56 protein-coding genes and 1 pseudogene (1 of these 57 cut by a window edge) are annotated in these 54,919 nt (G+C 69.1%); 34 read left to right on the top strand and 23 right to left on the bottom strand.

Annotated elements, in window-relative coordinates:
* The 5 genes from EFY87_RS16795 to soxR form a co-directional block, all read right to left on the bottom strand.
* Positions 1-981 carry the 5' portion of an ABC transporter ATP-binding protein gene (locus EFY87_RS16795; RefSeq protein ID WP_123272698.1) on the bottom strand. The gene continues 45 nt to the left of window position 1, outside the view, so only the first 981 of its 1,026 coding nucleotides appear in the window; its start codon is at positions 979-981; the stop codon falls past the left edge of the window.
* A gap of 5 nt (positions 982-986) precedes the next feature.
* Positions 987-1,949: an ABC transporter permease gene (locus tag EFY87_RS16790; RefSeq protein ID WP_123272697.1), complete on the bottom strand. Its 963-nt coding sequence runs from the start codon at positions 1,947-1,949 to the stop codon at positions 987-989.
* 14 nt (positions 1,950-1,963) lie between these two features.
* Complete coding sequence (locus EFY87_RS16785; protein ID WP_123272643.1) at positions 1,964-2,974, bottom strand: ABC transporter permease; 1,011 nt, start codon at positions 2,972-2,974, stop codon at positions 1,964-1,966.
* Positions 2,975-3,059: 85 nt separating this feature from the next.
* The gene (locus EFY87_RS16780; RefSeq protein WP_123272642.1) at positions 3,060-4,745 is read right to left on the bottom strand and encodes an ABC transporter substrate-binding protein; all 1,686 of its coding nucleotides are present in this window, start codon (positions 4,743-4,745) and stop codon (positions 3,060-3,062) included.
* A gap of 110 nt (positions 4,746-4,855) precedes the next feature.
* Positions 4,856-5,329, bottom strand: coding sequence for a redox-sensitive transcriptional activator SoxR (gene soxR / locus EFY87_RS16775; protein WP_123272641.1), 474 nt, complete (start codon positions 5,327-5,329; stop codon positions 4,856-4,858).
* Between the two features lie 91 nt (positions 5,330-5,420).
* Between soxR and EFY87_RS16770 the strand changes: the two genes are divergently transcribed.
* The 6 genes from EFY87_RS16770 to EFY87_RS16745 all read left to right on the top strand — a co-directional run bounded on the left by EFY87_RS16770 (position 5,421) and on the right by EFY87_RS16745 (position 12,396).
* A complete protein-coding gene (locus tag EFY87_RS16770; RefSeq protein ID WP_245988718.1) occupies positions 5,421-6,125 on the top strand; it encodes an SDR family oxidoreductase in 705 nt (234 codons plus the stop codon).
* Positions 6,122-7,177: an S-adenosylmethionine:tRNA ribosyltransferase-isomerase gene (locus EFY87_RS16765; RefSeq protein ID WP_123272639.1), complete on the top strand. Its 1,056-nt coding sequence runs from the start codon at positions 6,122-6,124 to the stop codon at positions 7,175-7,177. Before EFY87_RS16770 ends, EFY87_RS16765 begins: the two co-directional genes overlap by 4 nt.
* Positions 7,178-7,308: 131 nt before the next feature.
* Entirely contained in the window at positions 7,309-9,210 is a 1,902-nt protein-coding gene (gene typA / locus EFY87_RS16760; protein WP_123272638.1) for a translational GTPase TypA, read from the top strand.
* 2 nt (positions 9,211-9,212) lie between these two features.
* Positions 9,213-10,079 carry an N-acetyl-1-D-myo-inositol-2-amino-2-deoxy-alpha-D-glucopyranoside deacetylase gene (gene mshB, locus EFY87_RS16755; protein ID WP_123272637.1) on the top strand — a complete coding sequence of 289 codons (867 nt, stop codon included), beginning with the start codon at positions 9,213-9,215 and terminating at the stop codon, positions 10,077-10,079.
* Complete coding sequence (locus tag EFY87_RS16750; protein ID WP_342769134.1) at positions 10,076-10,651, top strand: flavin reductase family protein; 576 nt, start codon at positions 10,076-10,078, stop codon at positions 10,649-10,651. The genes mshB and EFY87_RS16750 overlap by 4 nt, the downstream gene beginning before the upstream one ends.
* Before the next feature lie 44 nt (positions 10,652-10,695).
* On the top strand, positions 10,696-12,396 hold the full coding sequence (locus EFY87_RS16745; RefSeq protein WP_123272636.1) for a VanW family protein: 1,701 nt from the start codon (positions 10,696-10,698) through the stop codon (positions 12,394-12,396).
* Between the two features lie 81 nt (positions 12,397-12,477).
* Here the strand turns inward: EFY87_RS16745 and EFY87_RS16740 are convergent, their stop codons facing one another.
* Positions 12,478-13,434, bottom strand: coding sequence for a hypothetical protein (locus EFY87_RS16740; protein WP_148043383.1), 957 nt, complete (start codon positions 13,432-13,434; stop codon positions 12,478-12,480).
* A gap of 121 nt (positions 13,435-13,555) precedes the next feature.
* The gene (locus EFY87_RS16735; RefSeq protein ID WP_123272634.1) at positions 13,556-14,659 is read right to left on the bottom strand and encodes a GNAT family N-acetyltransferase; all 1,104 of its coding nucleotides are present in this window, start codon (positions 14,657-14,659) and stop codon (positions 13,556-13,558) included.
* 76 nt (positions 14,660-14,735) lie between these two features.
* On the opposite strand from EFY87_RS16735, the gene fdxA reads away from it, so the two are divergent.
* From fdxA to EFY87_RS16720, 3 genes are all read left to right on the top strand, one after another.
* Positions 14,736-15,062: a ferredoxin gene (gene fdxA / locus EFY87_RS16730; protein ID WP_123272633.1), complete on the top strand. Its 327-nt coding sequence runs from the start codon at positions 14,736-14,738 to the stop codon at positions 15,060-15,062.
* A gap of 21 nt (positions 15,063-15,083) precedes the next feature.
* Positions 15,084-16,190 carry a succinyldiaminopimelate transaminase gene (gene dapC, locus EFY87_RS16725; protein ID WP_123272632.1) on the top strand — a complete coding sequence of 369 codons (1,107 nt, stop codon included), beginning with the start codon at positions 15,084-15,086 and terminating at the stop codon, positions 16,188-16,190.
* A gap of 99 nt (positions 16,191-16,289) precedes the next feature.
* Positions 16,290-17,582 (top strand): citrate synthase, encoded by a 1,293-nt coding sequence (locus tag EFY87_RS16720; RefSeq protein ID WP_123272631.1) that lies wholly within the window; start codon positions 16,290-16,292, stop codon positions 17,580-17,582.
* A gap of 177 nt (positions 17,583-17,759) precedes the next feature.
* On the opposite strand, the gene EFY87_RS16715 is transcribed toward EFY87_RS16720, so the two are convergent.
* Together EFY87_RS16715 and dapD are read right to left on the bottom strand one after the other, a co-directional pair.
* Positions 17,760-18,794: a hypothetical protein gene (locus tag EFY87_RS16715; protein WP_123272630.1), complete on the bottom strand. Its 1,035-nt coding sequence runs from the start codon at positions 18,792-18,794 to the stop codon at positions 17,760-17,762.
* A gap of 29 nt (positions 18,795-18,823) precedes the next feature.
* Entirely contained in the window at positions 18,824-19,762 is a 939-nt protein-coding gene (gene dapD / locus EFY87_RS16710; RefSeq protein ID WP_123272629.1) for a 2,3,4,5-tetrahydropyridine-2,6-dicarboxylate N-succinyltransferase, read from the bottom strand.
* 82 nt (positions 19,763-19,844) lie between these two features.
* Here dapD and dapE point away from each other — a divergent pair, with 82 nt between their 5' ends.
* The 12 genes from dapE to EFY87_RS16650 all read left to right on the top strand — a co-directional run bounded on the left by dapE (position 19,845) and on the right by EFY87_RS16650 (position 29,879).
* Positions 19,845-20,909, top strand: a complete 1,065-nt coding sequence (gene dapE, locus EFY87_RS16705; protein WP_123272628.1) for a succinyl-diaminopimelate desuccinylase — start codon at positions 19,845-19,847, stop codon at positions 20,907-20,909.
* 13 nt (positions 20,910-20,922) lie between these two features.
* On the top strand, positions 20,923-21,678 hold the full coding sequence (locus EFY87_RS16700; protein ID WP_245988717.1) for an LOG family protein: 756 nt from the start codon (positions 20,923-20,925) through the stop codon (positions 21,676-21,678).
* A 22-nt stretch (positions 21,679-21,700) separates the two neighbouring features.
* A complete protein-coding gene (locus tag EFY87_RS16695; protein WP_123272627.1) occupies positions 21,701-22,006 on the top strand; it encodes a DivIVA domain-containing protein in 306 nt (101 codons plus the stop codon).
* Positions 21,999-22,586 carry a DNA-3-methyladenine glycosylase I gene (locus EFY87_RS16690; protein ID WP_123272626.1) on the top strand — a complete coding sequence of 196 codons (588 nt, stop codon included), beginning with the start codon at positions 21,999-22,001 and terminating at the stop codon, positions 22,584-22,586. The genes EFY87_RS16695 and EFY87_RS16690 overlap by 8 nt, the downstream gene beginning before the upstream one ends.
* Positions 22,583-23,866, top strand: coding sequence for a hypothetical protein (locus tag EFY87_RS16685; RefSeq protein WP_245988716.1), 1,284 nt, complete (start codon positions 22,583-22,585; stop codon positions 23,864-23,866). The genes EFY87_RS16690 and EFY87_RS16685 overlap by 4 nt, the downstream gene beginning before the upstream one ends.
* Before the next feature lie 116 nt (positions 23,867-23,982).
* Positions 23,983-24,312, top strand: a complete 330-nt coding sequence (locus EFY87_RS16680; RefSeq protein WP_123272625.1) for a hypothetical protein — start codon at positions 23,983-23,985, stop codon at positions 24,310-24,312.
* Positions 24,281-25,351 (top strand): alpha/beta fold hydrolase, encoded by a 1,071-nt coding sequence (locus EFY87_RS16675; protein WP_123272624.1) that lies wholly within the window; start codon positions 24,281-24,283, stop codon positions 25,349-25,351. The genes EFY87_RS16680 and EFY87_RS16675 overlap by 32 nt, the downstream gene beginning before the upstream one ends.
* A complete protein-coding gene (locus EFY87_RS16670; protein ID WP_123272623.1) occupies positions 25,348-25,878 on the top strand; it encodes a GNAT family N-acetyltransferase in 531 nt (176 codons plus the stop codon). Before EFY87_RS16675 ends, EFY87_RS16670 begins: the two co-directional genes overlap by 4 nt.
* Positions 25,879-25,880: 2 nt before the next feature.
* Positions 25,881-26,645: an SDR family NAD(P)-dependent oxidoreductase gene (locus EFY87_RS16665; RefSeq protein ID WP_123272622.1), complete on the top strand. Its 765-nt coding sequence runs from the start codon at positions 25,881-25,883 to the stop codon at positions 26,643-26,645.
* 46 nt (positions 26,646-26,691) lie between these two features.
* Positions 26,692-28,185 carry a long-chain-fatty-acid--CoA ligase gene (locus tag EFY87_RS16660; RefSeq protein WP_123272621.1) on the top strand — a complete coding sequence of 498 codons (1,494 nt, stop codon included), beginning with the start codon at positions 26,692-26,694 and terminating at the stop codon, positions 28,183-28,185.
* Positions 28,182-28,988, top strand: a complete 807-nt coding sequence (locus EFY87_RS16655) for a lipase family alpha/beta hydrolase (RefSeq protein WP_123272620.1) — start codon at positions 28,182-28,184, stop codon at positions 28,986-28,988. The genes EFY87_RS16660 and EFY87_RS16655 overlap by 4 nt, the downstream gene beginning before the upstream one ends.
* Positions 28,989-28,994: 6 nt before the next feature.
* The gene (locus EFY87_RS16650) at positions 28,995-29,879 is read left to right on the top strand and encodes an alpha/beta fold hydrolase (protein WP_123272619.1); all 885 of its coding nucleotides are present in this window, start codon (positions 28,995-28,997) and stop codon (positions 29,877-29,879) included.
* A 358-nt stretch (positions 29,880-30,237) separates the two neighbouring features.
* Here the strand turns inward: EFY87_RS16650 and EFY87_RS16645 are convergent, their stop codons facing one another.
* The 3 genes from EFY87_RS16645 to EFY87_RS16635 are packed head-to-tail and all read right to left on the bottom strand — an operon-like array spanning position 30,238 to position 32,961.
* Complete coding sequence (locus tag EFY87_RS16645) at positions 30,238-31,584, bottom strand: SPFH domain-containing protein (protein WP_123272618.1); 1,347 nt, start codon at positions 31,582-31,584, stop codon at positions 30,238-30,240.
* 2 nt (positions 31,585-31,586) lie between these two features.
* Positions 31,587-32,015, bottom strand: coding sequence for an NfeD family protein (locus EFY87_RS16640; RefSeq protein ID WP_123272617.1), 429 nt, complete (start codon positions 32,013-32,015; stop codon positions 31,587-31,589).
* Positions 32,016-32,058: 43 nt separating this feature from the next.
* Positions 32,059-32,961: a universal stress protein gene (locus EFY87_RS16635; RefSeq protein WP_148043382.1), complete on the bottom strand. Its 903-nt coding sequence runs from the start codon at positions 32,959-32,961 to the stop codon at positions 32,059-32,061.
* Between the two features lie 124 nt (positions 32,962-33,085).
* Here EFY87_RS16635 and EFY87_RS16630 point away from each other — a divergent pair, with 124 nt between their 5' ends.
* The 4 genes from EFY87_RS16630 to EFY87_RS16615 all read left to right on the top strand — a co-directional run bounded on the left by EFY87_RS16630 (position 33,086) and on the right by EFY87_RS16615 (position 36,480).
* The gene (locus EFY87_RS16630) at positions 33,086-34,846 is read left to right on the top strand and encodes a sensor histidine kinase (RefSeq protein WP_123272615.1); all 1,761 of its coding nucleotides are present in this window, start codon (positions 33,086-33,088) and stop codon (positions 34,844-34,846) included.
* Positions 34,843-35,496, top strand: coding sequence for a response regulator (locus EFY87_RS16625; protein WP_123272614.1), 654 nt, complete (start codon positions 34,843-34,845; stop codon positions 35,494-35,496). Before EFY87_RS16630 ends, EFY87_RS16625 begins: the two co-directional genes overlap by 4 nt.
* 38 nt (positions 35,497-35,534) lie before the next feature.
* Positions 35,535-35,954: a pyridoxamine 5'-phosphate oxidase family protein gene (locus EFY87_RS16620; protein ID WP_123272613.1), complete on the top strand. Its 420-nt coding sequence runs from the start codon at positions 35,535-35,537 to the stop codon at positions 35,952-35,954.
* 76 nt (positions 35,955-36,030) lie between these two features.
* Complete coding sequence (locus tag EFY87_RS16615) at positions 36,031-36,480, top strand: pyridoxamine 5'-phosphate oxidase family protein (RefSeq protein WP_245988715.1); 450 nt, start codon at positions 36,031-36,033, stop codon at positions 36,478-36,480.
* 3 nt (positions 36,481-36,483) lie between these two features.
* Here the strand turns inward: EFY87_RS16615 and EFY87_RS16610 are convergent, their stop codons facing one another.
* Complete coding sequence (locus EFY87_RS16610) at positions 36,484-37,284, bottom strand: enoyl-CoA hydratase/isomerase family protein (protein WP_123272692.1); 801 nt, start codon at positions 37,282-37,284, stop codon at positions 36,484-36,486.
* A gap of 204 nt (positions 37,285-37,488) precedes the next feature.
* On the opposite strand from EFY87_RS16610, the gene EFY87_RS16605 reads away from it, so the two are divergent.
* The gene (locus EFY87_RS16605) at positions 37,489-37,656 is read left to right on the top strand and encodes a DUF3117 domain-containing protein (protein ID WP_115923734.1); all 168 of its coding nucleotides are present in this window, start codon (positions 37,489-37,491) and stop codon (positions 37,654-37,656) included.
* 77 nt (positions 37,657-37,733) lie between these two features.
* Here EFY87_RS16605 and EFY87_RS16600 read toward each other — a convergent pair whose 3' ends face one another.
* Entirely contained in the window at positions 37,734-38,366 is a 633-nt protein-coding gene (locus EFY87_RS16600) for an O-methyltransferase (RefSeq protein ID WP_123272612.1), read from the bottom strand.
* Positions 38,367-38,569: 203 nt separating this feature from the next.
* Here EFY87_RS16600 and sigE point away from each other — a divergent pair, with 203 nt between their 5' ends.
* From sigE to EFY87_RS16585, 3 genes are all read left to right on the top strand, one after another.
* Positions 38,570-39,205 (top strand): RNA polymerase sigma factor SigE, encoded by a 636-nt coding sequence (sigE, locus tag EFY87_RS16595; protein WP_245988714.1) that lies wholly within the window; start codon positions 38,570-38,572, stop codon positions 39,203-39,205.
* Positions 39,202-39,813 carry a zf-HC2 domain-containing protein gene (locus tag EFY87_RS16590; RefSeq protein ID WP_123272610.1) on the top strand — a complete coding sequence of 204 codons (612 nt, stop codon included), beginning with the start codon at positions 39,202-39,204 and terminating at the stop codon, positions 39,811-39,813. The genes sigE and EFY87_RS16590 overlap by 4 nt, the downstream gene beginning before the upstream one ends.
* A 107-nt stretch (positions 39,814-39,920) precedes the next feature.
* The gene (locus EFY87_RS16585; RefSeq protein WP_123272609.1) at positions 39,921-40,301 is read left to right on the top strand and encodes a twin-arginine translocase TatA/TatE family subunit; all 381 of its coding nucleotides are present in this window, start codon (positions 39,921-39,923) and stop codon (positions 40,299-40,301) included.
* Positions 40,302-40,516: 215 nt separating this feature from the next.
* On the opposite strand, the gene EFY87_RS16580 is transcribed toward EFY87_RS16585, so the two are convergent.
* Genes EFY87_RS16580 through EFY87_RS16565 form a run of 4 tightly spaced genes read right to left on the bottom strand, consistent with a single transcriptional unit; the run spans position 40,517 to position 43,948 of the window.
* On the bottom strand, positions 40,517-41,650 hold the full coding sequence (locus tag EFY87_RS16580) for an Mrp/NBP35 family ATP-binding protein (protein ID WP_123272608.1): 1,134 nt from the start codon (positions 41,648-41,650) through the stop codon (positions 40,517-40,519).
* A 48-nt stretch (positions 41,651-41,698) separates the two neighbouring features.
* Positions 41,699-42,253 (bottom strand): DUF1003 domain-containing protein, encoded by a 555-nt coding sequence (locus EFY87_RS16575; RefSeq protein ID WP_123272607.1) that lies wholly within the window; start codon positions 42,251-42,253, stop codon positions 41,699-41,701.
* Positions 42,253-43,560 (bottom strand): magnesium transporter MgtE N-terminal domain-containing protein, encoded by a 1,308-nt coding sequence (locus tag EFY87_RS16570; protein ID WP_123272606.1) that lies wholly within the window; start codon positions 43,558-43,560, stop codon positions 42,253-42,255. The genes EFY87_RS16575 and EFY87_RS16570 overlap by 1 nt, the downstream gene beginning before the upstream one ends.
* A gap of 10 nt (positions 43,561-43,570) precedes the next feature.
* On the bottom strand, positions 43,571-43,948 hold the full coding sequence (locus tag EFY87_RS16565) for a hypothetical protein (protein WP_123272605.1): 378 nt from the start codon (positions 43,946-43,948) through the stop codon (positions 43,571-43,573).
* 177 nt (positions 43,949-44,125) lie between these two features.
* Here EFY87_RS16565 and EFY87_RS20550 point away from each other — a divergent pair, with 177 nt between their 5' ends.
* Both EFY87_RS20550 and EFY87_RS16555 read left to right on the top strand, forming a co-directional pair.
* Positions 44,126-44,467: a hypothetical protein gene (locus EFY87_RS20550; RefSeq protein ID WP_181445508.1), complete on the top strand. Its 342-nt coding sequence runs from the start codon at positions 44,126-44,128 to the stop codon at positions 44,465-44,467.
* Between the two features lie 65 nt (positions 44,468-44,532).
* Positions 44,533-46,098 (top strand): C40 family peptidase, encoded by a 1,566-nt coding sequence (locus EFY87_RS16555; protein WP_148043381.1) that lies wholly within the window; start codon positions 44,533-44,535, stop codon positions 46,096-46,098.
* A gap of 8 nt (positions 46,099-46,106) precedes the next feature.
* On the opposite strand, the gene EFY87_RS16550 is transcribed toward EFY87_RS16555, so the two are convergent.
* On the bottom strand, positions 46,107-47,438 hold the full coding sequence (locus EFY87_RS16550) for an ABC transporter ATP-binding protein (protein ID WP_123272603.1): 1,332 nt from the start codon (positions 47,436-47,438) through the stop codon (positions 46,107-46,109).
* Between the two features lie 32 nt (positions 47,439-47,470).
* Entirely contained in the window at positions 47,471-49,213 is a 1,743-nt protein-coding gene (locus tag EFY87_RS16545) for an ABC transporter permease (protein ID WP_123272602.1), read from the bottom strand.
* A 229-nt stretch (positions 49,214-49,442) separates the two neighbouring features.
* Here EFY87_RS16545 and EFY87_RS16540 point away from each other — a divergent pair, with 229 nt between their 5' ends.
* The gene (locus EFY87_RS16540) at positions 49,443-49,829 is read left to right on the top strand and encodes an ArsR/SmtB family transcription factor (RefSeq protein ID WP_123272691.1); all 387 of its coding nucleotides are present in this window, start codon (positions 49,443-49,445) and stop codon (positions 49,827-49,829) included.
* Between the two features lie 186 nt (positions 49,830-50,015).
* On the opposite strand, the gene EFY87_RS16535 is transcribed toward EFY87_RS16540, so the two are convergent.
* From EFY87_RS16535 to cysC, 3 genes are read right to left on the bottom strand one after another with little or no spacing between them, the layout of a single operon-like run.
* Complete coding sequence (locus tag EFY87_RS16535) at positions 50,016-51,512, bottom strand: aminopeptidase P family protein (RefSeq protein ID WP_220093675.1); 1,497 nt, start codon at positions 51,510-51,512, stop codon at positions 50,016-50,018.
* A 45-nt stretch (positions 51,513-51,557) separates the two neighbouring features.
* Complete coding sequence (locus tag EFY87_RS16530) at positions 51,558-52,178, bottom strand: DcrB/PsbP domain-containing protein (protein WP_123272600.1); 621 nt, start codon at positions 52,176-52,178, stop codon at positions 51,558-51,560.
* A gap of 20 nt (positions 52,179-52,198) precedes the next feature.
* Complete coding sequence (cysC, locus tag EFY87_RS16525) at positions 52,199-53,362, bottom strand: adenylyl-sulfate kinase (RefSeq protein ID WP_245988713.1); 1,164 nt, start codon at positions 53,360-53,362, stop codon at positions 52,199-52,201.
* 108 nt (positions 53,363-53,470) lie between these two features.
* On the opposite strand from cysC, the gene EFY87_RS16520 reads away from it, so the two are divergent.
* On the top strand, positions 53,471-54,280 hold the full coding sequence (locus EFY87_RS16520) for a CDP-alcohol phosphatidyltransferase family protein (RefSeq protein ID WP_123272599.1): 810 nt from the start codon (positions 53,471-53,473) through the stop codon (positions 54,278-54,280).
* Between the two features lie 363 nt (positions 54,281-54,643).
* A pseudogene (locus EFY87_RS16515) lies at positions 54,644-54,919 on the top strand (hypothetical protein); the annotation flags it as partial.

Here is a 54,919-nt window from a genome sequence, read left to right as displayed (position 1 = left end):
CAAGGTGTGCTCCTCCATGGCCGTCGGATCCTGCTCGAGTGGGGGAGCCTCGCTGCGGCATACCTCGAGCGCACGTGAGCAGCGTGGCGCGAAGGCGCAGCCGGAGGTCCACGGGATGTTGTCCGCGACGGATCCCGGTATGGCGGCCAGCTGCTCGGAGCGAGATCCGTCCAGGCGCGGAATGGAGCCGAGCAACCCTGTCGTGTAGGGATGCCGTGGCCTGGCGAATACCTCGTGCCGAGAGGCAGTTTCAACGATGCGGCCGCCATACAGGACGTTGACCTCGTCACACAGTCCTGCGACCACGCCGAGGTCGTGTGTGATCATGATCAGCGCCGTGCCCGAGTCGACGACGAGTTCCTTGAGGAGATTGAGAATCTGCGCCTGGATGGTCACGTCGAGTGCCGTGGTCGGCTCGTCGGCGATCAGCAGCCGTGGCTTGCAGGCCAGCGCCATGGCGATCAGCGCGCGCTGGCGCATGCCGCCCGAGAGCTGGTGCGGATATTCCTTGAGCCGTCGTGCCGGGTCCGGGATGCCGACCTGGTCGAGCAGATCGCGCGACTCGGCGATGGCTGTGGACTTCTTCATCCCACGGTGGCGTTGCAGCACCTCGGCGACTTGCACTCCGATCGAGACGACCGGGTTGAGCGAGGACAGCGGGTCCTGGAAGATCATCGCGATGTCGCGGCCGCGGTGGTCACGCATCTCGCGGTCGTCCAGGGTGAGCAGGTCGGTCCCGTCATACGTGGCGGAGCCCGCGACCTTGTTGCCTCGCTTGGGCAGCAGGCCCATGATCGCCAGCGAGGTGACCGACTTGCCACAGCCGGATTCGCCGACCAAGCCGACGGTTTGGCCCGGCCGGACGTCGAACGAAACGCCGTCGACGGCGCGGAAAGTCGGCCGGCCCCTGCCGCCGAATTCGACGACGAGGTCGCGCACGGCCAGTAGGGTCTCGGTCTTTGCTGGCGCCGCTGTGGTCATGCCGGTCACCTCCGGTTCCTGGGGTCGAGGGCTTCGCGCAACGACTCACCCATGAGCGTGAAGCCGAACGCGACCACCACGATGCAGCCGGCCGGCCAGAACGCCAGCCGCGGTGCGATGTCGAAGTATTGCTGTGCCTGACCGAGCATCTGGCCCCACTCGGGTGAGGAGTCGTCGGGATTGCCGAGGCCGAGGAAGCTCAGCGCCGCGGCTTCGATGATCGCCGTCGCCAGGACCAGCGTCGCCTGCACCAGCACCGGGCCGAGCGAGTTGGGCAGCATGTGCCGGAAGGTGATCGCCGAGCGCTTCACCCCGAGCGCCCTCGCAGCCAGCACGTGGTCGCTGGAGCGCTGGGTCAGCATGGAGCCGCGCAGCAGCCGGGCGAAGATCGGCACCTGGACGATGGCAATCGCGATGATCAGCGTCCACTGCGACGGCTTGCCGAAGAGCGTCGCCACGGCGAGTGCAAGCACCAGCGACGGCAGCGACAGCATGACGTCCACGACGCGCATGACCACCGTGTCCGCCCAGCCGCCGAGCGAGCCGGCAACGGTGCCGAGCACCAGGCCGCCGCACAGGCCGGCGAGGGTTGCGAGGACCCCCACGATGAGCGTCTGCCGTGAGCCGAGGATCAGCCGGGACAGCAGATCACGGCCCGTCTGGCCGTCTGCGCCGAGCGGGAAGCCCTTCTCGCCGCCTGGCACCGGGTTGTCGGCGCTCACCTCCTTGATGAGGTATGCCGTGTGGCCATTGTGCGGTGCGAGCAGCGGGGCGAAGATCGCCAGCAGGATGAACAGCAGGGTCACCGTCGCGCCGATCAGGAAGACGGGGTCCCGGCGCAGCCGCAGCCAGGCGCTGCCGATCAGGCTCAGCCCGCCGCTGTCGCTGACCCGGCCGGCATCGGGGATGTCGGCAGCCGCGCCGGCGGTCGCGGCGAGCGCGTCGATGCGGTCCTTCTTGCGTTGCATGGGATTCACGGCGCTCACCTCGTCCGGATCCGGGGATCGATGATCGCGTAGGCGATATCGACCAGCAGGTTGACCAGGACATAGCCGAGCGCGGCCATCGTGATGAGCACTTGCAGCACGGAGTAGTCGCGCTGGCTGAACGCCTGCGCGAGCGCATCGCCCAGGCCGGGATAGGCGAAGACGGTCTCGGTGAGCACCGCGCCGGTCAGCAGTCCGCCAACCTGCAGGCCGATCGTCGTGACCACCGGCAGCATCGCGTTGTGCAAGACGTGCCGGCCACGGATGATCCGGGCAGTCAGCCCCTTGGACTCGGCAGTGCGCACGTAGTCCTCGTGGAGCACCTCGAGCACGGACGCCCGGGTGATGCGGAAGATCACCGCGAACGGGATCGAGGCCAGCGCGATCGCCGGCAGGATCAGGTGCTTGATGGCATCCCAGGAGGCGTCATACTCGCGGGTCAGCAGGCCGTCCAGGACGTAGAAGTTCGTGACGCGGGTGGCGTCGAGGTCGGCGCTCTGCCGCCCGCTCGGCGGCAGCCAGCCCAGTTTGATCGCGAAGACGTATTTCAGCACGAACGCGAGGAAGAAGACGGGGACGGCGACACCGATGAGCGACAGCACGACCGAGCCGGTATCGAGCAGGCCACCGTGCCGTTTCGCCGCGAAGTAGCCGAGAGGTATGGCGGTGGCCAGCGCGATGACGATGGCCACGATCGACAGTTCGACGGTTGCGGGAAGGCGCTGGAAGAAGATGTGCAGCGCGTCGGCACCGGTCTGCACCTGCGTGGACGTGCCGAACCGGCCGTGGACCATGTTGTCCAGGAAGTGCCAGTACTGCACGAGTAGTGGCTGGTCCATGCCCAGTTGCTTGCTGAGCGCGGCGCGGGACGCCGGGGTGGCGCGCTCGCCGAGCAGCGAGTCGACCGGCCCGCCGGGCAGCGACCGCAACCAGGCGAACAGCAGCGCCGACACGATGAACATGACGAGGACGGCTTGCAGTAATCGTCGAACGATGAATCTGAGCACGGGTGGTGGCTCCTACCGGGAGGATCGCCGGGTGACTGCGCCGCGACACGACTCGCGGCGCCGGTCACCCGGCGCGGGCGGCGAGTTACTTGTCGACCTTCGCCGTCCAGAGGTGCTCATCGGTCAGCGGGCTCGCAACGACCCCGGTGACCTTCTTGCTGAAGACGATCGCCGGCGGGGAGCTGGAGATCGGCAGACCTGGGAGGTATTGCTCCATGATCTGCTTGTTGAGGTCTTCGTACGCGCTCGCGCGCTTGCCCTCGTCGACGATCGAGTCGTCCGCGCTCAGCGCGTCGGCCAGCTTGCTGCCCCAGTCGTAGGCGCCGACGGACATCTGACCCTTCGGGTCGGCGAAGAAGCTGCCGAGGAAGTTGTCCGGGGTGTTGTAGTCGCCGGTCCAGCCCATGAGGTATGCCGCGGCGTTGCCGTTCTGCGTGCCGGTGACGTAGCCGCCGGCCCACGGCATCGGCTTCGGGGTGACCTGGACGCCGACGGCGGCCCAGTCGGACTTGATCGCGTTGAAGATCTTGTCCGGTGCCGGCATGTAGGGCCGGCTGACCTCGGTCGGGTACCACAGTGTGATCTTGAGGTTCGACTTGCCAGCGGCCGCGAGCAGCGACTTCGCCTTCGCCGGGTCGTAGGTGTAGGGCTGCAGCGACTTGTTGTAGCCGGCGACGGTGCTGGGGATGAACTGGGACGCGACGTTGGCACCACTGGGTAGCAGCGACCGGACCAGCTGGTCGCGGTTGATCGCGTAGTAGAGCGCCTGGCGGACCCGCAGATCCTTCAGGTTCGGGTCGACCTTGGCATTCAGCCCGAGGTAGAGGATGTTGAACGCCGGACGGATCTCGAGGTTGTCGTCCTTCTTCAGCGATGGCCAGTCCACCGGGTTGGGCAGGTCGTAGCCGTCGATCTGGCCGGAGGCGAGCGCCTGCTTGCGGGCCGTCTCGTCGGGGATGATCGAGAAGACGATGCGCTTGACGGTCGGCTTCTCGTCGCCGGCATAGTCGTCGTTGCGCACCAGCGAGACGGTCTTGTTCGTCTGGTCGTATTTCTCGAACTTCATCGGACCGGTGCCGACCGGGTGTGCATTGGCGTATGCGGGATAGACGAAACCTTGTCCCTGCGCCTTGATGCCGTTGGCGTCATACTTGTCCATCGCCGTCGGCGACTGCATGGAGAAGGCCGGCAGGCCGAGCAGGGCCGGGAACTTCGAGGTCGGTCGCGAGATCTTGATCACGACGGTGGAGTCGCCCTTGGCCGTGCAGCCTTGGTAGAGCTCGCCTTTGGCGCCGTTGTAGCCGCCCATGTTGGTCAGCCAGTATTCGGAAGCCGTCTGGCCGGCGGCGTTCTGGCTGTCCATCCGCTTGAAGTTCTTGCACACCGCGTCGGCGTTGAACGGTGTGCCATCGGTGAACTTGACGCCGGTCTTGAGGGTGAAGGTCCACGTCTTGCCGTCCGGGGAGGGCTCCCACTTGGTGGCAAGGGCGGGCGCGACGTCGGCAGTGCCCGGCTTAAAGCCGACCAGGCCCTGGAAGATCTGCCGGCTGATCCGGAAGGTCTCACCGTCGCTGGCGTAGAACGGGTCGAAGGTCGCAGGCGCGCCGGCGGCGCCGAAGTTGAGGGTCGCGTTGGTGTTGCCTTTTGCGGCACTGGCGGCATCGGTGCCGGCGGCCTTGTCGTCGTTGCGCTTGGAGCTCGCGCATGAGCTCAGTGCCAGGGCGGAAGCGGCCAGCAGCGCGACGGTTGCTGTGGTCTTGATTGCGGGCATGGGACTGTGGTCCTTCTTGTGACGGAAAAAGGTGCAGTGAACCTAACCCACATCGGCAGCCCCGGGACCGCTTCCCAGCGGACCGTCACTATTTTGAGATATAAGCCCGCTCAGGCCGGCCGGTGCGGGCGGCGCAGAAGCGCCGGCAGGTATGCCGCCCCCGGCGTGCCGTCCTCGTCGGCCGCGGCATCCTGCGGGTTGGAGATGGCACAGCGTTTCAGGGAGAGGCAGCCGCAGCCGATGCAGGAGTCGAGACCGTCGCGCAGCTTCTCCAGCGCCGCGATCTGCTCGTCGAGCCGTTCCCGCCAGTGCGTGGTGATGCGCTGCCAGTCGGCCTTGGTCGGGGTGCGGCCGGCTGGCAGGCGCCCGAGCTCGACGCGGATCTCCTCCAGGGTCAGGCCGACGTTCGCCGCGGCGCGGATGAACGCCAGACGACGCAGCACGCTGCGCTCGAATTGCCGCTGGCCGCCGCCGTTGCGGTGCGCACGGATCAGCCCCTGTGCCTCGTAGTAGCGCAGCGCCGAAGCCGCGAAGCCGCTGCGTTTGGCGACAACGCCGACCGGCAACAGGTCGTGGGTGTCCATGACGGAGGTTCCTTTCAGATCATGGGTTGACATCAAGTTAACTTTAGCTTGAAGAATGCCAGGTATCTTCCTCAACGACAAGGAGACTCACGTGTCTGACACCAAAGTCGCACTGATCACCGGCGGATCGTCCGGACTCGGTCGCGCGCTCGTCGCCGCGTTGTCCGCAGAGGGCTGGCGAGTGATCACCAACGGACGCCGAGAGGCGCAGCTCATGGTCGCCACCGCCGGGCTCCCTGGGGTCGAGGGGGTGCCCGGTGACGTCACCGACCATGTGCACCGCGAACAGCTGGTGGCCACCGTGCGGGCCCACGGACGACTGGACCTGCTCGTCAACAACGCCAGTACCCTCGGCCCCATCCCGTTGCTGCCGCTCGCGCAGCGGACGGTGGACGACCTGCCGGAGGTGTGGCGCACGAACGTCGGCGCGCCCTTCGCGCTGGCCGTCGAATTCCTGCCCGACCTGCTCGCCAGCAACGGCGTGCTGCTTTCGATCTCGTCCGATGCGGCCGTCGAGCACTACGACGGTTGGGGCTTGTATGGCGCCGCCAAGGCGGCACTGGACCATCTGACCCTGACCATCGCGGCCGAGAACCCCGGCCTGCACGCCTACGTGGTCGACCCGGGGGACCTGCGAACCCCGATGCACCAGGCGGCGTTCCCGGGCGAGGACATCTCGGATCGGCCGGAGCCGGTCAGCGTCATACCCCACCTGCGGACGCTGTGGCGGCGACCTCTGGCATCGGGTCGCTACCGCGCGGCCGACCTTCCGGTGACCGAGGAGGCGGCGGTATGACGACGCTGGCCGTGCAGCCGCGCACCGAGTTCGTCCGGCCTGCGGAACAGACCGCGCCGGCACCGGCCGAGCACAGAGGGTTACCGCGCGACGGGGTGCGAATGCTGGTCGGGACACGCGACGGCATCGAGCACGTGACCTTCGACCGGCTGCCGGATCAGCTGAATGCCGGTGACCTCGTCGTCGTGAACAATTCGGCAACCATGCCGTGGCAGGTCGACGCACGTCTGGACGGCGCCGGAGAAGTGGTGCTGCACGCCGCGACCCCACTGGACGACGGCAGTTGGGTGGTCGAGCTGCGATCCGCCCCGGACGCGTCCCGGGCGATCCTGGACGCACGGGTGGGCGATCACCTCGAGGTGGGCGCGCTCGTGGTGACCTTGCGGGCGGCATACCCCTTCGCATCCTCGCCCACGGGCTACGGAAACCGGCTCTGGCGAGCCGGGGTTGACGCCGATCTGGGCGCGTACCTGGCTCGCGCCGGGCGGCCGATCAGCTACGGGTACCTGGATCACCGCTATCCGCTGAGCGACTACCAGTCGGTCTTCGCGACCGTTCCCGGCAGTGCCGAAATGCCCTCTGCTGGAAGGCCATTCACTCCCGAGGTGGTGACGAGACTGGTTGCCGCGGGGATCGGCCTCGCGCCCGTCACCCTGCACACCGGTGTCTCGTCGCAAGAGGCCGGAGAGGGGCCGCAGGCGGAACGTTTCGAGGTGCCGGACGCGACCGCCCGGCAGGTCAACGCGACGCGTGCAGCCGGCGGCCGCGTCATCGCCGTCGGCACCACCGTCACCCGAGCGCTCGAATCGGCAGTGGCCCGCGACGGAACCGTCGCTGGCACCACCGGATGGACCGAACGAGTCGTCACCCGGGCCGATCCGCCGCGCGTCGTCAACGGGCTGATCACCGGCTGGCATGATCCACAGGCCTCGCATCTGCTGCTCGTCGAAGCGGTCGCGGGGGAGGAGTTGACGCAGGCGGCATACGACGCCGCGGTGTGCGAGGGCTACCAGTGGCACGAGTTCGGCGACAGCGCGTTACTGCTCCCGTGAGACGACTCGGCGGAGCGCGATTCGATGATTCGTGGCACCCCCTGAGACAATGGGACGGATCCCCATCACGTAGAAAGGACGAAGTCTGCCGCCCGGCCCCTGGCCGCGAGCTACGCAGCTTTGACAACTCCATGGCCATGAAGTCCCGCAGCGACGTCCGCAACGTCGCCATCGTCGCCCACGTCGACCACGGCAAGACCACCCTCGTCGACAAGATGCTCTGGCAGACGGGTGCTTTCAGCGAACGTCAGACCGTCGAGACCACCGGCGAACGCGTCATGGACTCCGGCGATCTCGAGCGCGAGAAGGGCATCACCATTCTCGCCAAGAACACGGCGATCTCGTATGACGGCCCGTCCGCCGACGGTCACCCGATCACCATCAACATCATCGACACCCCGGGTCACGCCGACTTCGGTGGCGAGGTGGAGCGCGGCTTGTCGATGGTCGACGGTGTCGTGCTGCTGGTCGACGCCAGCGAAGGCCCGCTGCCACAGACCCGTTTCGTGCTGCGCAAGGCGCTCGCGGCGCGCATGCCGGTGATCCTGTGCATCAACAAGGTCGACCGGCCCGACTCCCGCATCGAGGCCGTCGAGGAGGAGACCTACGAACTCTTCATGGACCTGCTGGAGGACGCCGATGCCGACGCGGACCAGCTCGACTTCCCGGTCGTCTACGCATCGGCCAAGGCCGGCATCGCCTCCACCCTCCGGCCGGCGGACGGCGAACTGCCCGAAGGCAGCGACCTGGAGCCGCTGTTCAAGACCATCCTGGAGACCATCCCCGCACCGCAGTATGACGACGAGGCCCCGCTGCAGGCGCACGTCACCAACCTCGACTCCAGCAACTTCCTCGGCCGGCTGGCTTTGCTGCGCGTGCGCAACGGGCAGATCAAGAAGGGCCAGCAGGTCGTCTGGTGCCGTCACGACGGCACCCAGCAGACGGTGAAGATCACCGAGCTGCTGATGACTCAGGGCCTGGAGCGCCAGCCCGCCGAGTCCGCCGGTCCCGGCGACATCATCGCGGTCGCCGGCATCCCGGAGATCACCATCGGCGAGACGCTCGCCGACCTGGACAACCCGATCCCGTTGCCGCTCATCACTGTTGACGAGCCGGCCATCTCGATGACGATCGGCACCAACACCTCACCGATGGCTGGCAAGGTCCGCGGCTCGAAGGTCACCGCCCGCCTGGTCAAGGACCGTCTCGACCGCGAGCTCGTCGGCAACGTGTCGCTGCGAGTGCTGCCTACCGAACGCCCGGACGCGTGGGAGGTGCAGGGCCGTGGCGAGCTGGCCCTGGCGATCCTGGTCGAGCAGATGCGCCGCGAGGGCTACGAGCTGACCGTCGGCAAGCCGCAGGTGGTGACCAAAGAGGTCGACGGCAAGCTGCAGGAGCCGGTCGAACACCTGACGATCGACACGCCGGAGGAATACCTCGGCACGATCACCCAGATCATGGCGGCCCGCAAGGCGCGCATGGAGCAAATGACCAACCACGGAACCGGTTGGGTCCGCATGGAATTCGTCGTTCCGTCGCGCGGGCTGATCGGCTTCCGCACCGAGTTCCTCACCGAGACGCGCGGCACCGGCATCGCCAACCACGTCTTCTCCGGGTACGAGCCCTGGCACGGCACCATCACGACCCGGCTGTCCGGCTCGCTGGTGGCCGACCGTTCGGGGGCCGTCACGTCATACGCCATGGTCAACCTGCAGGAGCGCGGCGTGCTCTTCGTCGAGCCGACCACCGAGGTCTACGAGGGCATGATCGTCGGCGAGAACTCCCGCGCCGACGACATGGACGTCAACATCACCAAGGAGAAGAAGCTCACCAATGTGCGCGCGTCCAGTGCGGACAACTTCGAGAAGATCTTCCCGCCGCGCAAGCTGTCGCTGGAGCAGAGCCTGGAGTTCTGTCGCGAGGACGAATGCGTCGAGGTGACACCGGAAACCGTCCGCATCCGCAAGGTCGTGCTGAACGCCGGCGAGCGTGCCCGCACCGCCGCGCGCGCCCGGAGTGCCGCGAAACAGTAGTCATGCGTTTGGTTTTCGTGCACGCGCACCCCGACGACGAGTCGTTGTGGACCGGCCTCGCGATCGCGCACCACGCGGCTCGCGGCGACGAGGTGCAGGTGCTGACGTGCACGCTCGGCGAGGAGGGCGAGGTGATCCCCGCCGAGTTGCGGCACCTCGAGCTGCCGCCCGGCATGCCGCGTCCGGTCGACGCGCCGGACCCGCTCGCCGACCTGCGCCGTGACGAATTGCACTCTGCGGTCAAGGAACTCGGCGCACGGTCGGTGACCGTGCTGGCCGACGGCCGCTACCGCGACTCCGGGATGGCGGGCACGCCGTCCGCGCAGCACCCGCGCGCTTTCACCGGCGCGCAGACCGCGCGGGTAAGTCACGACATTGCGGCATACCTGCGGGAGATGCGGCCACAGATCGTGGTGACGTATGACGCGCATGGTGGTTACGGTCACCCCGACCACATCCGCACTCACGAGGCGACGCGCGCCGCCGTCGCGAGCCTGGCGGAGCCACCCGCCTTCTACACGGTGGTGACGCCGCGCAGCTGGGCGGTCGAGGACCGGACCTGGCTCGCGGAGCACACAACCGCTCCAGGGGTGGTCGTACCGTCGCCGGACGAGGCGTTCCTGCCCAGTGTCGTCGAGGACGACGTCGTCACGCATGTGGTGATCGACGCCGACGCGCTGGAGCAGCAGACCGCCGCGCTGCGCCGGCATCGCACCCAGGTGAACGTGTTCGACGGTTACTACACGCTCTCCAACGCCGTCGCGACCCGGCTGGCCGCGCGCGAGGCGTTCGTGCGGCTCGACCCGCTGAGCGGCGCGGCGCTGCCTGGCGTCTCGACCGGCTTGCGGCATACGGGGCTGGTGGCATGAGCGACTACGAGGAGAACCGTCTATATCGGACCGGGATCCCCGCGAAGTATTCGGGGGAGCGGAGCGGAGGAGAAACTTCGTGGGGTTCGGTCGACCCGGACGAGTACCGGCAGGTGATGGGGCGGTTCGTGACCGGGGTCTCGGTCATCTCGACCCGGGCCGGCGACCTTGATCACGCCATGACCGCCAACGCCCTGATGTCGGTGTCGCTGGATCCCGTGCTGATGGCCGTCAGCATCGAGCGCGAGGCCCGCTTCCACGACGCGGTGATGGAGGCGGGGAAGTGGGGCGTGAGCCTGCTGCCGGAGTCGGAGCGGCGGGTGGCCGCCTGGCTGGCCACCCGGGGGCGGCCGTTGCACGGACAACTGGACCGGGTGGACTTCCACCGCGGGCCGGAGACGGGGGTGGCGCTGCTGGACAACGCGATGGCGACCCTCGAATGTCACACCTTCGACACAGTTCGGGCAGGTGACCACACACTGCTGATCGGACACGTACTCTCGGTCTCGATCGCCGCACGACCGGGCGATGCACTCATCTATTACCGGGGTGCCTTCGGAGTGCAGCATTGACTACCGGCACATCGGGTGGGGACCGCGAGAGCAGTGGTGTGGACATGGAGACCGAACCTTCGGGGCGCAGCCGGCGCACGGCGTGGTGGATCGGCGGTGGAGTGACCGCTGTCGTCATACTCGCCGGCGCGTATGTCGGCCTCGCTGTGTCGCAGTCCGACAAGATCCAGCGCGGAACCACGGTCGCCGGACGGCACATCGGCGGGATGAGCCGCGCCGACGCTCGTGCCGAGATCGCCGCGGCCGCTGCGCAGCAGGAGAATGCGCCCATCCAGCTGCTGCTCGATGGTCACCGGGAGACGCTGGTGCCGGCGAAGTCCGGTCTGTCGATGAACACCTCTGGCGTGCTGGACGGACTGACCGGCTTCTCCCTGAACCCGTCGACCGTCTGGCACCGGCTGACCGGCGACGGGCCGGACCGCGCGCTCACCGTGAAGGTCGATCAGGCGGCGCTGCAGCGTGCGGTCCAGGCCGCCTCGAACGGTCTGCAAGGCGCTCCCCGGAACGGCACGGTGAAGTTCGTCGCCGGCAAGGTGGTGACCACCGAGTCCGCTCCCGGGAAGGGTGTCGACGCGGCCGCCGTCAGCAAGCAGATCGCCGCAGGGTGGCCGCGGACCACCGAGTTCAGCGCGAAACTCGCAGAGCAGCCCGCGGCCGTGACACAGACCGAGATCGACCGCTACGTCAAGGAATTCGCCACACCGGCGATGTCGGATCCCATCGTGGTGAAGGTGGCGGGCAAGCAGACCACGCTGCAGGTCACCGACATCTGCGAGGTGTTGAGCACGGCGGTTGACGGCACGAAGCTGACCCCGAAAGTCGATCAGCCGGCGCTGACGAAACTGCTCGACGAGAAGGCCGGGGCGCTGACCACCCCTGCGGTCGACGCGAAGCTGAGTTATGCCGGCGGGAAACGCACCGTCATACCAGGTCAGAACGGCACCGCACCCGACACCGACGGTGCCGGCAAGCTGCTGATCGCGGCGCTGACCGCACCCGACCGGACGATGTCGCTGCAGACCAAGGCCGTTCAGCCGGCGGTCACCGCAGCCGACCTGAAGAAGACCGCGGTCAGCGACCAGCTGATCTCCGAGTTCGTCTCGGTCTTCCCGACCGGCGCCGAGAATGCCGCGCGGACGAAGAACATCGGCGTGGGCCTGAGCAAACTCAACGGCATCGTCGTCCTACCCGGCCAGACATTCTCGCTGCTCGACACGCTGCGGCCGTTCACTGCGGCGCAGGGATATGTCAATGCGCCCGTTCTGGTGGACGGGAAGGACGAGCCCGGCATGGGCGGCGGCATCTCGCAGGTGTCGACGACCCTCTACAACGCGACGTTCTTCGCCGGTGTCAAGGAGGTCGAGCACACGGCGCACGCCGTCTGGATCTCGCGCTACCCGATGGGCCGCGAGGCGACGATGTGGGACCCGAGCATCGACAACAAGTGGACCAACGACACCGGTCACCCGATCCGCATCTGGGCCGGCATCGAGGGCAACGCCTCCGTCATCCGGCTGTATGGCGTGAAGACCTTCACCGTCACCTCGACCACCAGCCCCATCTTCGACGTCGTGACGCCCGGTCCGGCCAAGCACTTGACCGGCGCCAGCTGCATCCCGCAACCTCCGGAGAACGGTTTCAGCGTCACCGTCACGCGGGTCGTGAAGAACCTCTCCGGGAAGGTGGTCAAGAACGAGAGCCTGACCACGCGCTACCAGCCGGCCGTGCGCATCACCTGCAACTGATGGGGGAACACTGACGGTCCGTGGGACGACTGACGGTGGCAGGCGACCGTCGATCGTCCCGTAGGCCGTCAGAGTCGCTGCCTAGTTTTCGATGTCGCGCCCCCAGCGATGGGTAGACGATCGTTCGAGACCTCCGGCCAGGAGTGTGGCGGTGAGCCCTGCGCCGCCGAAGGCATCCGACCACACCCACCGGGCGAACCCCCAACCGGCACGGCGGGCGCGATCTTCCCTGCGCTTCTCGCGTATGACGACCTCCTCGCTCGCCATGTTTCCGGCGTCTCCGGTCGCCCGGTACTTCCGAAGACCATCAAACTCACCGATGAGGCCGGGCCAGCCGAAGTCGCCCCGACCGAACTCTCCGCGCTCGTCGAGGAGCGGGACCTGCAGGTCGGGTTCCGGAAATCCGTTCTCATACATTCGTGCCCGGCTGAGTGACTCGCCGGGGGACTCGGAGCGTGGGTCCACCAACCGCGCGGCGAGGATTGCGATGGCACGACCATGCCCGCGACAGGGAACCGCGAGGGCTGCGTTGGTGATGTCCGCGACGCCGCACATCGAAAGGCGAACTGCCCAGTCGCCTGCCGCAAGAGCACAGGCGAGCGACATGGTGCGGGCCAGATCGACGACAGTCCGCGCGGGCGGAGTCACCGGGATGCCGTCGATGAGCATCGGCCCGGGCAGATCCATGGCCCGGTGCCGCTGGACCAAGGTGCTGGATCCAGCAGCCCTGGCGTCGAGCAGCACCTGTACTCGCTGCGGGATCTTTCCGATGATGGGCAAGCGCAGCATGATTCCAGCGGACACGCCATACAGCATCGGGAGCGGAGAGCGCATGCGAGCCGTTGTCGCGTAGATGAGTGCCCGATGTCGTTCGGCCGCGGACAGTTGCACCCAGCGGTCGGTCGACAGGTATTCACCTGCGCGCACCCTCGCAAGCACGGGCGACTTTCCGGCGGCCAGCCGCGACGGCTTGATGCCTCGCCGCAGGAATGCCGCCGTCGAGACGATTTCTCTCGGGTCCAGTGGTTCGTTGAGCATCGCCATACTGTGGCAAGGATTGCGCGACTCCCGCAGTCGTTATCCACAGGCGGCTCGACGACGCTGACGGCGGCCGGGACGACTGACGGTGGCATGCCGCCGTCAGTCGTCCCACAGACCGTCAGCGTGCGGCGGTCGCGTAGTGGTACGCGTGGTGCACGCGCCACCCGAGCGACTCGTAGAGCCCGACGGCCGCGAGGTTGTCCGCCGCAACCTGTAGGTATTGCAACGGGATCCGGCGCTGTGCGGCGACCTCGGTGGCGCTTGCCAGCAGCGCCCGCGCGACCCCGGTCCGGCGGGAGGCAGGGTCGGTGTGCACGTCGAAGACGCCGCTCCAGCCGTCGGTGAACGCCAGGCGCAGATGCCCAACCGGCTGGTCGCCGGCGTATGCCGTGAGGTATGCCGCCTCCGGGATAAGTTCCAGCACGCTAGCGAGCGTGTCTCGGTGTTCGAGTGAACGGGGCGATGCGCTGGACCACCAGTCGTCCGAAGGGGATTCGGACACTGCGACGTTGTCCCGAGTGACGGCGGATTCCCCGAGTGACGGCGAGATTGCACCGTCATTCGGCGAGGAAGCCGTCATTCGCGGAAGGGGGGAGTGTGCGGGCCCGGAGGGTGCGGTCGCGGAGGTGGGCCGCGTCATGACGAGAGTCCGGGTCAGGAAGCGCCAATTATGCTGTGCCAGAAAGGATCCCAGCTCGGACTGCTGTGGATTTGCATCAGCGGGATGAGGCAGCTGGACGAGTGCGGGCTGATTGCGCTCGCCATACCAGGCGGTCACCTGCTCGATCGCCGCCAGCAGGGGGATGCCCGGATCACCCACGGGCAGAGCGGAATTCGCGCGCCCGGTATATCCCTCGGCGGATCGCAACAGCCACTCACCCACACGCGCCGAGTCGAGTGGCGGCATACCGGCCGTCATCAGCACCTGCAGGTCGTCGATCCCGATGTCCTCGCCACCCGGCGCTCGGCGTGGCCGGCGTACGGGCGGCGGTGGCACCCGCCTGGCCAACGCGATGCGGTCGAGCCGGACGGTGGCAACGCCGCCGCGAGTGTCGACGACGACCGACTCGTCGTCGACCGCCCGCACCTGGCCGAGCACATCGGTGAAGTGGGGACCGCCCTCGGGCACGTCGGAATCCGGCAGCCGCCACCGGATCGCCACCCGCGCTCCCACCTCGAGGACCGCGGTGAGGTGAGACTGGCTGACCGGCTCAGGAGGCACGGCGGCATACTAGTTGCGATAACTACCTGCCGGTCGCCCGTGCTCGGCCGCGCACCCACTGGAGGAACATTTCGAGATGACTTACGTCATTGCACAGCCGTGCGTCGATCTGAAGGACCGAGCCTGCGTCGAGGAGTGCCCGGTCGACTGCATCTACGAAGGCAAGCGCAGCCTCTATATCCAGCCCGACGAATGCGTCGACTGCGGCGCGTGCGAGCCGGTCTGCCCGGTCGAGGCGATCTACTACGAGGACGACGTCCCGGAGCAGTGGGCCGACTACTACAAGGCCAACGTCGAGTTCTTCGACGAGATCGGCAGCCCGGGCGGTGCTGCCAAGCTCGGTGTCCTCGACATGGACCACCCGCTGATCGCGGCGCTGCCCCCGCAGGAAACCGCGGAGTGACGGCGAGCGGTCGCAACCACCATGCCCGTCGCTGACCTGCCGGACTTCCCCTGGGACACCCTTGCCGCGGCGAAGGCGACCGCAACCGCGCATCCTGGCGGCATCATCGACCTGTCCGTCGGGACACCGGTCGACCCGACGCCGCGCATCCTGCAGGACGCGCTCGCTGCGGCATCCGATGCCCCCGGATATCCGCAGGTGTGGGGCACGCCCGACCTGCGCGAAGCGATCGCCGGCTGGTTCGCCCGTCGCCGCAACGCCACCGGCGTCGACCCGGACGGAGTGCTGCCGGTCGTCGGCAGCAAGGAGTTCGTCGCCTGGCTGCCGACCCTGCTCGGGCTCGGCCCCGGTGACACCGTCGGCTTCCCGGAGCTCGCCTATCCGACGTATGACGTGGGCGCGCGCCTCGCAGGCGCCCGCCCGGTGCCTGCCGCGAGCCTCGTGCAGTTCGGACCGAAGGCGCCAAAACTGTTGTGGGTCAACAGTCCCGGCAACCCGCACGGGCAGGTGCTGCCGGTCGACCATCTGGCCAAGGTCGTCTCGTGGGCGCGGGCGCGTGGGGTGATCGTTGCCAGCGACGAGTGCTACGCCGAGCTGGACTGGCGTCGTGACGCCGACGGTGTGACGACACCCAGCATCCTGGACGACCGGGTCTGCGGCGGGAGCCATGAGGGGCTGCTGGCGGTCTATTCGCTGTCGAAGCAGAGCAACCTGGCCGGCTATCGCGCGGCGTTCGTTGCGGGCGACACCGCGCTGATCCAGCGCCTGGTGCAGGTCCGCAAGCACGCGGGCATGATCGTCCCGTGGCCGGTGCAGCGAGTGGTGCTGGCCGCGGTGCAGGACGACGCGCATGTCGCCATCCAGAAGAAGATCTACGCAGCGCGGCGGGATGAGCTGAAAAGCGCTCTGATTGCTGCGAATTGGCAGATCGACCACTCCGACGCGGGCCTCTACCTGTGGGCGACACAGGGCAATCCGTGCCGGGAGAGCGTCGATGAGCTGGCTGCTCTCGGCATACTCGCCGCTCCCGGCGACTTCTACGGAGCGGCCGGTGCGCGCCACGTGCGGATCGCGCTCACCGCGACGGACGAGCGAATTTTTGCTGCTGCGAAGAGATTCAAATCTTGACGCGGGGGCCCTCCCCGGCAGGAAAACCTGCTGAGGTACCGTCGATTTCGCTGACTTCCCCGGCAATGACGCCGGTTCACGTAAGAGGACGGAAAGCACATGACTGACCAGGCACCTGCCACGTTCACGGCAGGGGACAAGACCCTCGAGTTCGGGATCGTCCCGGCGGCGGAGGGCAACAACGGCTACGACATCTCGTCGCTGCTGAAGGAGACCGGCAACGTCACCCTCGACGTCGGCTTCGTGAACACCGCTTCCTGCAAGTCGTCGATCACCTACATCGACGGTGACGCAGGCATCCTGCGTTACCGCGGGTACCCGATCGACCAGCTGGCCGAGAAGTCGACCTTCCTGGAGGTCTCCTACCTGCTCATCTACGGCGAGTTGCCCAGCACCAGCGAACTGGCGGACTTCACCGAGCGCATCCGGCGCCACACGATGCTGCACGAGGACCTCAAAGACCTGCTGCAGGCGTTCCCGCGTGACGCGCACCCGATGTCGGTGCTGTCCGCGGCAGTGTCCGCACTCGGCACCTTCTACCAGGACTCGCTGTCCATCACCGACCGCGACCAGGTCGAACTGTCCACCATCCGGCTGATGGCGAAGCTGCCGACCATCGCGGCATACGCGCACAAGAAGAGCCAGGGCCAGCCGACCCTCTACCCGGACAACCAGCTCGGACTGGTCGAGAACTTCCTGCGGATGACGTTCGGCTTCCCGGCCGAGGACTACCAGGTCGACCCGGTCGTCGCGCGTGCGCTCGACCAGCTGTTCATCCTGCACGCCGACCACGAGCAGAACTGTTCGACCTCGACCGTGCGCCTCGTCGGCTCCGGCCAGGCGAACCTGTTCGGCTCGATCTCGGCCGGCATCCACGCGCTGTCCGGCCCGCTGCACGGCGGCGCCAACTCGGCGGTGCTCTCGATGCTCGCCGACATCCACCGCAGTGGCGACGACGTCGACACCTTCGTGAAGAAGGTGAAGAACAAGGAAGACGGCGTCAAGCTGATGGGCTTCGGCCACCGAGTCTACAAGAACTACGACCCGCGCGCCGCCATCGTGAAGAAGTCGGCCGACGCCGTCCTCAAGGCGATGGGCGTCGACGACCCTCTGCTGGACATCGCGATGCGCCTGGAGCAGGTCGCCCTCACCGACGACTACTTCATCGAGCGCAAGCTCTACCCGAACGTCGACTTCTACACCGGCCTGATCTACAAGGCCATGGGCTTCCCGACCGACATGTTCACCGTGCTCTTCGCGATCGGCCGCCTGCCGGGCTGGATCGCCCAGTGGCGCGAAATGATCGAGGACCCGGCCACCAAGATCGGCCGTCCGCGGCAGATCTACGTCGGCGCCACCGAGCGCGACTACGTGGCGGCCGACGCCCGCTGAGTCTGCGCACCCGAAGGGGCGGTTCGCGAACTTTCGCGGGCCGCCCCTTCGGCGGTGGTGGCGGTATCGGAGCGGGTATGGCGTCCCGGAGGCGCGACGGTCGGGGGTTGGGGACCGTAACCGCGCCGATTCTGTCCCGAAGGCTCGACGGTCGAGGGTTAGGGACCCGAGACTGCGCTACTTGCCTGTCTCCACGTCGACGCGCATCAGGGTGGGGCTGCCGGTGGGCTGCTTGGCCGGGTGCCACTTCCATCCGTCGCGCCCGCGGTGCCGCTCCCAGGTGCGGTTGCCGACGGTCACGGCGGTGATGTTGTCGTCGTTGGCGTGGGCGATGGCCCAGGCGGCGACGGCCTGGGCGCCGTCGACCGACTGCCCGCGGTAGGTGACGGTGCCGGTGCCGGCCTGGGCAGTCAGCCCGCTCTCGTCGGACAGCTGCTGCACGATCTGCGTGGGCGACCCGTTCGCCTTCGCGGGATCCAGCCGGCACGCGATGCCTTCGTGCGCGGTGCCGGTCATCACCGCGGCGATGACTTCGCCCTGGGTCTGGTGCTCGGCATACGCGTCAGGGAAGCCGCTGCGCTGCACCGCTTGCGCTGCCGCGCCGATCGACATCGACTGCCACCCGTCGACCTTCAGCAGGGCGTTGTAGAACGAGCTGCTCGCATAGACCGGATCGAGGATCTGTGCCGTCGTGCCCCACCCCTGGCTCGCGCGCTGCTGGAAGAGGCCGAGCGAGTCGAGGTCGCCATACTGCAGGTTGCGCAGCTTCGATTCCTGGATGGCGGTGGTGGCTGCCACCACCGCGGCACGGGCCGGCACGCCCTTCTTGTCCACGCCGACCATGACGATCGTCGACGCAGACCGGGCCTGGTCCGGAGCCCACTGGTAGTCGTAGCCGTTCGCGACGAACTTGCACGACGGCGAACCCCAGTTGTCCAGGACATGCTGATAGGCAAGGTAACCGGCCCCGCCGACACCGGCGAGCAGCACGAGCGGGATCAGGCAGCCCAGCGTCCGGCGAACAGCGCCGCGCGAGCGGTGCTCCTGATCGAAGAGTTCGTCTCCGAACGCCCACTCGCGGTCGTCCTCGGGGTCGTGGCCGGCGAAGTCACCTCGACCATTCTCGGCGAAGGTGCCGTGAGCGTCCTCGCCATACAGCCGATGGATCTCACGGTCGCTGTGGTGGGTGTCGCGGTTGCGGCGGAAAGGCATCAGGGGGGCGGGTCTCGGTAGATGGCGGGTCAGTTGGCGTGCAGCGCGTCGTTGAGGGTGATGCCGTGGCCGGCACGCGGCCGGCACTCGACCACGCCACTGGTCGAGTTGCGGATGAACAGCAGGCCGTCCTGCCCGGACAGCTCCCGGGCCTTCACGACCGTGCCGTCCGGCAGCGTGAGCTTGGTGCCGGCCGTTACGTAGAGCCCTGCCTCCACCACGCAGTCGTCCCCGAGCGCGATGCCGATGCCTGCCTCGGCACCGATCAGGCAACGCTTGCCGATGGATACGCGTTCTGTCCCGCCGCCGGACAGGGTGCCCATGATCGAGGCTCCGCCACCGATGTCCGAGCCGTCGCCGACCACGACGCCCTGCACGATCCGCCCCTCCACCATCGAGGTGCCCAGCGTGCCGGCGTTGAAGTTGCAGAACCCCTCGTGCATCACGGTGGTGCCCTCGGCCAGGTGCGCCCCCAGCCGCACCCGGTCGGCGTCGGCGATGCGTACGCCGGAGGGCACCACGTAGTCCGTCATCCGCGGGAACTTGTCGATGCCGTAGACCTGCACCGGGCCGTCCTGCCGCAGCCGCAGCCGCACCCGCTCGAACCCGTCGACAGCGCACGGGCCGGCGCTGGTCCACACCACATTGCGGAGTACGCCGAACACGCCGTCCAGATTGAGCGTGTTCGGCTGCACCAGGCGGTGACTCAGCAAGTGCAACCGCAGGTAGGCATCGGCGACGTCCGCGGGGGGCGCGTCCAGGTCGATCGCGACCTGCGCGACCCGGGTACGCACTTGGCGGGCCGGGTAGTCCCGCGACAGCGAAGCGAGCTCGGCCGGCTCGGCATACGGGTCCGCAGCGGGAGCGGCGCCGAGCTGCGGTGCCGGGAACCAGGTGTCGAGCACCTCGCCGCCGTAGGTCTCGGTCACCAGGCCATAGCCCCACGCTGCGCGCGGCGAATCACTCATGCGCGACAGGGTATGCGAGGTGGCCGTGCGGCCGGTGGACGTGGCGGGTGAGACGCGCCACGGATGCGCGAGACTAGCCGGTATGACGCGACTGGACCTGACCAAGGACGTCCTCGACCTGACCGCAGACCTGTGCGACATCGAGTCGGTGAGCCGGAACGAGCGCGAGCTCGCGGACGCCGTCGAGGAAGCCCTGCGCGCCCTGCCGCACCTGCGGGTGGACCGCGACGGCAACACCGTCGTGGCGCGCACCGAGCTGGGCCGAGCCGAGCGGGTGGTACTGGCCGGGCATCTCGACACGGTGCCGCTCACCGACCCGCCCAACCTGCCGACGCGCCGCATCGACGGACAACTCGTCGGGCGGGGCACCACCGACATGAAGGGCGGTGTGACCGTCCAGCTCGCACTCGCCGCGACCGTCACCGAGCCGGCCCGCGACCTCACCTTCGTGTTCTACGACTGTGAGGAGATCGAAGAGGAGTTCAACGGGCTGCGCCGGATCGTGGCGGACCACCCCGACTGGGTCACCGCCGACTTCGCCGTGCTGCTCGAACCCACGAACGGCGGCATCGAGGGCGGCTGCAAAGGCACCCTGCGCGCCGACATCGTCACCAAGGGCATCCGCGCACACTCGGCCCGGCCGTGGAACGGGCACAACGCGATCCACGACGCGGGTCCGGTGCTCGACACGCTGGCGGCATACCAGCCGGAGACGGTGACCGTCGACGGCCTCGACTACCACGAGGCGCTCGGCGCCGTCGGCATCAGCGGCGGCATCGCGGGCAACGTCATACCCGACCGGTGCGTGGTGACCGTCAACTACCGGTTCGCGCCGGACAAGCCCGGCCAGGAGGCGTTCGCGCACGTCCGCGCGCTCTTCAGCGGGTATGACGTGACGCTCGGCGACTGCGCGGACGGCGCCCGGCCGGGGCTGGACACCCCAGCCGCCCAGTCGTTCGTGGCCGCGCTCGGGCTGCCGGTGACCGCGAAGGAGGGCTGGACCGACGTCGCGCGGTTTGCCGCGCTCGGCATACCCGCGGTCAATTTCGGCCCGGGCGACCCGAATCTTGCGCACACCGACGACGAGCGCTGCCCCGAGCAGCAGATCACCGACGCCTACGCCGCGTTGCGCCGGTGGCTGGCGTGAGAGATTGGGCCTCGTGACCAAGGAAACCGACGCCTATCAGAAGGGCGCGACCACTCTGCGCGGCCGACACGTCCCGTCCACGACCACCGATCAGCGCCTGCTGGACCGCTCCCAGGACACCGACTGGCTGCACACCGACCCCTGGCGCGTCATGCGCATCCAGGCGGAGTTCGTCGAGGGCTTCGGCACGCTGGCCGAACTCGGCCGGGCAGTCAGCGTCTTCGGCTCGGCCCGGCTGAAGCCCGGCAGCGAGTTCTACGACAAGGGCGTCGAACTCGGCCGCCTGCTCGCCGAAGCCGGTTTCGCGGTGATCACCGGCGGCGGCCCCGGCGCGATGGAGGCGGCGAACAAGGGCGCCTACGAGGCCGGCGGCACCAGCGTCGGCCTGGGCATCGAGCTGCCCTTCGAGTCCGGTCTGAACGCGTATGTCGACCTGGGCGTCAACTTCCGCTACTTCTTCGCCCGCAAGACGATGTTCGTGAAATACGCGCAGGGGTATGTCGTGCTGCCCGGCGGGTTCGGCACGCTGGACGAACTGTTCGAGGCGGTGACCCTCGCGCAGACCCAGAAGGTCACCAGCTTCCCGATCGTGCTGCTGGGCACGAAGTTCTGGGCGCCGATGATGTCGTTCATCCACGACACGCTGTATGCCGAGGGCATGGTCGGCGAGAGTGACCTGCACCGGCTGCGGGTCGTCGACGAGCCGGCTGAGGCGGTGCGCATCATCACTTCGGACGGGGAGACCTTCGCCGCCACCCGGCCCGAGTAGGTCCGCGCGTTAGTCTGAGCGGGTGCTGGTCTTCCTCATCGCGCTGCTGGTCGTCGTCATCGGCCTGGTCGTCTTTGCGATCGTCGGGCACTTCGGGGCGACCCTGGAGGACCCGACGCGCACCTCGCCCTTCGAATCGCTGCCCCGCGGCATCGTCACACCCGAGGACATCGACCAGGTGCGGTTCGACCAAACCCTGCGCGGCTACCGGATGGGGCAGGTCGACGAGGTTCTCGACCGGTTGCGTGCCGAGCTGGCGGCTCGGGACGAGGAGATCGCGTTGCTGCGCGGCGAGCACGCCGGCGGCATACATCCGACGCATGAGTGAGCCTGCAGCAGTCGTCACCGGGCAGGACGGCCGCACCCGGTGCGCCTGGGGCGACGGCAGTGACGACTACCGCGTCTACCACGACACCGAATGGGGTGTGCCGGTCCACGGGGAGCGCGCGCTCTACGAACGCATCACGCTCGAGGCCTTCCAGTCCGGCCTCGCCTGGATCACCATCCTGCGCAAGCGGCCGGCGTTCCGCGCGGCGTTCGCCGGTTTCGACCCCGAGATCGTGGCGGCGTATGGCGCCTCCGACGTCGAGCGGCTCATGCAGGACGCCGGGATCGTCCGCAACCGCCGCAAGATCGACGCCGCGATCGCCAACGCGCGCGCGGTCCTCGCGCTGCGCGACGAAGGTGGCCTCGACCAGCTCGTCTGGTCGCACGCGCCAGTGCGGCACGCTCGCCCGGCGAGCATTGCGGACCTGCCTGCACAGACCGCCGAATCCCTAGCATTGGCAAAGGCTTTGAAGAAGTCCGGCTTCGCGCACGTCGGCCCGACGACCATGTATGCCGCCATGCAGGCGTGCGGCCTCGTCGACGACCACTTCGCGGGCTGTTTCCGGGGCGGGGCCCGATGACGGCCGGCGTCACGACCACCGCCGGCCGATCCGGGGCGCAGCGCCCGGCGGCCACCTCCACCCGGCTGCAGGTATGGCGCATGCGCGGCGTCGACCTGCTGCACCGTCGCCTGCTGCTCTGCGTGCTCGTCGCCTACCTGGTGGCGCGGCTTTTCTCCGCGATCGTCATGCAGGCGGTTGCGCACGAGCAGAACCCGGACTACATCTTCTACTCCACCGGGCACCAGGACTACTGGCAGATGACCCACGTGTGGGACGGCCGCTGGTATCAGACCATCGTCGAGGACGGCTATCCCCAGCAGTTGCCCACGGTGGGCGGTGTCGTCCAGCAGAACCCGTGGGCCTTCTACCCGATGTATCCCGGCATGGTGTCGCTGCTGATGCACCTGACCGGCGGCTCGTTCGCCGTCGTCGGCTCGTTGCTGTCGCTGGTGCTCGGCGGGGTTGCGGTCGTCCTGATGGCCGTGCTGATCCGGGACAAGGTCGGTGCGGTTGCGGCCTTCGGCGTCGTGTGCGTCTTCTCCGCGTCGCCGCCGTCGCCGGTGCTGCAGATGACCTACACCGAGTCGCTCGCCCTGGTGCTGCTGATCAGCGCGCTGCTCGCGCTGCAGCGAAGACAGTGGTGGCTTGCCGCGGCTGCGGCCCTGGCGACCGGGCTCGCCCGCCCGGTGGCCGTGCCGCTGGCGGTCGTCGCCCTGGTCGCGCTCTGGTTGCGCTGGCGCGATCGGGAGCACGACCCGATCCGGAGCCGCGAGTGGGTGGCGATGGCGTCGACCCTCGTCGGGTGCGGCATCGCGGGCGGCATCTGGCCGGCCATCGCCTGGTGGCGCACGGGAGTGCCTTCGGCATACACGGAGACGATGGGGTCCTGGCGCAGCGACGGCAAGGTCGTCTACTTCGTGCCCTGGATCGCCAACTTCGACATGCTCTTCCACAGCGGTGTCGTGGCCGTGCTGGTGCTGCTGGTCCTGATCGTCGGATTCGTGGTGATCACGATTGGCCCGTGGGGCGACGCGATGGGCGCGGTCATGCGCACCTGGCTGCTGGCCTACGGGTTCTACCTGCTCGCGGTGCTGGACGCCTGGACCAGCACCTATCGCTATCTGCTGTTCATGTTCCCGATCCTGATCGTCTTCATCGGGGCCGGGTGGAAGGAGCGGGCACAGCGGCTGCTGGTGGGCTGGCGCACGGTCATCTGGGTCGGCCTCGGGCTGGGCTGGCAGGTGTGGTGGTGCTGGACGCTGCTGGTGCTGCGGCACTCGAGCGGGAACCCGATCTGAGCGAACGCCATTCGGCATTCGCCAGGTGGACGGTATGGCGCAAGTCGTGGTTTGGGAGTCGACCTCTGCGCTACCGTTCGAAAGGTGGTGACTCGATTCAGGCGGAGGACCCGGTGATGGGCGTCTTGCGTGACATCTACAACCGCATCGAGGAGACCGCGTCCCCGGTCGCGAGCGGACTCGCCCAGTCCGAGGAACTCGGGGAGGCGTTCGCGGTCGTGGCCGGGATTCACCGCGCCGTGCGCGGTCGCGTCGATCAGCTCGCGGGGGTGATGTGGCGCTCCGTCAACCTCCCCACGGCCACCGACGTCCAGCGCATGCGCAACCAGCTGGGCGAGCTGGACCGCGAGGTGCGGTTGCTCACCTTGCAACTGCAGCGGAACCGTCCACGAGCCGGAGACGAGGTGACTGGCGATGGTGAGCCTGCCGGGCAGGAGCACGATTGAGCGGATCACCCGCGAGGTCGAACGCAACACGCTGCGGGCCCGCAACGGCATCCGGATGGCGACCGGGATTCAGCACACCCAGGTCGGCCTGTCGCCGAAGGACGTCGTATGGCGCGGCGGCCGCACCCAGCTGTGGCACTACCGCAGCGACCGGGTGACGATGCGGCCGCCGCTGCTCATCGTCTACAGCCTGTTCAACAAGAGCTACATCCTGGACCTGCGGCCCGGGAACAGCGTCGTCGAACACCTGATCGCGGCCGGGTTCGACGTGTACCTGATCGACTGGGGCATCCCGGACGAGCGAGATGCGCAGAACACCATCGAGGATTACACCGACTTCTACCTGCCGGCCGTGATCGACCAGGTGTGCGCCATCTCCGGGAGCGACTCGATCAACCTGTTCGGCTATTGCTTCGGCGGCCTGCTGGCCGTGCTGCATGCGGCGCACCATCCGACTTCGCCGCTGCGCAGCCTGACTGCGCTGACGACGCCCGCCGACCTGAGCGCGCTCGGGCCGATGGGGGACGCCCTCGGTCGCAGCGACATCGACGCCGCCATCGGCAGCGACGGGCTGGTGCCGCCGTCGGTGATCATGCAGGGTTTCCGGTCGCTCGATCCGATGGCCGAGGTGACCTCCCGGGTCGATCTGGTCGAGAGGTTGTGGAACGACGAGTTCGTCACGGCATACCAGGCAATGACCGGGTGGGGCTCGGACCAGGTGCCACTGCCCGGTGCCCTCGCGCGGCAGCTGCAGCAGATGGTCGTCGACAACGCGCTGGTCAACGACCGCATCACGATCGGCGGTGACCGGGTCCGGTTGCGTGACATCCGGCTGCCGTTCGCGCACGTGCTCGGACTGCGCGATCACATCATCCCGCTGGACTCGGCGGCCCCGCTGGTCGGTCTGGTCGGATCGGCGGAGAAGCGGGAATACCGCTTCGACGCCGGTCACGTCGGCCTGATGGTCGGCCGCACCGCCGCCAAGAACACCGTCCCGGCGATCATCGACGTCGTGAAGCAGCAGAGCGAGGCAACATGACCATTCAGCAGTTCAGGCCCGAGCATGTCGCCCCACTCGGCGCGTTGTTCGCCGGCCTGCCGGAGGGCGATCGCACCTTCATCAAGGAGGACGTCTCGTCGGCGTCGGTCGCCGCGTGGCCGGATGCGCCCGGCTGGCGCTGGGTGGACGTCGCGGGCGATGGCGCGATCGACGGTTTCGCGGCACTGCTGCCGTTGTCCGGCTGGTCCGATCACGTCGCGGAACTCCGGCTGGTGGTGGCACCGCGCGCCCGCGGCCGAGGCATCGGCCGGCTGCTCGCCCAGCACGCGGTCACCGCCGCGATCCGACTCGGCCTGCTGAAGGTCGTCGTCGAACTTCCTGCGGTGCAGGAACGGACGACAGAGATGTTTCTCGGGCTCGGGTTCAGCGGCGAAGCACTGCTGCGTGACCACTTCCGGGACCGCGACGGCAACTTGCAGGACCTGATCATGCTCGCGTACCTCGGCGAGGAACACCTCGCGACGCTTGCGGCCGTTGGCATCGACGACCTGGTGGAAGGACACTGATCATGGCACTGATCGATCTGTTCAGGCTCGATGGCCGGGTGGCGGTGGTCACTGGCGCATCCAGCGGGCTCGGGGTGGTCTTCGCGACGGCCCTCGCGGAGGCCGGTGCGGACGTCGTGCTCGGGGCGCGGCGCGAGGACAAGCTCGCCGCCACCGCCGAGCGGGTCAGCGCACTCGGCCGCCGGGCGCTCCCGGTCCGCACCGATGTCACCCGGCCCGAGGAATGCACCCGGCTCGTCGAGCGCGGGATGGAGGAGTTCGGCCGTGTCGACGTCCTGATCAACAACGCAGGTGTCGGGACCGCCGTGCCGGCCACCCGCGAGACCCCGGAGCAGTTCCGGTCGGTGATCGACCTCAACCTGAACGCGACGTACTGGATGGCGCAGGCCGCCGCTCGCCACATGCAGCCGGGAAGCTCCATCGTCAACGTCAGCAGCGTCCTGGGGATGACCACGATGGGTCTGCCGCAGGCTGCGTATGGCGCCAGCAAGGCCGGCGTGATCGGTCTCACCCGCGACCTGGCGCAGCAGTGGACCTCCCGCAAGGGGATCCGGGTCAACGCGCTCGCGCCCGGCTACTTCAAGTCCGAGATGACCGACCAGTTCGACCGCGACTACGTCGAGGGCGTCGTCATACCGCGCACCCTGATGGGCCGGCTCGGCAACCCGGAGGAGATCGCCGCGGCGATGCTTTTCCTGGCCAGCGACGCCGGCGGGTACGTCACCGGCCTGACACTTCCGGTCGAAGGCGGCCTGCTCGCGACCTGACCGGCTCGATCCGTGCGCGACGTTCGTTCACCCGAAGGAGACTCCGATGACCAATCTTGCCGAGAACCTGGTCAACACGGCCAGGGCCTTCCCGCAGCATGCGGCGCTGCGGGAAGGTGATCGCTCGTTGAGCTATGCCGAGTTCGATGACGCCGCTGCCCGCGCGGGCAGCTGGCTCGCCGCGCGAGGCGTGCGCGCCGGCGACTCGGTCGGCATCATGCTGCCGAACGTCCTGGAGTTCCCGGTGCTGTTCTACGGCGCGATGCGCATCGGGGCACTCGCCGTGCCGATGAACCCGCTGCTCAAGGGACGGGAGATCGCGCACTTCAGTGGCGATTCGCAGATGAAGGTGCTGTGCGTCGCTCCCGCGGTCTCTCCGGAGGAGACCGCACGTGCGGTCGATGGCTGTCAGGTCGTGCAGATCGGCAGCGACTTCCTCGACGGTCTCCGGGCCTTCGACCCGGCCGGGTTCGTCGACCGCGCGGACGACGACACGGCGGTCATCCTGTACACCTCCGGCACTACCGGTGTGCCCAAGGGCGCGGAGCTGACGCACCATGGGCTCAACGAGAACCGGCGCGTCGCCGGGCAGGATCTGTTCCACATGACCGAGCAGGACATCATCATGGGCTGCCTGCCGCTGTTTCACGTGTTCGGCCTGACCTCGGCGCTCAACGTGAGCGTCGGGAGCGGCTCGCTGCTGACGCTCATCCCGCGGTTTGACCCGGAGGTCGTGCTGCACACGATTCAGCGGGAGAAGGTCACCGTCTTCGAAGGCGTGCCGACGATGTACACCGCGCTCGCAGCCCTGGACTCGGCCAGTCCGGAGTCGGTGGCGACGTTGCGGATGAGCGTGTCCGGCGGCGCGTCGTTGCCCGCCGAAGTCGTTCGCGGCTTCGAGGCGGCATACGGCGTCAAGATACTTGAAGGCTACGGCCTGTCCGAGACCTCGCCCGTGGTGAGCTTCAACCTGATGGACAACGCCAAGCTGGGCTCGATCGGGCTGCCCATACCCGGGGTCGAGATGAAGGTCGTCGACGCGGAAGGTCACGACGTGGCCACCGGCGAGGTCGGCGAGATCTGCGTGCGCGGGCCGAACGTCATGAAGGGCTACCTGAATCGTCCGGAAGCCACGGCCGAGGCGATCGACGCCGGCCATTGGCTGCATACGGGCGACATCGGCTACTCGGACGAGGACGGCTTCTACTTCATCGTCGACCGCAAGAAGGACCTGATCATTCGCGGCGGCTACAACGTCTACCCGCGCGAGATCGAGGAGGTCCTCTACGAGCACCCCGCGGTGCACGAGGCCGCGGTGCTCGGGCTGCCGCACCCGACTCATGGCGAGGAAGTCGGCGCGGCAGTGTCGCTGAAGCCGGGCGCGACCGCCACACCGGAGGAGATCCGGGACTTCGTCAAGGCACGGGTCGCGGCCTATAAGTATCCGCGACGGGTCTGGTTCCTGGACGACCTGCCCAAGACCGGGACCGGCAAGATCCTCAAGCGGGAGATCACGATCCCGGAACCGGACGACCAGTGAGCGTCGGCGCCGGCGAGGGGGAGGCAATCTCCTGCGCGCCGCGCGGGGCCAGGCAATGGTGGCGGGACCCGGTGCAGGAGTGCACCTGGCCGGTGGAGTACGCCGGGCTGCTGACGTCGCCGGTATGGCGGGGCGTGGGCGTGCGGGACGGCCGGGACCGTCCGGTGCTACTCATCCCCGGTTTCCTGGCGGGCGATGTGTCCCTCGTGGTGCTCGCGAACTGGCTGCAGCGCACCGGCTACCGGCCGAAACTGTCGGGGATCGTCTGGAACGTCGGCTGCGCGGAGCGCTACTTGCCGCCGTTGCGCCGTCGGCTTTGCGCGCTCGCGGAGCGTGCCGGGGAGCCGGTCGTGCTCGTGGGGCACAGCAGGGGAGGGCTGCTCGCGAACGCGCTGGCCGGGCTCGAGCCCGGCCTGGTCGCGAAGGTCGTGACCCTCGGCAGCCCACTGACCGACAATCTCGACGTCGCGCCGCTGACGGCGGCTGCGGTCGCGGGCGCCCGCTGGGTGGAGACCGCGCGTGACCCGGGCGCGCGCTCCCGGCACTGCCTCACCTCCGGCTGCTTGTGTTCCTACCGCGACGGCACCGAATCGGCAGCGACCGGGCCAGTGCCCTTGACCTGTGTCGCCTCCGAGGACGACGGCATCGTCCGGCCCCAGTCGTGCGTGCTGCCGGGAGCGAAAGTGCGCTGGGTTCGCGGTTCGCACCTGGGCCTGGCCACTAACGCGCAGGTCTACCGGATCCTCGCCGACGAACTTGCTCCGGCCGGCCGGCCGGTCCGGCGGTCCACCACCAGGAGGTAACCTAAGATGCCGATCTCGACCGCGCAGTGCGGGGACGTCGAACTCGCCTACGAGACGTTCGGCGACCCCGCCAACCCGGCCGTCGTGCTCGTCATGGGCCTGGCCACCCAGATGATCGGCTGGCCGGACGGATTCTGCAGCCTGCTGGTGGATGCGGGGTTCCACGTCGTGCGGTTCGACAACCGTGACATCGGGCTGTCCACTCACCTGCACGAAGCCGGCGTGCCGGACCTGTCCGGTCTGCTGGTCGGAAAGCCGCTGGAGAGTGCGCCATACACGCTGGGCGACATGGCCGACGACACCCTCGGCCTGCTGGACGCGCTCGAACTGGAACGGGTGCACCTGGTGGGGGCGTCGATGGGCGGCATGATCGTGCAGGAGTTCGCCCTGCGGCACCCGGAGCGGCTGCTGTCGCTGACGTCGATCATGTCGACGCCGTCGGTGGCGATCGGGCCGCCGACGGCGGACGCGATGAGCGCCTTGTTCATCCCGCCGCCCGACTGTGCGGAAGCCGCTGCCGCGCGCTCGGTCGCGGTTTACCGGGTGATCGGTTCGCCCGGCTATCCGCTGGACGAGGCGGGGCTCGCCGAGCGTGGCAAGGAGTCGTTCCGGCGGTCCAACGACCCGGCGGGTGTGGCGCGGCAGCTGGCCGCGATTCAGCTCGCCGCCGACCGGTCGGAGCGGCTGCGGGGGCTGGCCGTGCCGACCCTGGTGCTGCACGGCGAGTCCGATCCGCTGGTGCAGCCCGACGGCGGTCGCGCGACGGCCGCCGCCGTGCCGGGGGCGCGGCGCGTGACGTTCCCCGGGATGGGGCACGACCTGCCCGAGGCGCTCTGGCCGCAGTTCGTCGCGGAGATCCGGGCTCTCGCGACGGCCGCCGCCCGCGGGTAATCCCCTCCTACCGCGCCGTAAGCCTCGACAGTTGAAGGTTATGTCGCTCCGGGGCCGGCATCCGGGCCGTAAGCCTCGACGGTCGAAGGTTGCGTCACCGCAGTGCGCTGTTCCGTGCTCTCCGCTTCAACGGTCGAAGGTTGTGTCATCGGCAACCGTTGCGGACAGCAGGCACGTGGCTGTCAGTTGCACACCTGAACGACGGGAGGCCGGGCCAGCGACACAGGAATCGAGCCGAGGACCGCTGCACAATGATCTCCTGATGTCTCGGGCGACGCCGACAGGCTCAGTAATCCGGGCAATCGGCCGGGACTACTGAGCCTGTCGGGTAACTGCTGAGTTTGTCAGCGAGCCGGATCTACTGACCGCCCTCCGGACCGGGCTGCCCCGGCGGGTAGGGCGGCTGCTGCGGCGCAGCCTGCTGGTGTCCGGGCAGTTGCACGCCCTGCGGCGGGTATTGCGGGGGCGGGCCGGGGATCTGTGGCTGGCCGGGTGCCGGCGCTGCGGGCAGCGCCTGCGTGGCGGCGCCGGGTTCGGGTGGCTCGGGCGCAGCCGCGGGCTCCGGAGCGGGCGCCGGCGGCCGGCTCGGGCGGATTCGCGCGGGCGGCTCGTCCGCCTCGGTGGTCTGCCGGGCGACCGCCTCCGCGTCGGCGACGGCCTTGGCAACAGCCGGGTCGCGGGTCAGCTTGAACCAGTCCTCGACGTCGGCGTCGTTCATCGGCGCCATCTTCTCGGCCGGCGGCATCTCGTAGTGGAAGGTGCCGTCGTCGGACTGTGCACCGAACGACTTGGCGAAACCCTGCAGCGCCGCACCGAAGTCGGTCGGCACCACCCACACCTTGCTCGCCTCGCCCTTGGCCATCTCGGGCAACTGCTGGAGGTATTCGTAGGCGAGCAGTTCGGGCGTCGGGCGACTGGCCCGGATCGCGTTGAACTTCTTCTCGATCGCCTTGGCTTCACCTTGTGCGTGCAGGTACTTGGCGGCGCGTTCACCTTCGGCGCGCAGCACCTGCGACTGCCGGTCGGCCTCGGCGGCCAGGATCGCGGCCTGCTTGGCACCCTCGGCCGCGAGGATCTGGCTCTGTTTGTCACCTTCGGCCGACTTGATCGCGGCCTCCCGGTGACCTTCGGCCGCCAGGATGGTCGCCCGCTTCTCGCGGTCGGCCTTCATCTGCTTCTCCATCGACTCCTGGATGGAAGGCGGCGGGAAGATCGACTTCAGCTCCACGCGGGCGACGCGCAGACCCCAACGGCCGGTCGCCTCGTCGAGCACACCGCGCAACTGGGCGTTGATGGTCTCGCGGGAGGTGAGTGTCTCCTCCAGCGTCATACCGCCGACGACGTTGCGCAGGGTGGTGGTGGTCAGCTGCTCGACACCGACGATGTAGTCGTTGATCTCGTAGACGGCAGCGCGCGGCTCGGTGACCTGGAAATAGACGACGGTGTCGATATTGACCGTCAGGTTGTCCTCGGTGATCACCGGCTGCGGGGGGAACGACACGACGCGTTCCCGCAGGTCCACCCGGGCGCGCACCCGGTCGATGAACGGCACCAGCAGCGTCAGCTGCCCGGACACCGTCTTGGTGTAACGCCCGAGTCGCTCGATCACCGCGGCTTCCGCCTGGGGGATCAGCGCGACGGACTTCACGACCACGATGATTACCAGGATCACCAGGATCGCGACGACGATCAGCACTGGTTCCATTGTCATTCTCCCCGTTTCACGACAGCAGTGGCGCCGTCGATGTCTTGGACGATCACAGTCTCCCCGGTGCGGAAGGTGTCGTCCTCGTCGGCGGGTCTCGCCGACCAGATCTCGCCGGACAGCCGGATTTGGCCTCCGGTGTTGCCGAAGGCGGCCACCACGGTCGCCTCCTTGCCGCGTAGGGCCTCGACGCCCATCCGAGTCCCCGGCGAGCGCATTAGATGACGCTTGATGGTCGGGCGCACTCCGAGGACCAGCCCGACGGACACGATCGCGAAGATGACACCGGTCAGCCAGAGCGGTGCGCCGAGCCACGCTGCGAGGGCCGCAGCGAGCGCGCCGCCGCCCAGCATGAGCAGCACGAAGTCGCCGCTGAGCGCCTCCGCGGCGGCCAGCAGCACCCCGCCCGCGAACCAGATCAGTGCCGCCATGACCCGAGTCTTTCATGTTTGCGCGGCAGCGACGTGTCCGCCGTCACATGCGGGCCCGGCCTCCGGCGACTGCGGAGCCGTTCCTGGCGCCATACGCGACGACGGCGACGGGGCATTGCGCGCGCCGCAGCACCCCCTGGCTGACCGAGCCCAGCACGAGGCTCGCGACCGCCCGGTGCCCGCGGGTGCCGACCACGAGAAGCGACGCCTGGGCGCTGCGCTCGACCAGTTCGGGGGTTGCCGGCGCGCAGACGACCAGGGGGACCACCGGGACCTCCGGGTGCTGCGCGACGGGGCCGGCCAGGGCCGCGTCGAGGCGTGCGCGGTGATCGCGGCCGGCCGCCTCCAGGTTCGCGCCGGGCAATGGGATGCCGGCCGCGAAATCCCACCGTTCCACCCGCCAGCTGAGCACGGCCACCAGCGGCAGCATGCCGCGGGCGGCTTCGGCGAACGCGAAATCGAGCGCCGCGATACCGTCCGGCCGGTCGTCCACCCCTACGACCACGGGCCCGGCGAGTTGCCGCTCGGTGACCGCGTCGCGCGCGATGAGGACGGGGCAGTGCGCCGCCGCGGAGACCTGGGTGGCGACCGAGCCCAGCACGGCGCCGCGGACGGCGCCGACGCCGCGCGTGCCGAGCACGAGCTCGTCGGCCACCTCGGACGCCTCGACGAAGATCGGCACCGGTGGTCCGGCCGGTTGCGACCAGCTGATCGCAAGCCGCGGATGGTGGTGGGTCACGATACCGAGCGCCTCGTCGCAGACGTTGTCCATCGGCCCGTCGTCGAACGCCGGGCCGTATGCCGAGTCGGCGTCGCCGGCGTGCATGATGTGCAGCGGCCGGCCCTGCTGTTCGGCCCGGACGGCGGCCCACCGCAGCGCATGCCAGCCCTGCGCGGACCCGTCGACCCCGACGACGACGGAGCCGGGGAGAACGTGCCTGGTCATGCAGACCTCCTCGGCTCGGCGACCGTTGCCCAGGCTCCAGCGTGGATCAGCCACGCGGCCCGGCCGAGGGTCAAAGGTCCCGAAAGTCGCCCGCCTCGGGCAGCCTGGTCCTACTGTGAGTCGTATGACGATCCCGGACGAGGGAGCCGACGGGACCCGCCCCCTGGTGACGCCGGCGGCACTCGACCTGGACGACCTGCTCGGTGAGTTGCGCGCCCGGGCGCGTGCCTCCAGCCGGTCGCACGAGCGACTGGCGCGACTGCTCGACGCGGTCGTCGCGGTGACCTCCGATCTGGACCTCGGCGACGTGCTCTCGCGCATCGTCCGCGCAGCGTGCGAGCTGGTGGACGCCCGGTTCGGCGCACTCGGCGTGGTCGACCGGGACCACGAGCGGCTGGTGGAGTTCGTCACCCGCGGGGTCACCGACGAGGAACGCGCGGCGATCGGCGACCTGCCGCACGGCAGGGGCGTGCTGGGGCTGTTGATCCGCGAGCCGCACCCGCTGCGGCTCGCCGACCTGTCGGCCCACCCGGACAGCTACGGGCTCCCGCCGCATCACCCGCCCATGCGCACCTTCCTCGGGGCGCCGGTCCGGATTCGTGACGAAGTGTTCGGCAACATCTACCTGACCGAGAAGGCGGACGGGGGCGAGTTCACGCCGGACGACGAGGCGATCCTGGTGGCGCTCGCGGCAGCCGCCGGCATCGCGATCGACAATGCGCGGCTCTACGAACGGACCCGGCGGCAGCGTGCCTGGGTGGAGACCAGCGGCGAGCTCGGCCAGCGGTTGCTGGAGGGCTCCACCGAGCAGGACGCCATGCGGTTCCTGCTCGCCTCGGCGGTCGAACACTCCTACGCCAGCCACGGGTTCGTAGCGCTGCACGACCAGAGCGGCGCGCTTCGGGTCGTGGCAAGCGACGCCGGCGGCGAACGAGCGGCGCACAGCGCGCCGCTCGACGCGTCCGGCTGGCACACCCTCGTGCAGCAGGGTGAGCCGGTCCTGCTGGGCGTCGGCGACGTCGCCGACGCCCGGTTCCGGGACAGCATCGGCGCCGAACTCGCGTCCCTGCTCGGTGACGACCACGGCGCGGTTGCCGTCATACCGGTCGTCGTCGGCTCCGCGGATGTCGGCGTCATGGCCGTGGCGTGGGATCGCGAGAGCACGTCGGCGCCGGCCGAGATGCTGGAACTGCTGGCCGGTCTCGCCGGGCAGACCGCGCTCGCGCTGACCGCGTCCCGCGCGCAACGGGACAGCTCCCGGCTCGCGCTGCTGGAAGACCGCGACCGCATCGCGCGCGACATGCACGACCACGTGATCCAGCGGCTCTTCGCGACCGGCCTGTCGTTGCAGGCCGCGAGCCAGCTGGCGGTCCACCCGGCCGTGAAGTCCCGCATCGACGACGCCGTGGACGAGCTCGACCGGGCGATCAAGGATGTGCGCCACGCCATCTTCGAGCTGCACGACCTCGAGGCGTCGACCGCACGCCAGGCCGTGCAGGACGTGCTCGCGGAGCTCCGGACGGCCCTCGGGTTCCACCCGGAGATCACCCTGCAGGGCCCGATCGACCAGCTGCCCGCGGACGTGGTGACCGACGTGCTCGCCGTCGTGCGGGAGGCACTGTCCAACGTCGCCCGGCACGCGGGAGCGGCAAACGCCTCGGTCACCGTCGAGTGCGGCACGGAGCTGGTCGTCACCGTGAGCGACGACGGCGGCGGTGTCGGCCCGGTCATCCGGCGCAGCGGCCTGGAGAACCTGTCGCGCCGGGCTCGCGAACGCGGCGGCACGCTCGAGGTGCGGCCGAACACCCCGGCGGGCACCCGGTTGCGGTGGCGGGTCCCGCTGGACGGCGTGCGGGCCGCATGGTCGGCCGAGGAGGACGTATGACGATCCGCATCTTCCTGCTCGACGATCACGAAGTCGTGCGCCGGGGCATCCGGGACCTGCTGACGGCCGAGCCCGACTTCGAGGTCGTCGGGGAGGCGGCGACCGCGGCGGAGGCGCTGCGCGAGATCGTCCTGACCCGGCCCGACGTGGCACTGCTCGACGTGCGACTGCCCGACGGGTCCGGCGTCGAGGTGTGCCGGGACGCGCGGTCGGCGCTGCCTGGCTTGAAAGCGCTGATGTTCACGTCATACACCGACGCACGTGCCCTGCAGGCCGCCGTGCTCGCGGGCGCCTCCGGCTATCTGCTCAAGGACATCGTGGGGCCGAGCCTGACCGACGCCGTGCGACTGGTGGCCGGAGGTCGAAACCTCTTGCAGGACAACGAGGTCGAGGGGCTCCGGCGGTCGTGGGAGGAGCCCGAGCCGGTGGACGAGCGGCTGCGGCTGCTGTCACCCCAGGAGCGGCGCATCCTGGACCTGATCGCCCAGGGTATGACGAACAAGCAGATCGCCGACACGCTGCGGCTGGCCGAGAAGACGGTCAAGAACTACGTGACGTCGATGCTCGCGAAGCTCGGGATGGAGCGCCGGACGCAGGCTGCGGTGTTCGCCGCCACGCACTCTCCGGGCCGCCGGCCCCGGGACCAATGACCCTGTGCCGCACGGCACGTGCCGACCACACTCGGTGCATGGAACCCACGAACAAGGCCACCACGCAATTGCAGGAGTCCGAGTGCTGGGCGCTGGTTCGTTCCGTGCCGGTCGGGCGCCTCGCGGTCGTCGTCGACGGACAGCCGGACATCTTCCCGGTCAACCACGTGGTCGACCAGGGAACTGTCGTGATCCGCACGGGGTCGGGCACCAAACACACCGCTGCCGGGCACCGTCCGGTCGCCTTCGAGGTCGACGGGTATGACGCCGTGCGGTCGCAGGCGTGGAGTGTCGTGATCAAGGGGACGGCGCGGACCGTCGACCAGCTGCACGAGGTGGTCGACGCGCTGCAGCTGCCGCTCTTCCCGTGGCAGGAGGGCGCCAAGCCCTGGTTCCTGCGGATCGAGCCGGACTCGGTCTCCGGCCGCCGGGTTCAGGTCAGCGGTCCGCAGTCCTGAGAGGCGGCCGTCCGCCGCGTCGCAAGGGGACCAAAGGCCCTGTGCCGGTAGAACGGCAGCGGGCACTGTTGGCTGCATGCAGGCATCCACACACCCCCGCACCGAGCAGTTGACCGCCGAAGCGTCGATGGAGCTCCTCAGCAGCGGGCACCTCGGCCGGCTCGGCGTGATCGTCGCAGGACGGCCGGAGATCTTTCCGATCAATTACGCCCTCCACGAGGGCAACGTCCTCTTCCGCACTGGATCCGGCATCAAGTTCGACGCGGCGAACGGCAACCAGGTCTGTTTCGAGGCGGACGGCTTCGACCCGCAGACCCGGATCGCCTGGAGCGTCATGGTCTCCGGGGTCGCCACGGAGATCGCCCGGCTGCACGAGTTGCTGGAGCTGCTGCAGGTGCCGGTGTTCCCTTGGGAGCCGGGAGCCAAACCGCACATGGTGCAGATCGAGCCGGAACAGGTGACCGGCCGCAGGTTCTCGGCCGTCGACTTGCTCGGTGATTTCGTGACGCAGCCGGGCAGCGACTGAGCGCTACCGGCCCTCGAAGACCGGCTGCTCCTTGGCGAGGAAGGCGTCCACCGCGGCGTGATGGTCGCGCGTGCCGCCCGTCAGCGCCATCAGGCCGGCCTCGTGCTCCAGCGACTCGGCAAGGGTGTGGGTCGCCGAGAATTCGACGGCGCGCCGGATGGCGCCATACGCCTTGGTCGGCCCGGCCGCCAGCGATGTGGCGAATTCGCTGACAGCGTCGGCGAATTCGTCGGCCGGCACGACGCGTGTCGCCAGGCCGAGAGCCTGCGCCTCGTCGGCCCGGACGGTGCGCGGCATCAGCAGCAGTTCCTTGGCCTTGGCGACGCCGACGAGCCGGGGCAGCCAAAACGACGAACCCGAGTCGCTGGACAGCGCGATGCCGGTGAACGCCAGGTTGAACCCGGCGGTGTCGGCCAGGATGCGGAAGTCGGCGGCGAAGGCGAACGCAGCGCCGGCGCCGGCAGCCACGCCGTTGACCGCGGCCACCACCGGTTTGTCCATCGTCGAGAGCAGCGTGACGATCGGGTTGTAGTGCTCCGGGACGGTGGTGAAGAGCGCGTCCGCACCGTCGGCGAGCAGGCCGACGTGCTCCTTCAGGTCCTGCCCCACGCAGAATGCCCGGCCGGTGCCGGTCAGGACCACGCACCGGACGGCGTCGTCCGCGGCCACCTTGCGCAGCACCGTGAGCAGCGCGCCCTTGGTCTCCAGGTTCAGCGAATTCATCGCGTCGGGGCGGTTGAGTCGCACGATGGCGACACCGCCGGCTCGCTCGGTGACGACAGGTGCGGTGCTGGTCTCGGACATGCGGTCTCCTCGGCGGTGGTCGGCGAACAGCAGCGTAGCCACCGGTGCGAGCAGACGGGGCGGCCGGGATTTCCCTCCACGCGACAACACCTGAAATACTGCAGGGGACTGGTGGTCGCACCGGCCGGAACCCCGGCGCCGAAATCACCCGCGTGGCAGTGGTGCGACCACGACCGATGCTGCGCGGATGGAAGGGGAAAGCCCATGGCGGCAATGAAGCCGAGGACTGGAGACGGCCCTCTGGAGGTCACCAAGGAAGGCCGCAGCATCCTGCTGCGGATGCCCCTAGAGGGCGGTGGCCGCCTGGTCGTCGAGATGAACGCCGAGGAGGCCCAGGCTCTCGGCGACGCGATCAAGGGCTGCATCGGCTGAGGCTCGACCCACCAGCACGAGCAAGGCGGCCGCACCGATCCGGGTGACGGCCGCCTTGAGTATGACGACAGGCAGCCTCAGGCCTTCACGGCTGCCAGCAGGCCGTCGCCGACCGGCAGCATGGCTGCGGTCCACTCCGGATCGTCGCGCAATTGCTTGCCCAGGTCGCGTAGCAGCACGGTGGTCTCGTCACGGACCGCCGGGTCGGCCACCCGGTCGTGCCAGAGCATGTTGTCGATCAGCAGCAATCCGCCGGTGCGCAGCAGCCGCGCCGCCGCGTCGATGTATGCGGGGTAGTCCGGTTTGTGCCCGTCGACGAAGACCAGGTCGTAGCTGCCGTCCGCCAGCCGGCCCATCACCTGCAGCGCGTCGCCGGCGATCAGGCGGGTGCGTGCAGCGGGTATGCCGGCCGCGGCATACGCCTGCCGGGCGGCGCTCTGGTGCTCGGGTTTGATGTCGATGGTGGTCAGGACGCCGTCGGCCGGCATACCGGCCAGCAGCCACAGTCCCGATGACCCGGCGCCGGTGCCGACCTCGACGACCGACCTGGCGCGCGTTGCGGCGGTGAGCAGCCGCAGGGCCGGCCCGGTGCCGGGGCCGACCGGGGTACAGCCCAGCTGTTCGCCGCGGGTCCGGGCGCGTTCAACGGCTTCCGGCTCCGGCACGAACTCCTCGGCATACCCCCAGCTGGCCGCTCGCTGTGTTGACATGCCTTCGAACCTAGTGCGTCGGGGCAGGTGTTGCCGAACCGAGGGAAACGATGCGGGACAGCCGGTAACGATCGGCGGGCGCCGTGCGTTGGGCGAGATAGGAACCCGTCCTAGGACTGGCCGGGCGCCGAGTGGCAGCACAGCAGGCTCATAGGGACGTACGACACAATGGCACTCAGCTCAACCGACATGGGATGGAAGCGATGACCGACCAACTGCTGCGGGGTGCAGTGAAGACCGAGGTGCCCGATGTGGCGCCGCCCGGGTGGGAGCCGCCGACCTGGGAGGAGATCGTCACCGAGCACTCGGCGCGCGTCTACCGCCTCTCCTACCGGCTGACCGGCAACGTGCACGACGCGGAGGACCTGACGCATGACGTGTTCGTCCGTGTGTTCCGCTCGCTGCACTCCTACCGTCCCGGCACCTTCGAGGGCTGGCTGCACCGCATCACCACCAACGTCTTCCTCGACAAGATGCGCCGCAAGCAGCGCATCCGCTTCGACGCGCTCGCCGATGACGCCGCTGCGCGGCTGCCCAGCCGCGACGGGAGCCCTGAGCAGTTGTATGCCGATGCCCATTTCGACGACGACATCCAGCGCGCGCTGGACGCGCTCGCGCCGGACTTCCGCGCCGCCGTGGTGCTGTGTGACATCGAAGGTTTGTCCTACGAGGAGATCGCCGCGACGTTGGGGATCAAGCTGGGCACCGTGCGATCGCGGATCCACCGCGGCCGGGCGCAGTTGCGCGAGGCGCTCGCGCACCGCGCGCCGGAGAACCGGCAGGCCGCACGCAGCCGGGTCGGTATGCCGGCGCTGGCGCCCGCGGGGGCGTCGCGGTGACCATCTTCTCGCGGGACTCGTCGTTGCGCGCCGAGCAGGTGCAGGCGCACCTGGGTGACCACGTCGCCGACTATGTCGACGGCATGCTGTCCCCGGCCGAGGAGTACCGCGCCGACATACACCTGATGGTGTGCGAGCACTGCCGGTTCGCGGTGCAGCAGGAGCGCGCGATCATCGAGCAACTGCGCTCGGTCAGCTTCGACCGAGGCGGGCACGAGCAGCTGATGGCCGGGTTGCTGTCGCTCGCGTCCTCGCAGCCGGGCGCTCCGATGGGCGGCGCGGCGGCATCGGGGCGGGTTGCCGCGCGTCCGGCGCCGGCGGTCGTGACGTCCAGTGCGCCGCCGCAATATCAGTCCGCGCGCAAGTCGATGGCGTGTGCGCTGTTCGCCGTCGCCGGGTGCGTCGGTGTCGCGCTCGTCGCGTCCACGGCGTCGGGCGCCGTGCAAGGCCCGCAGAGCCCCGCCGGGCAGGCTCCCGGCCGGGGAGCGGCGCTCGTGCGCAATGTGTCGTCGCCGGTGGTCACCGACAGCGTCCAGCCCGAGACGGCGGGCGGCGCCCAGGGCATCATGGAGCCGACGTTCGTGCAGCTGGCCGGTCGCACTCCCTGATCCGGCTCGGTCCGGTCCGCCGATCTGCCGACCGCTGATCGCGCCTGCCCGGCCGGGTGCGACAATCAGGCGGCCCACGTCTTCAGCACGAAAGGTAACGACGCGGCATGTTCGGCATCAACGGCTGGGAGATCCTGATTCTCCTGGCGCTCGCCGCCGCCCTGATCGGGCCGGAGCGGCTGCCCGAATATGTCATGAAGTTGCGCACCTACGTCCGGCAGGTCCGAGACATGGCCGACGGCGCCAAGTCGCAACTGAAGGAGCAGATGGGTCCGGAGTTCCAGGACATCAACTGGCGCGCCTACGACCCGCGGCAGTACGACCCGCGCAAGATCGTGCGCGAGGCGTTGTTCGACCCCGAACCCACCCCGGACGCCGAGCCTGGGGAGGTCATCGACGGCGGCCAGCCACAGCTCAGCTACCCGGCATACGACCCGCACAAATTTGACCCCGACCGCGCCACCCCGTTCGACTGGGAAGCGACCTAGGCTCCGCAGGCCCGTGTGGCGTACGCAGCCTCGACGGTCGAGGTTTACGCCGGGGGCGGCGGGAGCGGACGGGAAACCTGGGCCGCGGGTGTCCCGAAGTCTCGACGGTCGCGAGTTAGGGACGGGAATCCGGGCCGCGGGCGTCCCGGAGGCGCGACGGTCGCGAGTTAGGGACGGAAACCGCGCCGGGGCGAGCGGGACGGACCCCGCCCGATTCAGCGGCCGGTGGGGGTGAGGCCGAGAGACCGGCCGGCCAGTCCGCGGGAGCGGGTGCCGAGAGCCTTGGCGATGCCGCGCAGGGCGACCGCAGCGGGGGAGTCGGGGGCGCCGAGGACGACAGGGGTGCCGGAGTCGGCACCCTCGCGCAGCGTCACGTCGAGCGGGATCTGACCCAGCAACTCGACGGGTGCGCCGATCGACCGGGTGAGCGAGTCGGCGACCTGCCGGCCGCCGCCGCTGCCGAAGATCTCCTGGCGGGCGCCGTCCGGCAGTTCCAGCCAGGACATGTTCTCGATGACCCCGGCGACGCGCTGCTTGGTCTGCAGCGCGATTGCGCCGGCGCGTTCGGCGACCTCGGCGGCCGCCTGCTGCGGTGTGGTCACCACCAGGATCTCGGCGCCCGGCACGAGCTGTGCGACGGAGATCGCGATGTCACCGGTGCCCGGCGGCAGGTCGAGCAGCAGGACATCGAGGTCGCCCCAGAAGACGTCGGCCAGGAACTGCTGCAGCGCCCGGTGCAGCATCGGGCCGCGCCATACGACCGGCTGGTTGCCAGGCACGAACATGCCGATCGAGATGACCTTCACGTCGTGGCTCTCCGGCGGCAGGATCATGTCCTCGACCTGCGTCGGCCGGTGCTCGACACCCAGCATCCGCGGCACCGAGAAGCCATAGATGTCTGCGTCCACAACGCCGACCCGCAAGCCCGAATCCGCAAGCGCCGCAGCAAGATTGACCGTCACGGACGACTTGCCGACACCGCCCTTGCCGGATGCCACGGCATACACGCGCGTCAGCGAGCCCGGCTTGGCGAAGGGAATGTCCTTCTCCGCCTGCCCGCCGCGCAACTGGTCGCGCAGCGCGGTCCGCTGCTCGTCGGACATCACGCCCAGCCGGACCTCGACGGCCGTGACATCGGCGACCTTGCCGACCGCCGCGGTGACGTCGGTCTGCAGGCGGGTCTTCATCGGGCAGCCGGCGATCGTCAGCAGCACGGTCACGGTGACGGCGCCGTCGTCGGTGACATCCACCGACTCGACCATGTTCAGCTCGGTGATCGGCCGGTGGATCTCCGGATCCTGCACTTCGGCGAGTGCAGCACGAATGGCGTCCAGCGAAGGGGTGGGCATGCTCCCATCGTAAGAGGTGGCGCACGCCACGCCCTGGGCGGTCGGCCGCTACGCGGACGCCTCGTCGGCGTCCTCCGGTTCGGTATGACGCAGGTAGCCCCGGTCCTCCATCTCGTCCAGCAGCGACCGCAGCTCCGACCGCACGAAGTCGCGGGTCGCCGTGTCCCGCATGGCCAGGCGCAGCGATGCCACCTCACGCGTCAGGAACTCGGTGTCGGCCAGGTTGCGTTCGTCCCGGGCCCGGTCCGCCTCGAGCGTGACGCGGTCACGGTCGTCCTGGCGGTTCTGCGCGAGCAGGATCAGCGGGGCGGCATACGACGCCTGGGTGGAGAAGAAGAGGTTCAGCAGGATGAACGGGTAGGGGTCCCATTTCAGCCCGAACAGCCCGACCAGGTTGAAGATGATCCAGACGATCACGAAGACTGTCATCCACACCAGGAACTGCGCGGTGCCCATGAAGCGCGCGAAGTCCTCGGCGAAGCTGCCGAACCGGTCGGAGTCCATCGGGGCGCGGGGCAGCCAGCGGCGCCCTGCCTCGCGTGGCTGGTCCAGGCGCGCGGACTCCGGACGGCGCCGTCGGTCGCGGCGCTCGTCGTCTGCCATCAGACGACCTCCTCATCGGTCGCGGGCGCATCGGAAGCGCGTACGTCGTGGCGGGCCTCGCGCCAGTCCTCGGGCAGGATGTGGTCGAGCACGTCGTCGACCGTGACCGCTCCGAGCAGCCGGCCGGCGTCGTCCACCACCGGCAGGCTCACCAGGTTGTATGTCGCCAGCAGCCGCGTCACTTCGCCGAGCGGTGCGTCCACCCCGACCGGTTCGATGGTCTTGTCCACGATCGTGCCGACCGCGGTGTGCGGCGGCTCGCGCAGCAGCTTCTGGGTGTGCACCAGCCCGATGAACCGGCCCGTGGGCGTCTCCAGCGGCGGCCGGCTGACGAACACCGCGGAGGCCAGCGCCGGCGCGAGTTCCTCACGGCGCACCAGGGCGAGCGCTTCGGCGATCGTCGCCTCCGGACCGAGCACCACGGGTTCGGTGGTCATCAGACCTCCGGCGGTGTTCTCGTCATAGGTGAGCAGGCGGCGCAGCGGTGCTGCCTCGTCGGGCTCCATCAGCTGCAGCAGCTGCTCGGCCTGGTCGGACGGCAGGTCCGACAGGAGGTCGGCCGCGTCGTCCGGCTCCATCGCTTCGAGCACGTCGGCGGCGCGTTCGGTGTCCAGCCCCGCGATGATCTCGATCTGGTCGTCCTCGGGCAGTTCCTCGAGCACATCGGCGAGCTTGTTGTCGTCCAGTGCGGCCGCGACCTCGGCGCGCCGCTTGGGCGTCAGGTCGTGGATGACCTCCGCGAGGTCGGCGACGCGCAGGTCGTCATACTCCTCCAGCAGTCGCTGGGCGCTCTGCGCGTCGGCCTGCACGTGCAGGCCGGTGACATTGCGGGCGTCGACCAGGCGGGTGGCGCCGCTGCGCCGCCGGGTCAGGCGGGACATCGCCTTGGAGGCCGAGGAGATGCCGTCGACCTGCCGGACGAACACCTTGGCCAGCACCCAGTCCCGGCGCAGGTTCTGCTCGATCGCGATGTCCTCGACCAGGCCGGTGAACTCCTCGCCGTGATCGTGCACCTGCACCTGGCGATCGAAAAGCTCTGTCAGCACGAGGGTTTCACCGGTGCGCTGCTCGAAGCGCCGCATGTTGACCAGCCCGGTGGTGATGACCGCGCCGGCGTCGACGCTGGTGACACGGGTCATCGGCAGGAACACCCGCCGCTTGCCGGGCACCTCGATGACCAGGCCGATGGCACGGGGTTCTGCGCCGCCGAACGTCATCACGACATCGCGGACCCGGCCGACGCGATCCCCGAGGGGGTCGAGAACGGTGAGTCCGGCGATGCGCGCGACGAAGACTCGGTTACTCACGTCCGAAAGGTTAGTCGGCTTCGGCGGTCGCCTCGGCCACGGTCACCGACCAGACGGCGCCGTGCTCGGCCCAGAACGCCGCGCGGTCGCCGGCCGGAGTGTTCTGGCGGGTCGCGAGCAGAGCTGCCGTGGCCGTCGCCCACTCCGGCGAATCCGGCAGCACCCGTGTCGCGCGCGCCGGCAGCGGACCGATCGCAGCACGGGTCTCCTTGTCACGCAGGATGATCCGCAGTTCCGCCGGCAGCGTCGGGATGGGCTGTTCGCCTTCGCCGGTCACGATGTATGCCGTGTCACCGGCCCCGGCATACCAGCAGGGGACCGTGAGGTCAGGTGGCACCAGCAGCCACGCGACTTTCGATTTGGCGAGCGCGGCGGCGATGTCGGACACGACCGCAAGACTACGTGTCGAGGCCGGCACGCCGGGTTTCTGGAACAACTCTGGACACCTGCCCAACCGTTTGGGAGGGTGGGGCGTCATACCCGGTGAACCGGCACGCACCCGCGACCGGCGACACCGGAACGACTGAGCCGTCCGCGCGACGGCCGGGGGATCTTGGGGGCAGTAATGGAATCTGGAATCGGTCGTCGGCAGATGCTCGGCGGCACAGCAGTCGTCGGACTCGCCGGAGTGATCGGACTCGTGGGCGCGGGCAGCGCCGACGCCGCGACGCGGCCGACGGCGCAGTTCGGCAGCAGGGGCGCCAACGTCGTCTACCTGCAGCGGCGGCCGACGTCCTGGTCGCTCTACCGGCCCTACTTCTTCGACGGCGGCATCGCGGTGCACGGTGACACGAGCGTCCCGCCCTACGCCGCGTCGCATGGGTGCTGCCGGGTGTCCATCCCGGCGCAGGACATGCTGATCTCGACCGGTGCACTGGTCAACGGCCGCCGCGTCTACGTGTATTGAGCCGCCCGGCAAACGCTCAGCAAACCTGCAGGTGAGTTCGCAGTTGCGCTGGTAGTGCTGTGCCCGTGACGGATTCGAGGATCAGCAGGCGACGCATCGCGCGCGCCATACCTGCGGCAGGGGCCGTCGGCGCCCTCTTGGCCGGCCTCCTGCTGGGTGATGCAGCACCCGCCGACGCACGCACCAGCACGATCGCCCAGCTGGAGGCCGCGATCGAGGCGAAGGCGAGTACGGTGCCCGGGCTGGGCGCTCCGGTCTCGGGCTTCCGGGCGGCCATCGAGTCCGGCATGCTCGGCGCCTACCGCGCCTACGCGAACGGCACGGTCGCGTCCAGCGCCGACGGCACCTGGGTCATCCGCTTCGGCATCCAGCGGACCTGGAAACCGTCATCCGGCTGGCCCACCAGCGACGCGAAGCGGATCGCCCGGTGCGACGTCGACGCGCAGACCTTCCAGCGTGCCGGGACAGTCCTCGCCGACAAGCGCTGGTGCCCGGTCGCCGGCTATGCCGGCCCCTATCTGGCGCAGGCCTCCGACGGCGTTGGCAACGTGCAGCACCGGGGATACAACGGCACCGCGGTCTACATGATGCAGCGCAGGCTGGGTATGACGGTCGACACGACGAACAGTTCGGTCTGGGGACCGATCACGCAATCGGTGCTGGACTCCTGGCTGCACGCGCACCGGCACGCCGACACCACCACGCTCGGGCCGCAGCTGTGGCGAGAACTGCACATTCCCTACCCGTTCAACTCCTCGACCTGGGTTGCCCCGTTGCGGGCGGACAGCGCGGCGACCCGCGCCCAGCACGTGCAGGCGTCGATCGCATGGGCCGAGTCGCAGGTCGGCGCCGAATACCTGTGGGGCGGCACCGGCAACTCCGGCAGCTCACTGGGTTACGACTGCTCAGGCTTGCAGCTGCAGGTGGCCCGGGCCGGCGGGCTCGACCTGACCAAGGTCGGCAACTCGATCGATCAGCGACCGGCGAGTGACCTGGCCAATCACATGCTCCACGACCCCGAGATGCAGACGGTGCCGGCGCTCCGCGATCTGCAGCCGGGCGACCTGATCTTCTATGGCGTGGGCCAGCATGGCGGCCACGTCGCCATGTATATCGGCGGGGGCTGGACCGTGCAGTCGGTCTACGCCGCCGTGCAGTACCAGCCGCTCTACTCCGATGGCCGGCTGAACACGTTCGGCTGGCCGAGCGTGGTCGGGATCAAGCGTCCCTTCGCGTCGACCGTGGTCGGTGGCTCGGTCTCGGCGACCGTCACCGCCTCCGAGCTGGGCGACGCAGGCAAGCTGCCCGCGCGACCGCTGGCCACCACGCCGCTGCAATCCGGCACGACGCTGTGGGGCCTGAACTCCTGGGCGGTCTCGCTTCCGGAACTGACCGGCACCCTGGACCGCGCGGGCTGGGCACCCGTCACCGCCGGTTCACAGCTCACCGTCAGCGGCGCGGGGCTGACGGTGATCTTCGCCGGGTCGGGTATGGCGCTCGGCGTCGCGCCCAGCGGGCACGGATCGCTCACCGTGCCCGCCGGCGCCACCTCAGTGCTGCTGGTGCCGGACCGGCAGGCGCAGCGTGTCATCGCCGGCTCGCCCGTGGTCGACTACGGGCAGAACCCCTGACCCGCCGCTCAGGCCTCGCTGTCGAGCAGTGCCGCCGCGGCAGCGGCCACGTCGCCCAGCATCAGCTCTCCGGTGTCGGCGTCGTAGTCGAAGAGCTCGCCATACCGGCCCCAGTCGATCGCGATGTCGAGCTGCCGCTCCGTGTCGTCGACCGAGAAACCTCGCCGCAGCAGGTCCCGGAAGAAGTCGTCGCGCAGCGACCCGTTGTCGCTGTTCTCCAGCGCACTGCAGATGGTGCGCACCAGCGGAGCGCGTGACTTCGCCTGCACCGCAAAGATCTCCTTGCTGCGCAGGATGTCCGAGGTGTTCCAGTCGCGGCCGACGTCGGTCAGGAACGCCTGGGCGCCCTCGACCTCCAGGAAGCCGAGCATCGTCGCGGCGTCCACCAGCGGCAGCAGGTCGTCCACCTCGAAGGACAGCTCGTCGGCGAGGTCGGGCAGGTCGGTCTGCCCGTTGTGGGCGTAGACGATCTCGACCAGACCGGCCAGACCGCCGACCGAGGCTGTCGGCAGCGGGTGTGTCAACGGCCCGGTCGGTGTGTTGCGCGCCTCGGTGACGGTGTCCTTGCCGGTGAGCAGCCGGTAGAGCTCCTCGACGGTGGCCTCGAAGGTGGGGCTGCGGCGGTCGCGGGGGCGCGGCAGGTGGATCGGCACCTCGCCCTTGATCCGGCCGGGGTTGGAGCTGAGCACCAGCACGCGGTCGGCGAGTAGCACGGCCTCTTCGATGTTGTGGGTGACGACGCAGATCGCCTTCGTCGGGAAGTCCGGACGCTCCCAGAGGTCCATCAGCTCGCCGCGCAGGTTCTCCGAGGTCAGCACGTCCAGCGCGCTGAACGGCTCGTCCATGAGCAGGGCGTCCGGCCGCAGCACCAGCGCCCGGGCGAAACCGACCCGCTGGCGCATCCCGCCGGACAGCTCCTTGGGGTATGCCGATTCGAAGCCGTCCAGCCCGATCAGGTCGATCGCTTCCAGCGCCCGCTGGCGCCGCTCGGCCGGCGGCACACCCTGAGCCCGCAGCCCCAGCTCGACGTTGTCCTGCACCGTCAGCCACGGCATCAGCGCGAACGACTGAAACACCATGGCCACGCCGGGGTTGGCGCCGTTGATCCGCGTGCCGCGGTAGCTCACCTGCCCGGTGGTCGGGGCGATCAGCCCGGCGATGGTCCGCAGCAGGGTCGACTTGCCCGACCCCGACTTGCCCAGCAGGGCGACGACCTCGCCCTCCCGCAGGGTGAAGTTGATGTCGTCCAGGACGGTCAGGTCGGACCCGGCGGCACCGGGGAAGGACTTGGTCACGCCGGTGACCTCCACGATGGGGGTTGCCGTGGTGAGTGTGCGCATGATGCACCTCCTAGTGATGTGAGGTAGTCGAATCAGTTGAGGGAGAAACGGGTGTCGGCAAGGCGGTAGAGCTTGCGCCATACGGTCCGGTTGAGGCCGACGACGAATGCGCTCATCACGGTGACCCCGACCAGTTCCTTGCCGAAGTTGCCGACCGTCGTCGCCTGCGCGATGTAGGCGCCGAGCCCGGTCGCCGTGAGCGTGGTCTTTCCGTAGGTCACCACCTCGGCGACGATCGAGGCATTCCACGCCCCGCCCGCGGCGGTGATGGCACCGGTCACCCAGGTGCCGAAGATGGCGGGCAGGATCAGCGTCTTCCACCGCAGCCTCCTGCTCAGTTGCAGGTTGTCCGCTGCTTCCCGCAGGTCATTGGGTATGGCGGACGCACCCGCGATCACGTTGAACAGGATGTACCACTGCGCACCGAGCGCCATCAGGAAGATGCCGGCGATGTTGAGGCTGATCCCGGTCTTGATCAGCAGCAGCGTCACGAAGGGAAAGAGGAAGTTCGCCGGGAAGCTCGCACACACCTGCACGATTGGCTGGGCGAACCGGTTGACCTTGGGGTTCATGCCGATCCACACGCCGATCGGCACCCAGATGACGCTGCTCGCGACCACCAGCACCAGGACGCGCGCGAAGGTGGCCAGGCCGAGCAGGAACGCATGCGGGAACTGCCCGAGCCCGCACGAGGTGGAGATGTAGTCGAGCATCTTGACCAGACCCCACGCGACCAGGGCCAGGACCGCGACCGCGTAGACCACGTCGATCGCCCGGCGGCGCACCGGGTTGACCACCAGCGGCCGGTCGGCGATCCCGAACGGACGGGTGATCTTGTCCAGTGCTCGCGCGACCGGCCGCAGCGGTATGGCGATCAGGTGCGGGATGCGCGAACGCCGCAGCAGGTCGAGCGTCACGCTGCGCGGCTGCTCGGCCGACTCGGAGTTCTCGATCCGGAACCGCTCGGCCCAGGCCGTGATTGGCCGCCAGAAGAGCACGTTGACCGCGATGATCATCACGACCATCACCCCGATGGCGAGGAACACCCGGCCGATCTGCTCGTGGGCGGTCGCCGCCCCGACGTAGCTGCCGATCCCGGGCAGCGCGTAGGTGTGGTTGTTGACGCTGATGATCTCCGACGCGGTGAGGAAGAACCAGCCGCCGCCGAAGCTCATCATGCCGTTCCAGACCAGCGGGATCATCCCGCTGGGCACGTCCAGCTGCCAGAAGCGCTGCCACTTGGTCAGCCGCAGCAGCCGGGCGGCTTCGTCCAGCTCCGGTGGCTGGGTCACCAGCGAGTGGTAGAACGCGAAGGTGATGTTCCACGCCTGCGAGGTGAACACCGCGAAGATGCAAGCACATTCGACACCGAGCGTGCTGTGCGGGAAGAGCGTCAGCCAGATGCTCATCGTGATGCCGAGGAAGCTCAGCACCGGCACCGACTGCAGGATGTCCAGGATCGGCAGCAGTACCTTCTCGGCGCGCCGGCTGCGGGCTGCTGCTGTCGCGTAGACGAAGGTAAACAGCACCGAAGCCGCGAGCGCGACGAACATGCGCAGCAACGAGAGCGCGGCATCCAGTGGCAGGTTCGAGGGGTCGGTCGACACCGTCGTCGGTGCGTGGTTCCGGTTGAACGGCGAGCTGATCGTGCCGGTCATTCGCAGCAGCAGCCAGAAGAGGATCGCAATCGAGGCAGCGACCACCAGGTCGGCAGCCAGCGTGGTGCGGGAACGGGTGGAGCCGGTCGGGCCGGCAAAGGGGCGCAGCATGGTCATGGTGATGACCTCCTGACACGCCGTATGGCGCGGGTGCGTCGCACCCGCGCCAAAGGCGGGGTGCGCTCAGGATCGACAAGGACGAAGGAACGGGCAACTATGGCCACCAGGGCTCATCAGCACACTCCTTCCGTCAGCAGGCAGACCCCACCGCGGAGCGCCCCGGCAACGGTAGCCCATGTTTAAGTAGTTGCGCAAATGATGAAAGGACGCGCACACTGGAGTGATCATGGCGAGACGTTCACGGTCCGTTTACTCGGAGATCACCGAAGCTCAACTCGACGCTGCGGCAGCGACTTTCGACTTGCTCAGTGCTCCCACGCGACTCCACCTGGTATGGCTGCTCACGCGCAAGGAACTCGACGTCACAACCCTCGCCGAGCTCACGGAGTCGTCCGTCCCGGCGACCAGCCAGCATCTGGCCAAGCTGCGCGCGGCGGGTGTCGTCGCTGCCCGCCGTGACGGCCGGCGGCAGCTCTACCGGGTCGACGACCCGCATGTGCGCGGCATTGTCCGCCGCATCTTCACCCACATTGCGCCCGACGGGACGCTGAGCCTGGACGAGGCGAGCCCGCGCCCGCCGCGCCGGCCCCGCTTCGCCACATCCGGTCAGTGACGCGCGTTCGGTAACGATCCGGACACGACGAAAACTCGGGGGCAACCGATTCGGCCGCCGGATCGTCTACCGGATATCAGCAAGGCGGGGGACTCACCCTCCGGGCCGTTCGGCCCGGAGCATCGGGGGCCGAACGGCGGGTGCCGGCGCGATCGGGGAAGCGTCAGCACCCGCCGTTCGCATATTTCAGCCGCGCGCCCGCGCGATCCAGGCCTCGACCTCGGCGAGTTCGCTGGGTATGGCGCTGGACAGCACCTCGTGGCCGGTGTCCGTGACGAGCACGTCGTCCTCGATGCGCACGCCGATGCCACGCAACTCCTCGGGCACCAGCTCGTCGTCGGCCTTGAAGTAGAGGCCGGGCTCGACGGTCAGGATCATGCCCGGCCGCAGCTCCCCGTCCGTGTAGTCCTCACGCAGCGCAAGGGCGCAGTCGTGCACGTCCAGCCCGAGGTGGTGGCTGGTGCCGTGCACCATCCACCGGCGGTGGAACTGGCCGGTGTCCTTGTCGAGGGTGGCCTCCACGTCGACGCCCTCCGGAAGCAGTCCCCACTCGTAGAGGTGCTCGGCGATGACCCGGATCGCGGCCGCGTGCACGTCGGAGAACTTGTTGCCCGGTTTGACGGCGGCGATGCCGGCCTGCTGGGCGGCATACACGGCCTCGTAGACCGTGCGCTGCGCGTCGGTGTAGGTGCCGTCGACCGGCACGGTCCGGGTGATGTCGGCGGTGTAGAGCGAGTCGACCTCGACGCCGGCGTCGACCAGCACCAGATCGCCCTCATGCACGTCACCGGTGTTCTTGATCCAGTGCAGTGTGTTGGCGTGATCGCCTGCGGCAGCGATGGATTCGTAACCGACGCCGTTGCCGCGGTGGCGCGCGTGCAAACCGAAGACACCCTCCACCCAGCGTTCGCCGCGGCCCCGGCGAACGGCCTCGGCCAGCTGGGCCAGCACCGCCTCGAAACCTTCGGCGGTGGCCGCGATCGCCTGCCTCATCTGCTCGATCTCCCAGGCGTCCTTGGCCAGCCGCATGGTCGAGAGGAAGCGGGCGAGTTCCTCGTCCGCCTCGGTGCGCTGCTCGACCGCACCGGCTGTCTCGGTCTCGCTGGTGCGCGCCTGCTCGACGGCCGTGGTGACGTCCGGGTCGGCATCGCGCACGACACGCACGCCGATCTCGCCGGCGTCTTTCGCAACCGAGTCGGCGAACTCATCGATGTGCCGCGCCGCGATGCCGAGCTCAGCCTCGATGTCCTCGATGGTCGGGCGGCCACCGACCCAGAACTCGCCGTAGCGGGAGTCGGCGAAGAACTCCTCGGTGTCGCGCCCGGCCAGCGGCCGGAAGAACAGCACCGCGTCGTGGCCGCCGTCCGCAGCGGGCTCCAGCACCAGGACCGCATCCGGCTCGCGGTCGGCGCCGAGCCCGGTGAGGTGGGCGAACGCCGAGTGCGGCCGGAAGATGTAGTCGGTGTCGTTGCTTCGGACCTTCAGCCCGCCGGCCGGTATGACGAGCCGTTCGCCGGGAAACGCCTCCGACACGGTGGCCCGGCGCTTCGCTGCGTAGTCGGCGACCTCGGCCCGCGCCGGTAGCTGGTCGCTGCGTGGCGCCCAGCCGGAGCCGATGAAGGTGCGGAATGCCTCGGGGGAGGGCTGGCTGCGGGACTGTGACTTCTGCTGCTTCTCACTCACGTGATTCATCGTCGCACGCGTGGCTCGTGCTCGGGACGCGAGCCGTCAGACCTTGCGCCAGGCCCAGGTCGACAGGATCGCGGTCAGCGCCTGGTCCGCCGCGGACTGTGCGCCCGGGGTCGCGGCGCTGGTCATGGTCATCGAGTAGACGTGCTCGCGGAAGACGACGAAATATTGCGTCTGCCGGAACTGGGTCCCTTGTGCTGTGCGGGTGAATGTATAACCACGCGAAGGCAATCCTCCGATGGTGCGGTCGGGTTCGTCGGTCGCGCGCACACCCTGCTGCCGCCAGGCGATCTCCGCCTGGGACACCACGTCGTCGACCGAGGGGACGGTCGTGGGGTGCTGCACGACGACATTGAAATTGGTGGTGACCTTGTCGGTCGCGGCTGGGGCCTTGACCGACAAGGTCGCCTGGGCGTCGCTGAACTTCTTCCACCCGGTCGGCGCGACGACGGAGAACGTCTTGTCCTTGCTCTCGACACTTCCCGCAGCGGCTGAGGTGCTCGGGGTCGGTGTCGGCGAACCGGTGACGGTCGTCGGCACCGAAATGGAGCTGGACGGCGTCGGGGAGGCGCTGGTGTGCGACGAGCACGCCGCGAGGCCGGTCACCAGCACGGCGGCGGCGCCGAGCCGGATCAGACGTGTAGTGGAAGCTGCACCCATGGTGGGCGATCCTAGGTCAGTCACCTCGGCGCGCTGCCGAGGGCGAGGACGCCACGCTGGGCCAACAACTCCAGCACGGCGTCGCGCGCCGCGTCGAGGGAGCAGTCCGTGGTGTCGATGGCGAGATCGGCGTCGCCGGGGACGTCATACGGTGCACTGATGCCGGTGAAGTCCGGGATCTCGCCGCGTCGCGCCCGCGCATACAGGCCCTTGCGGTCGCGCCGCTCGCACTCCTCGACGGGGGTCGCGACGTGGACGAGCAGGAAGCTGCCGCCACGCTCGGCAACGCGGCCGCGCACCTCCTGGCGGGTTGCGCCGGCCGGGGCGATCGGGCTGCAGATCGCCAGGCCGCCGTGATGCGCGATCTCCGCCGCCACCCAGCCGATCCGGCGGATATTGGTCTCGCGGTCCCGGGGCGTGAAGCCGAGGCCGGCCGACAGGTTGCGGCGTACGACGTCGCCGTCCAGCAGGGTGACCGGCCGGTCACTGCGTTCCAGGATCGCGTTGCGCACCGCCCGCGCGACGGTGGACTTGCCGGAGCCGGACAGCCCGGTGAAGAAGAGGACGACACCCCGTGCCGGAGGCGGAGCGGCGGATGTGGTTGGCAGGCGTTCCACCACGCCGTCCGTGTAGGCCGCAGCGACCGATCGCACCATGTCCGGCGGCGACGCCGGGCTGAGCGGGACCGCGACGACGCGGGTGTCCACTCGCTCGGTGGCCGCCGCGAGAGCCGACCGGATGACCGACAGCGTCGCCGCGGCGGGCTCGACGGATGGCCCGGCGAGCACCAGCAGGGTGATCGGCCGGGCGCCGAAACCGTTCAATTCGGCAGCAGCGACCATGCGGTCGACGAGCACCACAGCGCTCCCGTCGGCCGCCGTCGCGGCGCGCACCGTCGCCGGGTCGGCGTACAGGCGCTCGAACGGGCGAGTCGACACCGCACCCAGCCAGTGCGGTTGCTCGGTGAGGACGGCCTCGCCGTCGACGAACTCGGCGCGCTCTGCCCGGGCGATCGGCACACCCTCGGGATCGACGATCTCCCAAGGCAGTTCGGCGGGCATGCCCGGCAGGTCGAGGCGCACCGGCGTGTCCAGCCCGACGGCGAGCGCGCCGCCGCGGATGAGCAGCAGGGTGTCCAGCGCCTGCGCCGGGGGGCAGAGCTGGGTCACTCGTGGCGCAGTCACGGGCTCCACGGTAGAGCAGGTCGCTCGGTCCTTCGCAGCGCCGTGCGTCCGTCATACGGGAGCGCTGACCTGCAACAATCGCATCGGTAAACAACCGGGAGGAGCCTCGTGAACGACCAGCATCGGCGCCCGTCGATCGACGAGCTGCGAGCGGTGTCCCAGCCGCCGTCGGTCCGCGGCCGCAAGAACGCCGAGCACTGGTCGGGCTTCTACATGCGCGACGGCTCGGTGCGGCTCACCCGGTTGCTGGTGCCGACCCGGGCCACCCCGAACGGCGTGACCGGCGTGATGATCCTGACCGGCTGGTGCATCGGCCTGTCACTGCTCATCCCGGGCATTCTCGGCCCGATCCTGGCGGTCTTCTTCGGCCAGCTGCAGATGTACCTCGACGCTGTGGACGGCGAACTCGCTCGCTGGCGGCAGCGGTTCAGCCCGGCCGGCATCTTCCTGGACCGGGTGGCGCACTACACCACCGAGGGGTTCGTCGGCCTCGCGATCGGGCTGCGTGCCGCCGGGGTCGTCGGCGGTCACCCGGCCGGCGTCGACCCGTGGAAATACGCCTTCTTCGGTGCCCTGCTGATGAGCGGCATCCTGCTCAACAAGGCGCTCAACGACCTGGTGCACGTCGCCCGCAGCCTGTCCGGTCTCGACCGGCTGCCGGACACCGCCGAGGCCAAGGCGGTGCCGGCCACCAGCGCAATCGGTATGGCGCGCAAGGTTTTCCGCTTCCTGCCCTTCTACCGCATCTTCCACTCGGTCGACCTCGGGCTGGTGTGTCTCGCGCTCGCGATCGTTGGGCTGTTCGCCGGCGACCAGCAGGTCTTCCGGGTGTCGGTCATCGTGCTGGCGGTGCTGGTCTGGCTGTCCGTGCTCGGGCACTTCCTGGCCATCATGGCGTCGTCGCGGGTGAAGGCATAAGGGCCGGGCCGTAAGTCGCGGTGCGTGGATGGGCCCGGGCGTGGGCGGTTGTCACCGGTAACTGCGTCGAGTGGTCACTTACTGACGAGTATCCGCGTTTACTCGTTGGTAACTTCCTCCATTGGGCACTTACTGACGAGTAGGCAGGGCCTCGGGTGATCGGGCGGGGGAAGCCTGCCCTGAGTAGCGGAGGAGCGCAGCGGGGGAGCGTATCGAAGGGCGGAGCGGGGAGGCGTATCGAGGTCTGGTGCGCGCGGAAGTGCTTGTGGGTGCGGCGGTTTCGGCCGGGTGGGTTGTCGGTGGTCGCACCTAGAATTGGTGGCAAGAAGCAAGGCAGTGGCGACCGTGAGGAGGTGACCGGTGATGGCGGCAGACGGTGAGCAGCGCGATGGTGGGCGGCACGGTGAGGGGCCTGGCGGACGTGTGCTGGATGTGTCCGGTTTGCCGGGTCCGGTCGCGGACGCGGTCGCGTTGCTGGTGGAGCAGGCCGCTCGCCCCGCGAGTGCTGACGGCGGCGCTGGCAACGGCAGTGGCGCTGATGCTGGTGCTGGTGCTGGTGCTGGTGCTGTGTCGCGGGAGCGTCTGGGTGATGTGGTGCGGGCGGCGGAGGTGGTGAAGGGGTTCGCGGACGCGGTGCTG

Source organism: Flexivirga caeni, assembly GCF_003724155.1.
Taxonomy (GTDB): Bacteria; Actinomycetota; Actinomycetes; order Actinomycetales; family Dermatophilaceae; genus Flexivirga; species Flexivirga caeni.
This window is presented reverse-complemented; position numbering and strand designations above follow the sequence as displayed.

What these genes read in the sequence shown, in the direction of transcription:
- EFY87_RS20550 (WP_181445508.1), top strand. Translation starts at nt 44,126, where the DNA reads ATGGAATCTGGAATCGGTCGTCGGCAGATGCTCGGCGGCACAGCAGTC.
- EFY87_RS16740 (WP_148043383.1), bottom strand. Translation starts at nt 13,434, where the DNA reads ATGCTCAACGAACCACTGGACCCGAGAGAAATCGTCTCGACGGCGGCA.
- EFY87_RS16650 (WP_123272619.1), top strand. Translation starts at nt 28,995, where the DNA reads ATGCCGATCTCGACCGCGCAGTGCGGGGACGTCGAACTCGCCTACGAG.
- typA (WP_123272638.1), top strand. Translation starts at nt 7,309, where the DNA reads ATGGCCATGAAGTCCCGCAGCGACGTCCGCAACGTCGCCATCGTCGCC.
- EFY87_RS16550 (WP_123272603.1), bottom strand. Translation starts at nt 47,438, where the DNA reads ATGCGCACACTCACCACGGCAACCCCCATCGTGGAGGTCACCGGCGTG.
- EFY87_RS16625 (WP_123272614.1), top strand. Translation starts at nt 34,843, where the DNA reads ATGACGATCCGCATCTTCCTGCTCGACGATCACGAAGTCGTGCGCCGG.
- EFY87_RS16645 (WP_123272618.1), bottom strand. Translation starts at nt 31,584, where the DNA reads ATGGAACCAGTGCTGATCGTCGTCGCGATCCTGGTGATCCTGGTAATC.
- EFY87_RS16675 (WP_123272624.1), top strand. Translation starts at nt 24,281, where the DNA reads ATGGTGAGCCTGCCGGGCAGGAGCACGATTGAGCGGATCACCCGCGAG.
- EFY87_RS16575 (WP_123272607.1), bottom strand. Translation starts at nt 42,253, where the DNA reads ATGGCAGACGACGAGCGCCGCGACCGACGGCGCCGTCCGGAGTCCGCG.
- EFY87_RS16605 (WP_115923734.1), top strand. Translation starts at nt 37,489, where the DNA reads ATGGCGGCAATGAAGCCGAGGACTGGAGACGGCCCTCTGGAGGTCACC.
- EFY87_RS16620 (WP_123272613.1), top strand. Translation starts at nt 35,535, where the DNA reads ATGGAACCCACGAACAAGGCCACCACGCAATTGCAGGAGTCCGAGTGC.
- EFY87_RS16530 (WP_123272600.1), bottom strand. Translation starts at nt 52,178, where the DNA reads ATGGGTGCAGCTTCCACTACACGTCTGATCCGGCTCGGCGCCGCCGCC.
- EFY87_RS16685 (WP_245988716.1), top strand. Translation starts at nt 22,583, where the DNA reads ATGACGGCCGGCGTCACGACCACCGCCGGCCGATCCGGGGCGCAGCGC.
- EFY87_RS16600 (WP_123272612.1), bottom strand. Translation starts at nt 38,366, where the DNA reads ATGTCAACACAGCGAGCGGCCAGCTGGGGGTATGCCGAGGAGTTCGTG.
- EFY87_RS16545 (WP_123272602.1), bottom strand. Translation starts at nt 49,213, where the DNA reads ATGACCATGCTGCGCCCCTTTGCCGGCCCGACCGGCTCCACCCGTTCC.
- fdxA (WP_123272633.1), top strand. Translation starts at nt 14,736, where the DNA reads ATGACTTACGTCATTGCACAGCCGTGCGTCGATCTGAAGGACCGAGCC.
- EFY87_RS16665 (WP_123272622.1), top strand. Translation starts at nt 25,881, where the DNA reads ATGGCACTGATCGATCTGTTCAGGCTCGATGGCCGGGTGGCGGTGGTC.
- EFY87_RS16680 (WP_123272625.1), top strand. Translation starts at nt 23,983, where the DNA reads ATGGGCGTCTTGCGTGACATCTACAACCGCATCGAGGAGACCGCGTCC.
- EFY87_RS16615 (WP_245988715.1), top strand. Translation starts at nt 36,031, where the DNA reads ATGCAGGCATCCACACACCCCCGCACCGAGCAGTTGACCGCCGAAGCG.
- EFY87_RS16750 (WP_342769134.1), top strand. Translation starts at nt 10,076, where the DNA reads ATGAGCGACTACGAGGAGAACCGTCTATATCGGACCGGGATCCCCGCG.
- EFY87_RS16745 (WP_123272636.1), top strand. Translation starts at nt 10,696, where the DNA reads ATGGAGACCGAACCTTCGGGGCGCAGCCGGCGCACGGCGTGGTGGATC.
- dapE (WP_123272628.1), top strand. Translation starts at nt 19,845, where the DNA reads ATGACGCGACTGGACCTGACCAAGGACGTCCTCGACCTGACCGCAGAC.
- EFY87_RS16690 (WP_123272626.1), top strand. Translation starts at nt 21,999, where the DNA reads ATGAGTGAGCCTGCAGCAGTCGTCACCGGGCAGGACGGCCGCACCCGG.
- sigE (WP_245988714.1), top strand. Translation starts at nt 38,570, where the DNA reads ATGACCGACCAACTGCTGCGGGGTGCAGTGAAGACCGAGGTGCCCGAT.
- EFY87_RS16585 (WP_123272609.1), top strand. Translation starts at nt 39,921, where the DNA reads ATGTTCGGCATCAACGGCTGGGAGATCCTGATTCTCCTGGCGCTCGCC.
- EFY87_RS16635 (WP_148043382.1), bottom strand. Translation starts at nt 32,961, where the DNA reads ATGACCAGGCACGTTCTCCCCGGCTCCGTCGTCGTCGGGGTCGACGGG.
- EFY87_RS16765 (WP_123272639.1), top strand. Translation starts at nt 6,122, where the DNA reads ATGACGACGCTGGCCGTGCAGCCGCGCACCGAGTTCGTCCGGCCTGCG.
- EFY87_RS16640 (WP_123272617.1), bottom strand. Translation starts at nt 32,015, where the DNA reads ATGGCGGCACTGATCTGGTTCGCGGGCGGGGTGCTGCTGGCCGCCGCG.
- mshB (WP_123272637.1), top strand. Translation starts at nt 9,213, where the DNA reads ATGCGTTTGGTTTTCGTGCACGCGCACCCCGACGACGAGTCGTTGTGG.
- EFY87_RS16720 (WP_123272631.1), top strand. Translation starts at nt 16,290, where the DNA reads ATGACTGACCAGGCACCTGCCACGTTCACGGCAGGGGACAAGACCCTC.
- dapC (WP_123272632.1), top strand. Translation starts at nt 15,084, where the DNA reads ATGCCCGTCGCTGACCTGCCGGACTTCCCCTGGGACACCCTTGCCGCG.
- soxR (WP_123272641.1), bottom strand. Translation starts at nt 5,329, where the DNA reads ATGGACACCCACGACCTGTTGCCGGTCGGCGTTGTCGCCAAACGCAGC.
- EFY87_RS16580 (WP_123272608.1), bottom strand. Translation starts at nt 41,650, where the DNA reads ATGCCCACCCCTTCGCTGGACGCCATTCGTGCTGCACTCGCCGAAGTG.
- EFY87_RS16540 (WP_123272691.1), top strand. Translation starts at nt 49,443, where the DNA reads ATGGCGAGACGTTCACGGTCCGTTTACTCGGAGATCACCGAAGCTCAA.
- EFY87_RS16630 (WP_123272615.1), top strand. Translation starts at nt 33,086, where the DNA reads ATGACGATCCCGGACGAGGGAGCCGACGGGACCCGCCCCCTGGTGACG.
- EFY87_RS16780 (WP_123272642.1), bottom strand. Translation starts at nt 4,745, where the DNA reads ATGCCCGCAATCAAGACCACAGCAACCGTCGCGCTGCTGGCCGCTTCC.
- EFY87_RS16790 (WP_123272697.1), bottom strand. Translation starts at nt 1,949, where the DNA reads ATGCAACGCAAGAAGGACCGCATCGACGCGCTCGCCGCGACCGCCGGC.
- EFY87_RS16660 (WP_123272621.1), top strand. Translation starts at nt 26,692, where the DNA reads ATGACCAATCTTGCCGAGAACCTGGTCAACACGGCCAGGGCCTTCCCG.
- EFY87_RS16670 (WP_123272623.1), top strand. Translation starts at nt 25,348, where the DNA reads ATGACCATTCAGCAGTTCAGGCCCGAGCATGTCGCCCCACTCGGCGCG.
- EFY87_RS16715 (WP_123272630.1), bottom strand. Translation starts at nt 18,794, where the DNA reads ATGCCTTTCCGCCGCAACCGCGACACCCACCACAGCGACCGTGAGATC.
- dapD (WP_123272629.1), bottom strand. Translation starts at nt 19,762, where the DNA reads ATGAGTGATTCGCCGCGCGCAGCGTGGGGCTATGGCCTGGTGACCGAG.
- EFY87_RS16610 (WP_123272692.1), bottom strand. Translation starts at nt 37,284, where the DNA reads ATGTCCGAGACCAGCACCGCACCTGTCGTCACCGAGCGAGCCGGCGGT.